Consider the following 55576-nt stretch of genomic DNA (forward strand, 5'->3'; position numbering starts at 1 on the left):
GCCGACGCCGCGGCGCCGCGGGGCGCCGCCGGCGGCGGGCGGGAACGACGAACCACGAATCCGACGTGGAACCGGGCGCGGGGGCTGATGCGATGTCGCATCCGTGGTTCGACGCGGCTCGGCCGGTGCGGCCGACGCCGCGGGGCGCCGCCCCGGGCCGCGCGCCGCCGCCGCGGGGCGGCTCGAGCTGCCGCCGCACAAGCGAAGTCCGTCGGAACCACGCATCTGCGTGGTTCCGACGGACTTTGGTTGTGCGAGCGCGCGCCGAGCGCGCGCCGAGCGCGCGCAGCGCGCCTACGCCGCGTCGAGCGCCAGGCGCTCGCGCACCACGGCCGCGAGCTCCTCGGCGATCCGCTCGGCATCGGCCTGGGAGGCCGCCTCGACCATGACCCGCACGACGGGCTCGGTGCCGGACGGCCGGAGCAGCACGCGCCCCGCGTCGCCGAGTGCGGCGGTCGCAGCGGCGACGGCGTCCTGCACGCCCTGGTCGGCCAGGCCGTGCCGGTCCACCCCGCGCACGTTCACGAGCACCTGCGGGAACACCGTCATGCACGACGCGAGCTGCTCGAGGGTCTTGCCCGTCCGGGCCATCTCGGCGACGAGGTGCAACCCGGTGAGGATGCCGTCGCCGGTGGTCGCGAACTCGTTGAAGATGATGTGGCCGGACTGCTCGCCACCGAGCGAGTACCCGCCCTCGGTCATCTTCTCGAGGACGTAGCGGTCGCCGACACCGGTCTCGAGCATCGTGATGCCCGCGTCCGCCATGGCCCGCTTCAGCCCGAGGTTCGACATGACCGTCGCGACGAGGGTGTCGGACGCCAGGCGCCCGCGCTCCTGCAGCGACAGCGCGAGGATCGCCATGATCTGGTCGCCGTCGATCGCGTTGCCGGCGGCGTCGACCGCGAGGCAGCGGTCCGCGTCACCGTCGTGGGCGATGCCGACGTCCGCACCGTGCGAGAGCACCGCGCGGGCGAGGTTGTCGATGTGGGTGGACCCGACACCGTCGTTGATGTTCATGCCGTCCGGGTCGGCACCGATCAGGGTCACGCGGGCCCCGGCGTTGACGAACACCTCGGGCGAGACACCCGCGGCGGCGCCGTTCGCGCAGTCGAGCACGACGTGGATGCCGTCGAGCCGGTGCGGCAGCGTGCCGAGCAGGTGGACGACGTAGCGGTCCTCGGCGTCGGCGAACCGGGTGATCCGGCCGACGTCGCCACCGGTGGGGGTCGGTGCGGAGTGGTCGTGCATGGCCGCTTCGATGCGGTCCTCGACCTCGTCCGGGAGCTTCCGGCCGCCCGTGGCGAAGAACTTGATCCCGTTGTCGGGAGCGGGGTTGTGCGACGCGGAGATCATCACGCCGAAGTCGGCGTCGATGTCCGCGACGAGGAACGCCGCAGCGGGGGTGGGGATGACCCCGGCGTCGAGCACGTCGACGCCGGCGGAGGCGAGCCCGGCCGCGACCGCGGCACCGAGGAACTCGCCGGAGACGCGCGGGTCGCGCGCGAGGACCGCACGAGGGCGCGGTCGACCGGACGCCCGGCGGGCGTCCGCGTGGTGTCCGTGTGTGAGGACGGCCGCGCTCGCCTGGGCAAGACCCAGTGCGAGCGCGGCCGTCAGCTCGCCGTTGGCGAGACCACGAACCCCGTCGGTACCGAACAGACGCGGCATTGCGATCTTCAGCCGGTGACGACTAGCGCTTCGAGAACTGCGAAGCCTTGCGGGCCTTCTTGAGACCGGCCTTCTTGCGCTCGATGACGCGGGCGTCGCGGGTGAGGAAGCCGGCCTTCTTGAGGGTGGCGCGGTTGTTCTCGCGGTCGATCTCGTTCAGCGAACGGGCGATGGCGAGACGGAGCGCACCAGCCTGACCCGAGGGGCCACCACCGGTGATGCGGGCGACGACGTCGTAGGCGCCGAGCAGCTCGAGCACCTTGAACGGGTCGTTGATGAGCTGCTGGTGCAGCTTGTTCGGGAAGTAGTCCTCGAGCGAGCGGCCGTTCACGACGAACGAGCCGGAGCCCGGGACGAGACGGACGCGTGCGATGGCCTCCTTGCGGCGCCCGACGGCACCGCCCGAGACGTTGAGGATCTGACGGGGAGCGGCCTCGGAAGCGGCGGGTGCGCTCTCCGTGGTGAAGCTCTCCGGGGTCTGGTCGAGGGAGTCAGCGATCTGAGCCATGAGTTTTACCTAGTCCTTGGAAGTCGTCGTGGCCGGAACTACTGTGCGACCTGGTCGAAGGTGTACGCCTTGGGCTGCTGCGCCGAGTGCGGGTGCTCCGCGCCGGCGTAGACCTTCAGCTTCTTGAGCTGCTCGCGACCGAGGGTGTTCTTCGGGAGCATGCCGCGGATCGCCTTCTCGACGGCGCGGGTCGGGTGCTTCTCGAGCATCTCCGGGTAGGAGGTCGCCGTGAGGCCGCCCGGGTAGCCCGAGTGGCGGTAGTAGACCTTCTTCGCGAGCTTCGAACCGGTCAGGGCGACCTTGTCGGCGTTCACGATGATGACGTAGTCACCCATGTCCATGTGCTGGGCGAAGGTGGCCTTGTGCTTGCCGCGCAGGAGCGCCGCGGCGTGGGTGGCGAGGCGGCCGAGGACGACGTCGGTCGCGTCGATGACGATCCAGTCGTGCTGGACGTCTGCCGGCTTCGGGGAGAACGTACGAGTCACAGTGGTGCTGCTTTCGTGTCGAGGTGAGGAGTCCGTGAATCCCGCTCCGGTGGGTGTTCACGTGGGAGAACCCGTGTGAACGGCCCGGTGGAGGGCTCATCTGACTGTCCGGCGCACAGAGCGCGCAGACCAAGGTGAGAGCGTACCCGACGCACGTGACGGCGGTCAAACGGAGACAGGGACGGACGGAAGGCGCGGTGCCAGCTGGCACCGCGCCTCCCGTCCGTGGGTGGAACGTCAGCCGAAGAGGCTCCGCAACCACGCGAGCAGCGCGGCGAGCGCCGCCAGCGCGTCCGCGACCGGACCGCCGTGTCCGGGGTCGCCGCCGTGGCCGGGGTTCCCGCCTCCCGGGGTGCCGACGCCCGGCAGGTCGATGCCCACCACGACCGGGTCGTGGTCGCTCGCCCGGTACACGTCGTCCTGGTACAGGTCCGTGACGTTGTAGTCATACCGGCTGTACTCGAGGCCCACAGACTCGACCGAGTTGATGTTCCAGATGTCCACGCCGGTGACGGTCTCCAGTGCAGCAGGGGACGCGAACACGTGGTCGAGCGACCCGCTCAGCCCGCTGAAGACGTACGACCACTCGGACGCGTCCTCGGTCGGGCCGAGGTCCGTGTAGCCGGCGTCCTCGAGGGCGACGACCGGGTCCTCCTCGCTGTAGGCGTTGAAGTCGCCGAGCATGAACACCTTGTCGGTCCGCGCCTGGCGCTGCATCGCGGTCGAGAACGTCACGAGCGCCTTCGCCTGCTCGACGCGCGAGTGGTTCGACGCACCCTGCCCGTCGCCCTGGTCGGCGTCGACGCCCTCGCCCGAGCCCTTCGACTTGAAGTGGTTGGCGATGACCAGGAAGGTGTCCTTCGCACTCGGCTTCTGCGCGCCCTTGCCCTTGCCGGGCTTCGCGACGACCGGGGCGAAGGCCTGCGCGAGCGGCTGGCGGGCGTTCGTGAAGGCCGTCGAGTCGGTGAGGATCGTCGACGAGCCGACCGGCTGCACGCGGTCCTTCTTGTAGATGAGCGCGAGGCGGATGACGTCCTCGCTCGACGGGAGCTTCGACGGGGACTTCGCGTACGCCCAGGTGTCCTTGCCGGTCGCGGCGTTGAGCGCGGCCACGAGGGTCGCCACAGCCGCGTCACGGTCCTGGCCGAAGCGCGCCGAGTTCTCGATCTCCTCGAGGGAGACGACGTCGGCGCCGAGGCCGTTGATCGCCTTGACGATCTTCACCTGCTGGCGGGCGAGGTCGTCGGCGTTCGCGGCACCGCGGGCGTCGCAGCCGCCCCGGACGGTCACGGGGTCGCCGTCGCGGTCGGTGTAGTAGGTGCAGCCGGTGAGCTGGTCGCCGGTCGTCGGGAAGTAGTTCAGGACGTTGAACCCGGCGAGGCGGATGTCACCGCCGACGTTCTCCGGCGCGGCGGTGCGGACGTCCGAGAACGACGCCGGCAGGTCGGCAGCCGGGGTGGCGCCGGTGATCGGCGACGTCGGCTGGAACTTCCACGAGTCGTTCCGGTAGTCGAGGACGACCGGCTCGCGGAAGGTCGCCGCGGCACCGACCGTGACCGGGCCCTGCGTGAGCCACGACACCGGGATCGACTGGTTCGCCGCGCTGAGGAAGTTCGTGCTGGCACCGTCGTCGAGGACGACCTTGCGCGCCGCGTTGTCCGCGGTCACGGCGGCGGCCTCGGCACTGCCCGGACGGGCGACCTCGGTCGGCTGGAGCAGGCGCTGCTTCCCCGATGCCAGCACGACCTCGCCGTACTGGTTCGTCGTGTAGTTGTCCGCGACGGTGTAGTCGCCCTGCGGCGCCACGAGCATGCTCTCGAGCGACTCGCGCTGTGCGTCGGTGCGCGGGAACGTCAGCGTGGCCGGGACCGGCTGGACGACCCCCGCGGCGGGGAGCTTCCTCAGGCCAGCCGTGGTGGGCACGGTCAGCTCGGTCAGGCCGTTGAACTCGGACACCGTGCCGGTGAGGCGCACCGCGTCCCCGATCGCCACGCTGCCGACGGTCGCCGACGAGTAGACGAAGACGGCGTCGGAGGCGGTGTGCGTCCGGAGGTCGAGCGCGCCGCCGGTGCCGGCGGTCTGGACCGTGTAGCCGTTGAAGCCGCCGGTGGCGTACACCGCGGTGACGACGCCGTCGGTCGTGACGGTCTTCCCGGCGTACGGCGAGGCGTCGCCGGTGCCCTGCAGCTGCGCGATCGTGACCCGTTCGGCCGGGGTCGTGCCGCCGTCACCGGGGTCGGTGGGGTCCGTGGGGTCGGTCGGGTCCGTCGGCTGCGTGGTCTCGCCCGCGGCGTTCTCCGGCGTGACGGTCGTCGTCACCCGGAAGTCGGCGGCGTTCGAGTCTGTGTCGGTCGTGCCCTGACGGGTGAGCGCGTCCGGGACGGCGTTCGCCGTGCCGGTCGGTGCGACCGCGGTCTCGAAGGTGTTCGACGTGCCGTAGCCGAGCAGGTCGACGACGCCGGGGGTGCCCGTCGTCACGGCGCCGGCGGGGAGTGTCAGCGCCGTCGCCTGGTCGGCGAGGACGAGGGTGCCGGTCGAGCCGGAGGGGTTCAGCCCGGTGACGGCGTCCGGCTCGGGCAGCGCCTCGCCGTTCGTGCCGTTCGAGCCCATCTGCACGAGGTAGGTGCCGTGTGCGGGCACGGAGCCGGCGAGCTTGCCGACCGAGGGCGCTCCGGTACCGGTCGCCGCGCGGTACTGCACCGACCAGCCGTCGACGCTGACGGGGCTGTCGGTGGGGTTGCCGAGTTCGACGAACTTGTTCGTGAAGGGCTGGTTCGCGCTGCCGCCCTTGAGGTAGGCCTCGGCGATGACGAGCCCGGAGCCCTGGGGGTTCGCGGTGGCCGTGGAGACGGAGACGAGCGGAGCGGCGACGAGCGCGGCTGCAGCGGTGGCGCACAGCAGAGTGCGCCCGACGGATCTGTGCATGGTCGCACGGTACCGACCTGCGGGGCCCCTCAGGTTTCCGGCGGGTGAACGATCCGTTCCACCCCTGATCGGGGTGCAGGCGGCGGCGGTGCGGGATGCCCGGGGATCAGGACCCGATCGGCCGCCAGGTGGACCCGACGCGGTGCACGGCCGGCCCGTGTCCGGGGAGCAGGACCTCCGGGATCGGCAGCGCCCGCGCGGACTCGAGCGCTCGTGCCTGGTCGGCCGTGAAGAACGACGTGATCAGGCGCGGCCGCGGCTCCCACGACGACGGCTGCGTGTCGTGCCGGCTGACGACGGCGTCCCCGGTGACGATCGCGTTCGCGGCGGGCAGCAGGTAGGCCGTGGACCCGTCGGTGTGCCCGGTGGCCGGCAGCGGCGCGATCGCCCGGCCGACGAAGTCCGCACCCGTGAACGCGCGGGCGGTCGGCACCGCGGTGGGTCGCAGCGCGTCGGAGCGCACTGCGCGGGCGAGCCACCGGAGGACCCGGGGTGCGGCCAGCCGTCCACCGATCTCGGCCGGCGTCACCTGCTGCCGCGCGGGCCCGCGCACGTTGTCGAGCTCGTCGGCGTGGGCGAGCACCTCGACGTGCGGGTAGCGCTCGAGGATGCCGGGGATGCCGCCGACGTGGTCGACGTGCCCGTGCGTGACGTACACCCGGCGCAGGTCGTCGAGCTCGTGGCCGGCGTAGCGCACGGTGTCGAGCACGAGGTCGGTGTCGGCCGGGTAGCCGGCGTCGATCAGTGCGACACCGTCCTCCTCGGCGAGGACCACCCAGTTCGAGACGGGCCCCTCGACGAACACCACCCCGGGTGCGACGGACACGACGGAGCGGGGTTCGCGGGAGGTCATCCCCCGACGGTACCGCCGAGCGGGCGTGCTCCTGGTCGATCAGCCTGCGACGAGTTCCTTGACGAGTCGGAAGAGGAGCACGCCGCCGGTCGCCGCGTACCACCCGATCAGCGAGTTCCGCTTGGCGGCCAACGCCAGTGATCCCCCTGCCGCACCGACCCCGAGCAGCAGGGCCGGCCAGCGGATCCACGGGTCCTGGTGCGAGACACCGGCGACCAGAGCTCCGATCGTCGCGAGGAGCACCAGCACGATGATCGCGGCCCGTCGACGACCGGCGGCCTTCGCCGGGCGCTCCTGGGTCATGCTTCCACCGTCCGTGTTCTGAGGTACCCGCCGAGGCACGGGACTGCGATCCAGACGAGACCGGAGGTGACCGCCGGCAGTACGCGTGATTCGCCGAGAACGCCGCCCTGCACCGCGCTGAAACGAATCCATTCGGTCCACTCGCCGGCGAATGACAATGCCACGTCCGCCACGAGCACGATGAGCACGACGCTCACCAGCGCCAGGGGGAGCGAGCGCACGGAAGCCCCGATCCCGAAGGCCATGGCCGCCGACGACAGAGTCAGCGCCGCCACCTGCCCGATCGGCGTTCCGATCGAGGCCGAGTTCAGGTGGCCCCCGAGGGACACCGCTGCGACCACGCCGACCGCGGCTGCGACGAGCGACAGGAGCACGACGCCGGCCACCAGGCAGGCGCAGGCCGCGGCTCGCGCTCCGTAGATCGTGCCGCGAGGGAGCCCGGTGAGGATCCCGTCGCGCTCTCCTCCGGCGCGTCCGTCTCCGACACCGCACACTGCCCCGATGACGGCCGAGACGAGGGCCCCGGGCAAGCTCACCGTGATGATGACCTCCCCGGCATCGAACGAGCCGTTCCGGAGCACGAGCGAGACGCTCGAGATCGCGCACAGGACGACGAGGAGCACGATGGCGCCGTAGCCGATCATGGCTCCTCGAGTGTCCAAGCGTTTGCGCAGTTCGAGGCGGACGTGCTGGGAAGCGCTGATCATCGACCGACCTCCGCGATGTGCTCTCCCGCTGAGGCTTCTGCGTAGAGCATCTCGAGATCCACAGAGGCCGGGACGATCGAGCGGACGTCGATGTCGTGACGGACCGCCAGTCGCACTCCCTCGGCGACCGCGCAGCCAGCAAGGATCCGGTCGCCGCGACGTTCCGCCGTCTCTCCGGACGCGGTCAGCGCGTCGATCATCCTCGTTGTGTCGGACACTTCGATGATGCATCCGCTGGACGCCTGGAGGTTCATCGACTGCACGCAAGCGATGCGACCACTGCTCATGACGACGGCGACGTCGATCATGGACTCGAGTTCGGACAGCAGGTGGCTCGAGATCACCACGACGGCGCCGCGCGCGCGCAGGCGGCGCACGGTCTCACGCACCCAGACGATCCCGTTCGGATCGAGGCCGTTCGTCGGCTCGTCGAGCAGCACGACGACTGGATCCCCGAGGAGTGCAACCGCGATCCCGAGGCGCATCTTCATCCCGAGGGACAACGCCCCGACGCGCCTTCGCGCCACCCGTTCGAGCCCGGAGGACTGCAGCGCTGCTGCGACGTCGCTCCGCGGCGCTCCCACGTAGGCGGCCCGCAGACGCAGTGCCTCCCGGACGGTGCGCCCAGGATGGAGCCCGTTCTCGGCAAGGACGGCGCCGATGACGACCGACTGCCCTCCGGCAACGCTGATGGTCCCCGTCGACGGTCTCACGAGCCCCGCGACCGCGGCCATCAGCGACGTCTTCCCCGCACCGTTCGGACCGACGAGGCCGTACGTCATGGCAGGAGCGAACTGGATCGTGATGTCGTCGAGCCGCGGCCGTCCGCGTCCGCGCACCCCCACGTTGCACAGATCGATCGTCATGATGCCTCCCTGGAGCTCAGAAGAAGTAGTTCCACAGAGCGTCGAAGAGCTGCTGGATCGTCATCGTCGCGATCGCGTTGATCGCGGCCTTGATCCAACCGGCGACCCCCGCCCACCACCTCTTGAACGCGGCCGAGCCCTTCTTCACTGCGTTCTTCATCGGGGTGATCAACGACGGTGCGTTCCGCTTGACCCAGTTGATGATCGGACCGATCGGGACCCCGTTGGTGGAGGCCCCATCCGTGCCGATGGGCGCGCCGGTCGTCGGGCCGCCTACGGGTCCACCTGTCGTGGTGCCCCCGGTCGCGCTGACGAAGCTTGCCGAACTGACACTCGAACTGGACGCCGTCACGGGCGCTGCCGACGCAGCTGTCGCTCCGGCGGTTCCCATCAGCGTGCCGACGACGATCGCCCCGATCACCCTTGCTGTACCGATCCGATTCACTGCCATCCCCTTGTGTGGTGCGGCGCGGGCATCGTTGCCGCGCGGTGCCACTCTGGCAGTCAGGATGTCAACGGTCAAATTTCAGTGTGCGATATCAATTCGGCGAGCGAGCATGGATCCGCTCACTCGCGTCGCGCACGGGTCTGCGACGCCCGCGCCGCGAGGTCGTCGTCCGCCGGGTACCCGACCTCGGTCAGGGTGAGGCCCTTCGCCGGCGCGACCGTGAACTCGCTCGTCCGGGCCTCGGCGACCCGCAGCTCCTCGAGCCGGTCGGCGCCGAACCGGCCCTCGCCGACGGCGATCGTCGCCCCCACCATCGCGCGCACCATCGAGTGGCAGAAGGCGTCGGCCTGGAGGCGCGCCACCAGCACGCCGTCCGGCTCGCGGTCCCAGCGGAACTCCTGCAACGTCCGGATGGTCGTCGCCCCCTCGCGCGGCTTGCAGAACGTCGCGAAGTCGTGCAGCCCCAGCAGCCGCAGCGCACCGCGCTCCATCGCCGCCGGGTCCAACCGCGTCGGGTGCCAGACCGTGTGCCCCCGTCGACGTGGATCGCGCCAGGCGTCGGCGTCCGCGATCCGGTACGAGTAGCGGCGCCACAGCGGCGAGAACCGGGCGTCGAACCCCTCCGGCGCGACCGAGGCCCGGGTGACGACGACGTCCCCCTCCGGCGCCGCGATGCCGTTCACGCGCTTGACGAGCCCGTCCAGCGGCGAGCGCCCCGACCCCCGCTTGGCGGCCAGCGCGTCCCACTGCGCCGACGTGAGGTCGAGGTGGGCGACCTGCCCGGTGGCGTGCACGCCCGCGTCGGTGCGCCCGGCCACGGTGAGCAGCGGCGGCTCGCCCCACCGGGTGAAGACGGTGGCGAGCGCGGCCTCGAGCGCGCCCTGCACGGTCCGGAGACCCGGCTGCCGGGCCCACCCGGAGAACGCCGCACCGTCGTACGCGATGTCCAGCCGCAGCCGCACGCCGCCACCGTCACCGCCGCCCTGCGGGCCCGCCGTCTCGTCCACCAGGCCACCGTACCGGGGCCGGACCGCGCCTCCTGGCCCCCGTGCTGACACGCGCCCCGCCCCGGTGTCAGTGCCACGTCAGTGCCGCGTGAGCGGGCCGCGGCACCATCGTCCTCGACATCGACGAACCACGTCGAGTCACCACGAAAGGACCTGCGCGAATGACCACCACACCGCTCGCGGTCGAGGCCACCGGCCTCGTGAAGACCTTCGGGACGAACCGCGCAGTGGACGGTGTCGACCTCCGCGTGGAGGCCGGCACGGTCTACGGCGTGCTCGGCCCCAACGGCGCCGGCAAGACCACCACCATCTCCATGCTCGCGACGCTGCTCAAGGCGGACGCCGGCGAGGCCCGCATCTTCGGGCGGGACGTCCGCCGTGAGGCGCAGGCCGTCCGCTCCCTCATCGGCGTGACCGGCCAGTACGCGAGCGTCGACGAGACGCTCAGCGCGACCGAGAACCTCGTCATCTTCTCGCGCCTGCTCGGCCTGGGCCGCGCCGAGTCGAAGCGGAAGGCCGCCGAGCTGCTCGAGCGCTTCGGGCTGACCGAGGCGGCATCGCGCCCGTTGAAGAACTTCTCCGGCGGCATGCGTCGGCGTCTCGACCTCGCCGCGAGCCTCATCGCACAGCCGCCGCTGCTGTTCCTCGACGAGCCCACGACGGGTCTCGACCCCCGCACCCGCGCCCAGATGTGGGACACGATCCGGGAGCTCGTCGCGACCGGCTCCACCGTCCTGCTGACGACGCAGTACCTCGACGAGGCCGACCAGCTGGCCGACCGCATCGCCGTGATCGACCACGGCCGCGTCGTCGCCGAGGGCACGGGCGACGAGCTGAAGGCGTCCATCGGGTCGAGCTCGCTCCAGCTCCGGCTGGCCGACCCGCTCCGACTCGACGCCGCCCGCACCATCGTGCGGAACAGCCTCGGCGTCGACGCGGTGGCCAGCCCCGAGGGCTCGCGCCTCACCGCGCCGATGTCCGACCCGGACCGCGTGACCGACCTGCTCGTGTCGTTCCGCGACGCCGGCATCTCCCTCGCCGAGATGAGCGTGCAGAAGCCCACGCTCGACGAGGTCTTCCTGCAAATTACCGGCGAAGCGGTGGTCGCTGACGCGTCCGCCGCCGCCGAATGGAGCATCGCATGACCACCATCGCCCCCACCCCCACCTCGGCACCACGGGTCGCCCCACGCCCCGGCATCGGCGGCTCCGGACTCGGCGCGACCGTCCGGCAGTCCTTCACGATGGCGTACCGCGGCCTGGTGAAGGTCCGTCGCACGCCCGAGCAGCTGTTCGACGTGACGCTCATGCCGATCGTCTTCACCGTGATGTTCACGTACATCTTCGGCGGCGCGATCGCCGGCGACGTGTCCAGCTACCTGCCCGTCATCATCCCCGGCATCCTCGTGCAGACGAACATCACGTCGTCGATCGTCACCGGTGTCCAGCTCCGCGAGGACATGGACAAGGGCGTGTTCGACCGCTTCAAGTCCCTGCCGATCGCCCGCATCGCGCCGCTCGCCGGTGCGCTGCTCGCCGACACGGTCCGGTACGCGATCGCCACCGCCATCACGTTCACGGTCGGGATCATCATGGGCCTGCGTCCCGAGGGCGGTGCCGCGGCGGTCGTGCTGGCCGGCGTGCTCGTCATCGTCGTCGCCTGGTCGATCAGCTGGATCTTCGCCTACTTCGGCGTGGTCGCCCGCACCGCGTCGAGCGTCTCCGGCATCGCCAACCTGGTGCTCTTCCCGCTGACGTTCCTGTCGAACGCGTTCGTCCCCACGGACACCCTGCCCGGCTGGCTGCGCTGGTTCACCGAGGTCAACCCGATCTCGCACCTCATCACCGCCGTCCGCGAGCTGATCAACCACGGCGCCGTCACCGGTGACCTCTGGATCAGCCTGCTCGGTGCCGCCGTGGTGGTCGCCGTGTTCGCGCCGCTGACGGTCCGCGCCTACATGCGGAAGGCGTAGCGGAGGTCCTCCAGCAGCGTCCTCGCCCGCGCGACGGCCTCGGTCCGGTTCCATCCGGCCGAGGCCGTCTCGGCGTCCGCGACGCGGGCCGCGCCGAGCGCGTCGACGAGGAGCGGTCGGAGCCGTCCGTGGGCGAGCACCGCGAAGTCCTGCCGGGTGCCGAACCGCATCGCGGCACCCCAGCACCGGGCCGCCTCGGCCGGACGGTCGCTGCGCGCCGCCGCGACCGCGAGTCCCGCCAGCGTCGTGCCGATGACGGGCAGGTCGAGCCACCACGGGTGGACGCGGATCATCACGAGTGCGGCCTTCCGGATGCGGCGGGCGACCGCGCGTTCGTCGGCCTGGAGGCGCGGTGCGGCTCCGTCGGGCGCGCCGAGCGCCGCCTCGTCGACCGCTGCGATCCGCGCCGCGCCCGCCATCACGGTCCAGTGCGGTGTCGCCTTCCGGTGCGGCAGCACCCAGTCCCACGCGGCCGTGTACTGCGCGGCGGCAGCATCGAGGTCGCCCTCGAACCGGAGGCACTCCGCGCCGATCGCGACCGCGAGCACGCCGATCTGGGAGCGGTCGCCGTCGAAGCCGCCCCGCCCCGCGACCGGTCGGTGCTGCAGCTCGGCGGCGATCGACCGGGCGGTGTCCACGGCGCCGGTCGCGGCCGAGCAGAGCCCGACGGTCCAGCCGATCTCGTACAGGTCGTCCTCGGCGCCGAAGCGCTCGAGCTGCTCACGGGCGCGGTCGGCGTTTGCGAGGGCGTCCGCGTACCGGCCGGTCTGGGCGAGGAGCTGCGTCATGGTGACGGCCACGGTGCCGATCGTCCACGCGTCGGCGGTGCGCTCCGCCAGCGTCTGCGCCCGGGTGGCGTACCGGAGGGCCGCCGCGAACTCGCCGTCGTTCTCGGCGAGGGGCGCGCTGAGCATGTTGGCGGTACCGGCCACGCCCTCGTCGGGGTCGTCGCGGAGGCGCGCGAGGAGCGCAGTGCCCGCCGCCGGACGCCCGAGCGTCAGGAGCAGGGCCGCCTGTGCGTCGAGCACCGGGAACCCCGTCGTCCCGACGCGGCGGAGGCGCCGGAGCGTGGAGATCGCCCACGCGGCGGTCCGGCGGTCGTCGAACGCCGAGGAGGCCCCGGCGACGACGAGTCCGACGTGCACCGCGGCGACGTCCTCGGCCGCGGGCGGACCCGAGCGCAGCACCGCGACCACGTCGGACGCGATCGCGGTGACCTCGCCGTGGGCACCCCGGAGCGTCCAGTAGGCCCCGAGGGCGGCGAAGACGTGCGCGGTCGCCGAGGTGTCGTCGGCGCGGAGGCTCCAGCGGAGCAGGGTCACGAGGTTGTCGGCCTCGCGCTGGACCTCGTGGAAGCGGTCGAGCTGCTCCGGGCCGGTGAGCGTGAAGAGGTTCCTGGCGGCGGCGAAGTCCCGCCCCCAGCGGATCATCGCCGTGCGCACGGCCTCGGTGGCACCGCGTTCGTCGAGCCGTGCGGCCCCGAACTCGCGGACGGTCTCGAGCAGGCGGTAGCGGACCGGCTCCCCCTCGACCTCGACGAGCTGCACGAGGGACTGCTCGACGAGCTCGGCGAGGTCGTCGAGCGCGTCGTCCCGGCGGTCCGGCGCGGCCACGGCCTCGACGGCGTCGACCGCCAGGCCGTCCGGGAACAGTGCCAGGCGGGTCAGGAGGTCCTGCGCGCCCGCGTCGAGCAGGCGCCAGCTCCACTCGATGACCGCCAGGAGCGTGCGGTGCCGCTCCGGGGCGCTGCGGTCGCCGCCGCGGAGCAGCGCGAAGCGGTCGTCGAGCCGGCGCTCGATCTCGTCGATGCTCATCCCCCGGATCCGCGCCGCGGCCAGCTCGATCGCGAGCGGCGACCCGTCGAGCCGCGTGCAGATGCGGCGGACGGTGTCCACGGGCAGCACGGCCCCGGGTCGGGCGGCCCGGGCGCGCTCGGTGAACAGCCGGACCGCGGCCCCGTCGGCCTCGACCGGGAGGGGCGCGAGGGGCGCCACGACCTCGCCGGCGATCGCGAGCGGTGCGCGCGAGGTCGTGAGGATCCGGAGGTCGGGGATGCTCGCGAGCAGGTCGGCGGCGAACCCGGCGACGTCACCGACGAGGTGCTCGCAGTTGTCCAGGACGAGGACCGTCGGGGCTTCTCCGAGCGCCCGCCCCACCCGCGCGCGCAGGTCGGCGACGACGACCTCCCGCAGCGCCCGGGCGGAGCGGAACTCGGCCACCCCGAGCAGGGCACCGAGCGCGGGGACGACGTCCTCGGCGGTGGCGATCGGCGCGAGCTCGAACACCACCACGCCGGTGGTCGGCGGCACACCGGCGGCGACGGCCTGCGCGAGGCGGGTCTTGCCGAGCCCACCCGCACCGAGGATCGTGACCAGCCGGTTGCGGGACAGGAGGTCCGTGACGGCGGCGAGGTCCTCCTGCCGCCCGACGAGCGTGTTCGGCGCGGCCCGCAGCCCGACCCGACGAGCGCGACCGGAGTCGGCGGCGGACCGGCGGAGCAGATCGGCGTTCAGCCGCACCAGGTCGGCCGAGGGGTCCGCGCCGAGCTCGTCGGCGAGGCGGTCGCGGTGCGTCGCGAACGCGGCGAGCGCCTCGGCGTTCCGGCCGGCGGCGACCAGCGCGCGCATGCACCCGGCGACGGCGACCTCGTCGAACGGGTTCGCCTCGGACTCGGCGAGCCACAGCGCGGCCGCTTCCGCCGCGTCCCCGCGGTCGAGGAGGAGTTCGCCCAGCCGGCGTCGGAGCGCACGGCGGGCGCCGGCCGCGCGGTCGGCGAGCGCGGCGCCGAGGTCCCCGTCGACGTCCGCGCCGGGGTCGCCCCGCCAGCCGTCGAGCGCTGCCCGGACCACCGCGACGTCCGCGCTGGCAGCCGCGCGCTCGGCGGACGTCAGGTCGACCGAGCCGGGGTCGACCCCGAGTGCGTACCCGGTGCTCGTCGACACGACGACACCGTCGGCCGTGCTGCGCCGGAGCCGGGAGACGAGGGTCTGCAGCGCTGCACGGGCACCACGAGGCTGGTCGTCGCCCCAGAGCTCGTCGATGAGCGCCTCGGTCGTCACGGCGTGTCCGCGCGCGAGCACCAGCGCGACGAGGAACGACCGCGAAAGGGCACCGGGCACCGCCGTCGGCGCTCCCGTCGGATCCGCGACGGTCACTGGCCCGAGGACGGCGACGCGTGGCAGTTCGGACACGGTACGAGTCTACGGACGACCGCACGCGTCCGGCCCGGGATCACGTGACCGGGTACCGCCGCCGGAGTTCGGCGTAGCGCGTGTCCCAGTCGAAGGCCGCGATGCCGTCGAGGTCCCCGGCGAGGTCGAGTTCGAGCAGCTCGAGGTACGTGTGCCACCCCGGTGCGTAGTCCCGGCCGCCGACACGGTCGTGCTCGAGCCGGAGGCCAGCACCGTCCTCGACCGGCTCGACCGTGACGGTGATCGTCGTCTCGTGCTCGTCGCGGGCGTGCCAGGTGGTCGTGAACGTGCGCGGAGCGTCGCACGCCGTGACGGTCCCCTCCGTGAAGACCGTGCCGTCGTCGTACCGCGCGAGCCAGCGGCCGCCGAGGTGGAAGTCGCCCTCGTACGGGGCCATCCAGCGCGAGAGCCGTTCGGGGTCGGTGATCGCGTCCCAGAGGTCCTCGACGGTCGTCGGGTAGGTCTGGGCGAAGCGGATGAGGTACCCGCCGGAGGGCGAGTCCTCGACGGTGCCGTCGGTGGTGCGCATGTCAGTGCTCCTCGTGGTGGACGTCGGCGGGGGTGCCCGGAGCACGTCGGGCCCGGGCGATCTCGGTCGTGAGGGCGTCGAGCCGCTGCCGCCAGAGGGCGCGGTACCGTTCGACGGCGCGGTCGAGTTCCTTGACGGCGCGGGGTTCCAGTCGGTAGACGCGTGCGGTCCCCCGCGGTGCCGCCGTGGCGAACCCGGCGTCGCGTAAGACGCGCAGGTGCCTGGAGACCGCGGGTTGGGAGATGCCGAACTCCGCCCTGATGACGTCGGTCAGCGCACCGGCCGTCCGGTCCCCCTCGGCGAGGAGTTCCGTGAGCCGGCGTCGGACGGGGTCACCGAGGACGTCGAACGCGTGCACGTCGACACTCTATAACCGCAGTGTTATGAAGTCGAGGGTCAGCCGCGGGCGTTCCGGAAGGCGGACGGCCCCGTGCGGGTGTCCAGGTCGTTCGTCGCCCGGCGCTCGGACTCCACGATGCCGCGCATCGCCACGAGTGCGGCGGACGTGACCGCGACGTGCGACGGGTTCTCGCGCGATGCGTCCAGCGCCCGCTCGACCTCGGCGATCGCGTCGTCGCCCGCCTCTTCGGGGCACTCGCCGCGGACCATGCACGCGAGCTCGCGGAGGGCCGTCGCGAGCGGCTCGGCGAACTCGGGGTCCGGTCGCCCGAGCCCCTCCGACACCGGACCCGACCGGGCGACGAGCTCGGTGAGGTCCGTCGTGTACCAGGCGACCCGCTCGAGGGCACGGAAGCGGGCACCGTCCTGCTCGAGCCGTGCCCGGGACCCACGGAGTGCTCCGCGGGGGTTCAGCCGGCGGCTCTCGTGCGCGATCGACACCCGGGAACGGACGTCGGCGATGGCACGGTCCAGTCGGTCCTGCTGACGGTCCCAGGCCTTCTCGTCGCGCTCGCCCCCTGCGAGGACCTCGGCGAGCCCGTCCAGGTGATCTGCGAGCACCTGGTTGACCGCGTCGATCCGGTGCTCGGCGTCCCAGAAGCGCAGGGGCGGGAAGACGAGGAAGTTCACCAGGAGGCCCACCACGACCCCGACGGCCATCTGCACGAGGTACCCGAGCGAGTACCCCTCGGCGTGGGCGCCACCGACGAGCAGGACGAAGAGCGCGGCGGTGGACACCCAGGAGCTGCCCTCGCCGAGGACGCGGAACCCGCCCACGAGCACCCCGATGCCCACCGCCAGCGCGATCGCCAGGAAACCAGGGTCACCGACCCACATCGTGAACCCGGCGATGACGATGCCGAGCGCGATGCCGACGAGCGTCTGGACCCCGCTCCGGATGCCCGCGAACACCGTCGTCTGCATCGCCACGACGGCACCGAGCGGTGCATAGTACGGGTACTCCGCCGCGACCCCGGGCATGTGTCGCGCGATGAACCACGCGAGGACCGCTGCGACGGCGGCCTTCGCGGCGTGGAGCAGGCGCGGTTGCGTCCCGGAGGTCCGGCTCCACCGCCAGACCCGGGTCCCCACACCCGCGATGTGCTCGAACTGCATCGGTCCCTCTCGTCGTGTCGGCCGGTCACGATACGGTGCCGCGCCTGTGAGACGGAGCCGGTCCGCGTTCTGCGGCTCGGCCGCCTGTGGGCCAGGAGGAACGGGGCGGGCTCGCACCGCGCCTCCAGGCCGCCGTCCGGTCACCCCCAGGACGCGACGAAGCCCCCGCAACGCGTGTTGCGGGGGCTTCGTCGTGGTGGGGCTGTGACTACTTGTCGTCCGACTTCTCGGCGGCGTCGGACTCGACCTCGGCAGCTGCCTCGGTCTCGGTCTCCTCGGCGACGGGAGCGGACTCCTCGGTGGTCTCGGTCTCCTCGACCGGGGCCTCGTCGGTGGTGTCCTCGGCGGCGGGCTCCTCGACCGGAGCAGCAGCGGCCGGGGCCGCGTCGCGCTTGACCGGGGCCGGCGTGCTCGACACCGGCTCGAGGACGAGCTCGATCGACGCGAGGGGAGCGTTGTCGCCCTTGCGGAAACCGAGCTTCGTGATGCGGGTGTAGCCGCCCTGACGGTCCTCGACCTGCGGGGCGATCTCGGTGAACAGCGTGTGCACGACGGACTTGTCGCGCAGGATGCTGATCACGCGACGACGCGCGTGCAGGTCGCCACGCTTCGCGAACGTGATGAGACGCTCGGCGACGGGACGGAGGCGCTTGGCCTTCGTCTCGGTGGTCGTGATGCGACCGTGCGTGAAGAGGGCGTTGGCGAGGTTGCTCAGGAGCAGGCGCTCGTGGGCGGGGCCGCCACCGAGGCGGGGGCCCTTGGTGGGCTTCGGCATGTCAGTTCTCCAGTGGTGAAAGTGTTGCGCGCTGCGTCAGCGGCGCGCGTGCGCGTCAGCGCGAGGTCAGTTGTTGGACTCGTCCTCGTCGTACCCGCTGTAGAAGTGGGCGCCGTCGAATCCGGGGACGGTGTCCTTGAGGGACAGGCCGAGCTCGGTGAGCTTGTCCTTGACCTCGTCCACCGACTTCTGACCGAAGTTGCGGATGTTCATGAGCTGCGTCTCCGACAGGGCGACGAGCTCGGACACCGTGTTGATGCCCTCCCGCTTGAGGCAGTTGTAGCTGCGGACCGACAGGTCCAGGTCCTCGATCGGGGTCTGCAGCTCGTTCGAGAGCACGGCGTCGACCGGCGCGGGGCCGATCTCGATGCCCTCGGCCGCGGTGTTGAGCTCGCGGGCGAGCCCGAACAGCTCGACGAGCGTCCGACCTGCCGACGCGATGGCGTCGCGCGGCGTGATGGCCGGCTTCGACTCGACGTCGACGACCAGGCGGTCGAAGTCCGTGCGCTCACCGGCACGCGTCGCCTCGACGCGGTAGGTGACCTTGAGGACCGGCGAGTAGATCGAGTCGATCGGGATCTGACCGGCCTCGCTGAACTCCGAACGGTTCTGCGTCGCCGAGACGTAGCCACGGCCACGCTCGATCGTCAGCTCGAGCTCGAAGCGCGCGGTGTCGTTCAGGGTCGCGATGACGAGGTCCGGGTTGTGGATCTCGACGCCGGCCGGAGCGGAGATGTCCGCCGCGGTGACCTGACCGGCACCCTGCTTGCGCAGGTACGCCGTGATCGGCTCGTCGTGCTCGCTGGAGACGACCAGGCTCTTGATGTTGAGGATGATCTCGGTGACGTCTTCCTTGACACCGGGAACGGTGCTGAACTCGTGGAGGACGCCGTCGATGCGGATGCTGGTGACAGCCGCGCCGGGGATCGAGGAGAGGAGCGTGCGGCGCAGCGAGTTGCCGAGGGTGTAACCGAAGCCCGGCTCGAGCGGCTCGATGACGAAGCGCGAGCGGAACTCGGAGATCGTCTCCTCGGTCAGGGTGGGGCGCTGTGCAATGAGCACTGTGGGATTCCTTTCGGCGGAGTGTCCGCTATATGACACTCGGCGGTACGACGGGGCCGACCGGGCCCCGACGGGTCTGTTGAGTTGTGATCACGCGCACGCGCTTGCCAGGACGGCACGGCCTGCGCGATCGAACGACCAGGAATGGCCGCGGGCCCTGCTCGCTCCCGTCAGGGGACGAGCAGGGCGCGGCCGGTTGCTCCTCGCGTCAGACGCGACGGCGCTTGGGCGGGCGGCACCCGTTGTGCGCCTGCGGCGTGACGTCGTTGATCGAACCCACCTCGAGGCCAGCGGCCTGGAGCGAGCGGATCGCGGTCTCGCGGCCCGAACCCGGACCCTTCACGAAGACGTCGACCTTCTTGACGCCGTGCTCCTGCGCCTGACGCGCAGCGGACTCGGCGGCGAGCTGCGCCGCGAACGGCGTCGACTTGCGCGAACCCTTGAAGCCCACGGCACCCGAGGACGCCCAGCTGAGGACGGCACCCGACGGGTCGGTGATGCTGACGATCGTGTTGTTGAACGTGCTCTTGATGTGGGCCTGGCCCACGGCGACGTTCTTCTTCTCCTTGCGGCGCGGCTTGCGCGCGGCAGTCTTGGGGGTAGCCATCGGGGTCTCCTATCGAGCCTTCTTCTTGCCTGCCACGGTGCGCTTCGGTCCCTTGCGGGTACGCGCGTTGGTCTTGGTGCGCTGACCGCGCACCGGGAGACCACGACGGTGGCGAAGACCCTCGTAGCTACCGATCTCGACCTTGCGGCGGATGTCGGCTGCGACCTCACGGCGGAGGTCACCCTCCACCTTGAAGTTGCCCTCGATGAAGTCACGGAGGGCGACGAGCTGGTCGTCGGTCAGGTCCTTGACGCGGATGTCACCGGAGATACCGGTCTCGGCGAGTGCCTGGACCGCGCGGGTACGGCCGACGCCGTAGATGTACGTGAGTGCGATCTCCACGCGCTTCTCGCGCGGGATGTCGACGCCTGCTAGACGTGCCATGTGATGGCTGCTCCTGTTGTCGATGGAGGTGTGGAGCAGTACCGGTGCTCGGGCCTCCGACCCGAGGTGTCCCCGCTCGCGCGGATCTTGGTACTGCGTTCGATGTTGAGTTGTGGATCCTGCTCGCAGCCGCCCGAGGGCGATCGCGTCAGGCAGCCGGGACTAGCCCTGGCGCTGCTTGTGACGCGGGTTGCTCTTGCAGATCACCATGACGCGGCCCTTGCGGCGAATGACACGGCAGTGCTCGCAGATGGGCTTGACGCTGGGGTTGACCTTCATTGTTCTTTCCTCGTGCTCGCTGGCTTCGTGCTCGGCAGGGTTGCCGGGCCGTTCCTTTCCAGCTCGCGGATCACTTGTAGCGGTAGACGATCCGGCCGCGGGTCAGGTCGTACGGGCTCAGCTCCACGATCACGCGGTCCTCGGGGAGGATGCGGATGTAGTGCTGGCGCATCTTCCCGGAGATGTGCGCAAGGACCTTGTGTCCGTTGGTCAGCTCAACGCGGAACATCGCGTTGGGCAGAGCTTCGAGCACCGAGCCCTCGATCTCGATGACGCCGTCTTTCTTGGCCATAGCCTCACTGTCGCTTGGTTGGATTACCGGTGTGATCCCCGAGCCGGTCTGCGGGTCGGGCGCCACGCCCAGTAGGCATGACACACCAAAGATCGATCCTATGTGGTAAACCCAGGATTGCCAAGTGGAGACGGCGAAGTCCCCACGTCTGGGGCTTCACAGCGGTGTCTGAGCGTTCCACAGTGGTTTGACGGCGCGCTCCGGGGTCCCGTTGGTCACCGGCCCCTAGCGTGGCCCTCGCCCCCCGCCCGTGCAGACCGCGCCGCACGGACCACCGAACGGAGACCACGTGCCCGACGCCACCCGACGCCCGTTCGCCCGCCACGGCCGCCTCCCGCGCCGCCGCGGATGGGGCACGCTCGCGTCGATCGTGGCGTCCGCCCTCGCCGTCGTCCTCGTCAGCGGGACGAGCGTCGCCGCCATCGCGGGTGCGCAGCTCGCCACGGCGCCGAGGACGGTCAAGCTCAGCACGGACGACCAGAGCACCGCGCAGACGGCCGACATCACGGCCATCAAGGGCGGTGCGAACATCCTGCTCATCGGCAGCGACACCCGCATCGGGCAGTTCGACTCGGACGAGGACGTCGAGGGCGCCCGCAACGACGTCACGATGCTCATCCACATCTCGCAGGACCACACCCAGCTGACCGCGGTGAGCTTCCCGCGCGACCTCATGGTGCCGATCCCGGCGTGCACGAACCCCGAGAGCGGGACCACGTACCCGGCGGCCACGTCCGCGCAGTTCAACACGGCACTCGGGAACGGCGGGGTCTCGTGCGTCGTCGACACCGTCGAGAACCTCACCGGCCTGAGCATCCCGTACGCCGGGCTCATCACGTTCGACGGCGTCATCGAGATGTCGAACGCCCTCGGCGGCGTGGACGTGTGCGTCGCGGACCCGATCAACGACTCCTACACGAACCTGCACCTGACGGCCGGCTCGCACAAGCTCGAGGGCACGGACGCGCTCGCGTTCCTCCGCACCCGGCACGGTGTCGGCGACGGGAGCGACCTCGCGCGCATCAGCTCGCAGCAGGTGTTCCTGTCGGCACTGCTGCGCAAGGTCACCTCGGACGGGACGCTCTCGAACCCGATCACGCTCTACAAGCTCGCCGGCGCCGCGCTGTCGAACATGACGCTGTCCGACGGCCTCGCCCAGGCCCGCACGCTCGTCGGACTGGCCGGGGCCCTGCGCGGGATGAGCACGGCGAACATGCTCTTCGTGCAGTACCCGGTCGCGGACGACCCCGACGACAGCGCGCGGGTGATCGTCGACCAGGACGCCGCACACACCCTCAACGTCGCGCTGCAGAACGACCAGAAGACCTCGCTGAGCGACTCGAGCACGGGGCGTGCGTCGGAGGAGTCCTCCGGGTCGAGCGGGACGGCGACCGCTGCTCCGTCCACGGGGACCTCGACCGGCACCGGCACCTCGTCGGCCGGTGGGTCCTCGGCCGGCACGTCCTCGGGTACCGCGGCGGGCACCGGCACGGCGTCCGGATCGGCGTCCGGCACCGCCACGAGCGCCGCGACCGGTTCGGCGACGCCGCTGCCCTCGTCGATCACCGGACAGAGCGCGTCCGAGGAGACCTGCTCCGTCGGCAACGACTGAGACCGGCGCGCAGAGCGCGTCGCGCGGTGCCCGTTGCGCGTCGCGCGTCGCGCGCGGGTGCGCACGCTGACGACGAGTGCACGTGGTCCACACGGTGCAGACGTCGTGGACGTGCGCAGGGACGAACCGGAGGCGCGTGGCGGGCCCGCACCGCGCCTCCTGGCCGTCCGACGGGACCGGACGCGACGGCGCTGACGCGCCGGGTCAGGCAGTGCCGCCTGCGGGAGACGCGACCGACGGGAGGCGCGACCTACGGGATCGGGACCGGCGTCACACCCAGCGGGGCCAGGCCCGCGGCGCCGCCGTCGGCCGCCGTCAGCACCCAGATGCCGTCGGCGTGCACCGCGATGCTGTGCTCCCAGTGCGCGGCGTCGGAACCGTCGAGCGTGCGGACGGTCCAGTCGTCGTCGTCCGTCGAGCTGTCGATGGTGCCGGCCGTGACCATCGGCTCGATCGCGACCACGAGTCCGGGCTTGACCGCCGGACCGGCACCGCGGACGCGGTAGTTGAAGACGGGCGGGTCCTCGTGCATCGAGCGGCCGATGCCGTGGCCGGTGTAGTCCTCGACGATGCCCCACGCGCCGGTCTCGTCGATGGCGTCCTCGATGACGGCGCCGACCTCGTGCAGGTGCTTCGCGTGCGCGAGCGCGGCGATGCCGTGCCAGAGCGCGCGCTCGGTGGTGTCCGAGAGCGTCTGCCGGGCCGCACTGACACCGGCGTCACCACCCGGGACGACGACCGTGAAGGCACTGTCACCGTTCCAGCCGTCGACCTCGGCACCGGCGTCGACCGACACGACGTCACCGGGCTGGAGCACACGCTCCCCCGGGATCCCGTGCACGATCTCGTCGTTCACCGACACGCAGAGCGTGTGCCGGTAGCCCGGGACGAGCTGGAAGTTCGGGATGCCGCCGCCGTCACGGATGACCCGTTCGGCGATCGCGTCGAGCTCGCCCGTGGTGATGCCCGGACGGATCGCGTCGCGGACCGCCGCCAGCGCGTCGTGGGTCAGCAGACCCGGACGCACCATGGCGCGGAGCTCGTCCGGCGTCTTGTAGATCGAGGGCTTGCGGAACCGCACCACGCTGGTGTCAGACGCCCGCGGTCAGCCCACGCGAGGACAGCGCGGCCTGGATCCGGTCGCCGACCTCGTCGATGCCACCGAGGCCATCGACGTCGACGACGAGCCCACGCTCGCCGTACGCCGCCACGATCGGAGCGGTCTGCTCGGTGTAGACCTGCTGCCGACGACGGATGGTCTCCTCGTTGTCGTCGCTGCGGCCCTGTTCCTCCGCGCGCTTCAGGAGGCGGCCGACGAGCTCGTCCTGGTCGGCGACGAGCTGCACGACCGCGTCGATGCCGGTGCCCTGCTCGGCGAGGAGCGCGTCGAGGTACTCGACCTGCCCGACCGTGCGGGGGTAGCCGTCGAGCAGGAAGCCGCTCTCGGCGTCGGCCTCGTGCAGGCGGGACTTCACCAACTCGTTCGTGAGCGAGTCGGGGACGTAGTCGCCCGCGTCCATGATCGCCTTCGCCTGGACGCCGAGCGGGGTACCCTCTGCGACGTTCTTGCGGAAGATGTCACCCGTCGAGACGGCGGGGATCCCGAACGCGTCGGCGATGCGACCGGCCTGGGTGCCCTTCCCGGCTCCGGGAGGTCCGACGATGATGAGACGTGCGCTCAACGGAGAAGCCCTTCGTAGTGACGCTGCTGCAGCTGCGAGTCGATCTGCTTCACGGTCTCGAGGCCGACACCCACGATGATGAGGATGCTCGCGCCGCCGAACGGGAAGTTCTGGTTCGCACCGAAGAACGCCAGCGCCGCCAGCGGGATCAGGGCGATGAGACCGAGGTACAGGGAGCCGGGCAACGTCACCCGGGTGAGAACGTAGTCGAGGTACTCGGCCGTCGGACGACCCGCCCGGATGCCCGGGATGAAGCCGCCGTACTTCTTCATGTTGTCGGCGACCTCTTCGGGGTTGAAGGTGATCGCGACGTAGAAGTACGTGAAGCCGACGATGAGCAGGAAGTACAGGACCATGTAGAACCAGTTGTCACCCGAGGTCAGGTTGTTCTGGATCCAGGTCACCCACGCCGCCGGCTCGCTGCCGTCGGAGGGCTGGTTGAACTGCGCGACCAGGGCCGGCAGGTACAGCAGCGACGAGGCGAAGATGACGGGCACGACGCCGGCCATGTTCACCTTGATCGGGATGTACGTGTTGTTGCCGCCGTAGGTGCGGCGACCGACCATGCGCTTGGCGTACTGCACGGGGATGCGCCGCTGCGACTGCTCGACGAACACGACGGCCATCATGATGACCAGGCCGACGAGGATGACGAACAGGAACAGCTCGAAGCCGTTCGACTGCTCGATCGCCCAGAGCGCCGAGGGGAACTGCGCCGCGATGGACGTGAAGATGAGGAGCGACATGCCGTTGCCGATGCCGCGCTCGGTGACGAGCTCGCCCATCCACATGATGAGGCCGGTACCGGCGGTCAGGGTGACGACCATGAGCATGATCGCGTACCAGCTGTCGTTCGAGATGATCGACGAGCAGGAGGCCGAGGCGTTGGTGCCGAACAGGGCACCGGAGCGGGCGACCGTGATCAGGGTGGTGGACTGCAGCACGCCGAGCGCGATGGTGAGGTAGCGCGTGTACTGCGTCAGCTTCGCCTGACCGGACTGCCCCTCCTTGTAGAGGGCGTCGAAGTGCGGGATGACCACGCGGAGCAGCTGCACGATGATCGACGACGTGATGTACGGCATGATGCCGAGCGCGAAGACCGAGAGCTTCAGCAGCGCGCCGCCGGAGAACAGGTTGATCAGGTCGTACAGGCCCTGCTGCGACGAAGCGCTGGCGAGACAGGTCTGCACGGATGCGTAGTCGACGAACGGCGCGGGGATGTACGACCCCAGGCGGAACAGCGCGATGATCGCGAGGGTGAAGCCGATCTTCTTGCGAAGATCTGGGGTGCGCATGATGCGCGCGACCGCTCTGAACACGAGGACTCCGAACTTCTGGGACCGGCGGCCCGTCGAGGGGCCGTCACCGGTGTGGTCGGCAGGACCGACCTGGCCGGCGGACGCCGACCACTGTCAAGGAAACCGTAACGGCGGCCCGTGCGCAAACGCACGGGCCGCCGACGGGGTTACTGGGAGACGGTGCCGCCAGCAGCCGCGATCTTCTCGGCGGCGGACGCCGAGACCTTGTCGACCGAGACCGTGAGCTTCACGCTGATGTCACCCTGACCGAGAACCTTGACCTTCTCGTTCTTGCGGACGGCGCCCTTGGCGACCAGGTCCGCGACGGTGACGTCGCCACCGTTGGGGTAGAGCTCCGCGATCTTGTCCAGGTTCACGACCTGGTACTCGACGCGGAACGGGTTCTTGAACCCGCGGAGCTTCGGGGTGCGCATGTGCAGCGGCATCTGCCCACCCTCGAAGCCGACCTTGACCTGGTAACGAGCCTTCTGGCCCTTGGTACCACGGCCGGCGGTCTTGCCCTTGGAGCCCTCACCACGACCGACGCGGGTGCGAGCCTTCTTGGCGCCCTCTGCCGGACGGAGGTGGTGCAGCTTCAGGACCTGCACGCGCTCGTTCTTCTCGTCGCTCATGCGTCGACCTCCTCGACCTTCACGAGGTGCGCGACCGTCGCGACGTACCCGCGGTTCTGGGCGTTGTCCTCACGCAGGACCGTACGGCCGATGCGCTTGAGACCCAGGCTGCGGAGCGTGTCGCGCTGGTACTGCTTCTCGCTGATAACGGACTTCGTCTGCGTGATCTTCAGCATCGCCATCACGCACCTGCCTTCTCGGACGCGGCACGCAGAGCAGCGGCCTCGGCCTGGAGCAGACGGTCCGGGACGACCCGGTCGACGGGGAGACCGCGACGGCTTGCGACCGCACGGGGCTCCTCGAGCTGCTGCAGCGCCGTGACGGTCGCGTGCACGATGTTGATGGTGTTCGACGAACCGAGCGACTTGCTCAGGACGTCGTGGATACCGGCGCACTCGAGGACGGCGCGGACCGGACCACCGGCGATGACACCGGTACCGGCAGCGGCCGGACGGAGGAGCACGACGCCGGCAGCGGCCTCGCCCTGCACCGGGTGCGGGATCGTGTTGCCGACGCGCGGGACGCGGAAGAAGTTCTTCTTCGCTTCCTCGACGCCCTTCGAGATGGCGGTCGGGACCTCGCGGGCCTTGCCGTAGCCGACACCCACGAGACCGTTGCCGTCACCGACGACGACGAGCGCGGTGAAGCTGAAGCGACGACCACCCTTGACGACCTTGGAGACGCGGTTGATGGTCACGACGCGCTCGAGGAACTGGCTGTCGCCACCCCGACCGTTGCGGTCGTTGCCACGGCCGCCACCCTGCTGACGGTCGCGACCGCCACCACGGCGGCCACGGTTGTCGGCGGAGTCGCGGTTGTTCGATGCCGAACCGGCTGCGGTCTCGACGGGGCGCTCGACGACGGGGACCTCGGGCTCCTTGGCCGCGGGGGCCGTGGTGCTCGTGGCCTCGGTCGCCTCAGCGGCCTCGGTCGTTTCGACGTTGGCGTCTTCGTTCGTGTTCGCGATGTCGCTCACAGGTTCAGCCCTCCTTCACGGGCACCATCGGCGATCGCGGCGACGCGACCGGCGTACTTGCTACCACCGCGGTCGAAGACCACGGCCTCGACGCCAGCGGCCTTCGCGCGCTCGGCGAGGAGTTCGCCGACACGACGGGCCTTGGCGGTCTTGTCGCCGTCGAACGTACGGAGGTCGGCCTCCATCGTCGACGCGCTGGCCAGGGTGTGCCCCTTGGCGTCGTCGATGACCTGGACGAACACGTGACGCGCCGAACGGGTGACAGCGAGACGCGGACGGGCCTCGGTGCCGGTGATCTTCTTGCGGAGGCGGTTGTGACGGCGCGCCTTGGCGGCCGACTTGCTCTTGCCTCGTGTCTTGAGGAGACCCATGATCACTTACCTGACTTTCCGGCCTTGCGGCGCACGATCTCGCCGGCGTAGCGGACACCCTTGCCCTTGTAGGGCTCGGGCTTGCGCAGCTTGCGGATGTTTGCAGCGACCTCGCCGACGGACTGCTTGTCGATGCCGTTGACGGTCAGCTTGTTGTTGCCCTCGACGGCGAAGCTGATGCCCGCGGGCGGCTCGACCGTGATCGGGTGGGAGTAGCCGAGCGCGAACTCGACGTTGTTGCCCTTCGCCTGCACGCGGTAACCGGTGCCGACGACCTCGAGGCCCTTGGAGTAGCCCTGGGTCACGCCGACGATGTTGTTCGCGATGAGGGTGCGGGTCAGGCCGTGCAGCGCACGCGAGCTGCGCTCGTCGTCCGGGCGGGTGACGAGGACCTGGTTTTCCTCGACCTTGGCCTGGATGGGCTCGGCGACGACGAGCGCGAGCTCGCCCTTCGGGCCCTTGACCGCGACGTTCTGACCATCGATGGAGACGGTCACGCCAGCGGGGATGTCAATGGGAAGACGTCCGATACGAGACATTGTCGATCACCACACGTAGGCGAGGACTTCCCCACCCACGCCCTTCTGCTCGGCTTCACGGTCGGTGAGCAGTCCCGAGGAGGTCGAGAGGATCGCCACGCCGAGGCCACCGAGGACCTGGGGGATCTCCGTCGACTTCGCGTAGACCCGGAGACCGGGCTTCGAGACGCGCTTGATGCCGGCGATCGAACGCTCGCGCTCGGGGCCGTACTTCAGGTCGATCGTGAGGGTCTCGCCCACGCGGGCGTCCTCGATCTTCCACTCGCTGATGTAGCCCTCGCGCTTGAGGATCTCAGCGATGTTCTTCTTCAGCTTGGAGCTGGGAAGCGAGACGGCGTCGTGGTGCGCCGAGTTCGCGTTCCGCAATCTGGTCAGCATGTCTGCGACCGGATCGGTCATCGTCATGATGGTCGTCCATTCTTCGCCTGGTTTCGACACCCGTTCCACGAATGCCGACCTGAGCGATCGGGTGATCCTGGGGCGATTCCCCTGGATCGGTGTGTTCGTGCGTGCGGGCCGGAGGACGTGAATCCTCCGGCCCGCACCGCCCGAAGTATCTTAGACCGTCTGCTCGGCAGAACGGAACGGGAACCCGAGCTGGCGGAGCAGCGCGCGGCCCTCGTCGTCCGACTTCGCGGTGGTCACGACGGTGATGTCGAAGCCACGCACGCGGTCGATGCGGTCCTGGTCGATCTCGTGGAACACGGACTGCTCCGTGAGACCGAACGTGTAGTTGCCGTTGCCGTCGAACTGCTTGTCGCTGAGACCGCGGAAGTCGCGGATGCGGGGCAGTGCGAGGGTCACGAGACGGTCGATGAACTCCCAAGCGCGGTCACCACGGAGGGTGACGTGCGCGCCGATGGCCTGGCCCTCACGCAGCTTGAACTGCGCGATGGACTTGCGGGCCTTCGTGACCTGGGGCTTCTGACCCGTGATCGCCGTGAGGTCCTTGATGGCCCCCTCGATGATCTTCGAGTCGCGAGCGGCCTCACCGACACCGGTGTTCACGACGACCTTGACCAGGCCGGGGACCTGGTTGACGTTCGCGTACCCGAACTGCTCGGTGAGGGCAGCCTTGATCTCGTTCTTGTACTTCTGCTTGAGGCGCGGCTCGACCTTGGTCGCCGGCGCGGCAGTCGTGTCGGTCATCAGAGCTTCTCACCCGACTTCTTGGCGTAGCGGACTCGGACGGTCTTCTTGACGCCGTCCTTCTCCACCTCTTCGTTGCGGAAACCGACGCGGGTCGGCTTCTTGGTCTTCGGGTCGACGATGGCGACGTTCGACACGTGGATCGGAGCCTCGTGCTGCTCGATGCCACCGGTCTTCGAGCCGCGCTGCGTCTGGCCGACGCGGACGTGCTTCGTGACGAAGTTCACGCCCTCGACGACGACGCGGTTCTTGTCCTTGAGGACCTCGATGACCTTGCCCTGCTTGCCACGGTCACCGCCGCGCTCCTGCTTGGCACCCGTGATGACCTGGACCAGGTCACCCTTCTTGATGTTCGCCATGGCTTACAGCACCTCCGGCGCGAGCGAGATGATCTTCATGAACTTCTTGTCACGGAGCTCGCGACCGACCGGACCGAAGATGCGCGTGCCGCGCGGGTCGCCGTCAGCCTTGAGGATCACTGCCGCGTTCTCGTCGAACTTGATGTAGGAGCCGTCCTGACGACGGGTCTCCTTCTTGGTGCGAACGATGACCGCCTTGACGACGTCACCCTTCTTCACGTTGCCGCCGGGGATGGCGTCCTTCACCGTGGCGACGATGACGTCACCGAGACCGGCGTAGCGACGACCCGAGCCACCGAGCACGCGGATGGTCAAGATCTCCTTGGCACCCGTGTTGTCGGCGACCTTGAGGCGGGATTCCTGCTGAATCACTGCTGTCTCCTATTCCGAAGCAGGCCGGGGCCTACTTGGCCTTCTCGAGGATCTCGACCAGGCGCCAGCGCTTGGAAGCGCTGAGGGGACGGGTCTCGCTGATCACGACGAGGTCGCCGACACCAGCGGTGCCGAGCTCGTCGTGGGCCTTCACCTTGGACGTGCGACGGATGATCTTGCCGTAGAGCGCGTGCTTCACGCGGTCCTCGACCTCGACCACGATGGTCTTGTCCATCTTGTCGCTCGTGACGTAGCCACGACGCGTCTTGCGGTAGCCGCGAGCGGAGGCGGCGGAGGTCTTCTCTTCGTTCGCCATTACTTCTCCTCGGCGGTCTCGGCCTCGGCCGACTCAGCCGGCTTCTCAGCCTTCTTGGTCGTCTTCTTGGCCTTGGGGGCGGTCTCGACGGGCGCGGGAGTGGCACGGATGCCGAGCTCGCGCTCGCGGAGGACGGTGTAGATGCGAGCGATGTCGCGCTTGACGGCACGGAGACGACCGTGGCTCTCCAGCTGGCCGGTGGCCGACTGGAAGCGGAGGTTGAAGAGCTCCTCCTTGGCCTTCTTCAGTTCGTCAGCAAGACGCTCGTTCTCGAACGTGTCGAGCTCCGTCGGACGGAGCTCCTTGGAACCGATCGCCATTATGCGTCGCCCTCCTCGCGCTTGATGATGCGTGCCTTGAGGGGCAGCTTGTGGATTGCACGGGTCAGCGCCTCACGGGCGATGTCCTCGTTGACGCCGGAGAGCTCGAAGAGCACACGGCCCGGCTTGACGTTGGCGACCCACCACTCGGGGGAACCCTTACCGGAACCCATGCGGGTCTCGGCGGGCTTCTTCGTGAGCGGACGGTCCGGGTAGATGTTGATCCACACCTTGCCGCCACGCTTGATGTGACGCGTCATGGCGATACGAGCGGACTCGATCTGACGGTTGGTCACGTAAGCGGGCGTCAGCGCCTGGATGCCGTAGTCACCGAACGACACCTTGGTGCCACCGGTGGCCTGGCCCGAACGCTTCGGGTGGTGCTGCTTGCGGTGCTTGACTCGACGGGGAATAAGCATGGTTACGCCTCAACTCCTGCGCCGGCCGGCGCGTCCTGCGGGGCCTGCTGCTGACGGCCGCCACGGTCGCCGCCACGGCGGTCGCCGCGCTCGCCACGGGGGCCGCCACGACGCTCCGGGCGCGACGAACGCTGGTTCGCCTGCTCGCGAGCGAGCTCCTTGTTCGTGATGTCGCCCTTGTAGATCCAGACCTTCACGCCGATGCGGCCGAACGTGGTCCGGGCCTCGTAGAAGCCGTAGTCGATGTTCGCGCGGAGCGTGTGCAGGGGCACGCGGCCCTCGCGGTAGAACTCCGAGCGCGACATCTCGGCGCCGCCGAGACGACCCGACACCTGGATGCGGACACCCTTGGCGCCGGCGCGCTGTGCACCCTGCAGACCCTTGCGCATGGCGCGACGGAACGCGACACGAGCGGAGAGCTGCTCGGCGATGCCCTGCGCGACGAGCTGGGCCTCGGTCTCGGGGTTCTTGACCTCGAGGATGTTGAGCTGGATCTGCTTCTTGGTGAGCTTCTCGAGCTCGCCACGGACGCGCTCCGCCTCGGCGCCACGGCGACCGATGACGATGCCCGGACGCGCGGTGTGGATGTCCACGCGGACGCGGTCACGGGTGCGCTCGAGCTCGATGCGGGCGACGCCGGCGCGGTCGAGGGTCTTCTTCAGGTACTCGCGCACCTTGATGTCCTCGGCCACGTAGTCGGCGTAGCGCTGACCCGGCTTCGTGCTGTCGGTGAACCAGTGCGAGACGTGGTCCGTCGTGATCCCGAGACGGAAGCCGTACGGGTTGACCTTCTGGCCCATTACTTGCTCGCCTTCTTGCTCGTCGCGGCAGCCTCGACCTCATCCGGCGTCGCGAGGACGACCGTGATGTGGCTGGTGCGCTTGTTGATGCGGAAGGCGCGGCCCTGGGCGCGCGGCTGGAACCGCTTCAGGGTCGTACCTTCGTCGACGAAGACGCGGCTCACGTAGAGGTCGCGCTCGTCGAGGAAGCTGTTCGTCGAGTCCGCCTTGACCCGTGCGTTCGCGATCGCCGAGGCGACCAGCTTGTACACGGGCTCCGAAGCGCCCTGGGGGGCGAACTTCAGGATGGCGAGGGCCTCGTGGGCCTGCTTGCCGCGGATCAGCTCGATGACGCGACGGGCCTTCTGAGGCGTGACGCGGATGTGTCGCACGCGTGCGATCGACTCCACCATTTCGTTCCTCCTCTGCGTCGCCGCCTTAGCGGCGACGGCCCTTCTTGTCGTCCTTCACGTGACCACGGAAGGTGCGGGTCGGCGCGAACTCGCCGAGCTTGTGACCGACCATCGACTCGGTGACGAACACCGGGATGTGCTTGCGGCCGTCGTGCACGGCGATCGTGTGCCCGAGCATGTTCGGGATGATCATCGAGCGACGCGACCAGGTGCGGATCACGTTCTTGGTGTTGGCCTCGTTCTGCGTGACGACCTTGCGGAGCAGGTGCTCGTCGACGAAGGGGCCCTTCTTCAGACTGCGTGGCATCTTCTGAACTCCTACTTGCGCTTCTTGCCGGCGTTACGGCGACGGACGATGAGCTTGTCGCTCGGCTTGTTCGGCTTGCGCGTGCGACCCTCGGCCTGACCCCACGGGCTGACCGGGTGACGGCCACCGGAGGTCTTGCCCTCGCCACCACCGTGCGGGTGGTCGACCGGGTTCATCGCGACACCACGCACGGTCGGGCGGACGCCCTTCCAGCGCATGCGGCCGGCCTTGCCCCAGTTGATGTTCGACTGCTCGGCGTTGCCGACCTCGCCGATCGTGGCGCGGCAGCGTGCGTCGACGTTGCGGACCTCGCCCGACGGCAGACGGAGCTGCGCGTAGGGGCCGTCCTTGGCAACGAGACGCACCGAGGCGCCGGCCGAACGCGCGAGCTTGGCGCCGCCACCGGGGCGGAGCTCGATCGCGTGCACGACGGTACCCACGGGGATGTTGCGCAGCGGCAGGTTGTTGCCCGGCTTGATGTCCGCGCCGGCGCCCTGCTCGATGACGTCGCCCTGCTTGAGCTTGTTCGGCGCGATGATGTAGCGCTTCGTGCCGTCCACGTAGTGCAGGAGCGCGATGCGCGCCGTGCGGTTCGGGTCGTACTCGATGTGCGCGACCTTGGCGTCGATGCCGTCCTTGTCGTGACGACGGAAGTCGATCACGCGGTACTGACGCTTGTGGCCACCACCGATGTGACGGGTGGTGATGCGGCCGGAGCTGTTGCGGCCACCGGTCTTCGGCAGCGGACGAAGCAGCGACTTCTCCGGCGTCGAACGGGTGATCTCAGCGAAGTCGGCGACCGACGAGCCGCGACGACCGGGGGTCGTCGGCTTGTAGTTACGAATAGCCATGATTTATCCCTCTGGTCCTCAGCCGACAGCCGTGAAGATGTCGATCGAACCGGACTTGAGCGTCACGATGGCACGCTTGGTGTCCTTGCGCTTGCCCATGCCGAAGCGCGTGCGACGGGTCTTGCCCGGACGGTTCAGCGTGTTGATGCTCGCGACCTTGACGTCGAAGATCTTCTCGATGGCGAGCTTGATCTCGGTCTTGTTCGAACGGGGGTCCACGATGAACGTGTACTTGCCCTGGTCGATCAGGCCGTAGCTCTTCTCCGAGACGACCGGCGAGATGATGATGTCGCGCGGGTCCTTGTTGAAGCCGCTCATGCGGAGATCTCCTTCGCGGTCTTCGACGCGATGAAGGCGTCGAGTGCGCTCTTGCTGAAGACGAGCGCGTCGGCCTTGAGCACGTCGTAGGCGTTGAGCTGGCCGTACGAGAGCGCGTGGACGTTCGGCAGGTTGCGGATCGACTTGAGCGTGAGCTCGTCGTCCTGCTCGAGCACGACGAGCACGTGCTTGACGGGCGCGACCTTCTCGATGAGCGTGCGGGCGGTCTTGGTCGACGGCACCTCGGCCGCGACGAAGCCCTCCACAGCGGAGATGCGGCCACCGCGGGCGCGGTCCGAGAGCGAGCCGAGCAGAGCAGCGGCGATCATCTTCTTCGGGGTGCGCTGCGAGTAGTCGCGCGGGGTCGGTCCGTGGACGACGCCACCGCCGGTGTGCTCCGGAGCGCGGACCGAACCCTGACGGGAGCGGCCGGTGCCCTTCTGCTTGAACGGCTTGCGACCAGCACCGCGGACCTCGCCGCGGTTCTTGGTCTTGTGGGTGCCCTGACGCGCGGCTGCGAGCTGCGCGGTGACGACCTGGTGGATCAGCGGGACGTTGGTCTCGACGTCGAAGAGCTCGGCGGGGAGCTCGACGGTGCCGGACTTGACGCCCGATGCGTCGAGGACGTCGATCGTGGTTGCGGTCGTGGTGGCCATGATCACTTACCCTTCACGGCGGTGCGGACGAAGACGGAGCGACCGCGAGCACCGGGGATCGCGCCCTTGACGAGCAGCAGACCCTTCTCGGCGTCGACGGCGTGCACCGTGAGGTTGAGGACGGTCACACGCTCGCCACCCATGCGACCCGCCATGCGCATGCCCTTGAAGACACGCGACGGGGTCGACGAAGCACCGATCGAACCGGGCTTGCGGTGGTTGCGGTGGGCACCGTGCGAAGCGGACACACCGGCGAAGCCGTGGCGCTTCATGACACCGGCGAAGCCCTTGCCCTTGGAGGTGCCGACGACGTCGACCTTCTGGCCCGCCTCGAACGTGTCGACGGTGAGCTCCTGGCCGAGCGTGTACTCAGCGGAGTCGTTGGTGCGGATCTCCGTGAGGGTGCGGCGCGGGGTGACCCCGGCTGCCTCGAAGTGGCCGGCGGCCGGCTTGTTGACCTTGCGCGGGTCGATGGCGCCGGCGGCGATCTGGATCGCCTCGTAGCCGTCGCGCTCGACGTTGCGGATCTGGGTGACCACGTTCGGGCCGACCTCGATCACGGTGACGGGGATGAACTTGTTGTTCTCGTCCCACACCTGGGTCATCCCGAGCTTCTTGCCGAGGAGGCCCTTGACGGTCTTGGTTGAGTTCGCCATCAGTCCAGCCCCCTTACAGCTTGATCTCGATGTTGACGTCGGCCGGGAGGTCGAGTCGCATGAGCGAGTCGACGGCCTTCGGCGTCGGGTCGACGATGTCGATGACCCGCTTGTGCGTGCGCTTCTCGAAGTGCTCGCGCGAGTCCTTGTACTTGTGGGGAGAACGGATCACGGTGACCACGTTCTTCTCGGTGGGGAGCGGCACCGGGCCGACCACGGTCGCACCGGCACGGGTCACCGTGTCGACGATCTTCCGGGCCGACGTGTCGATGACCTCGTGGTCGTACGACTTGAGCCGGATGCGGATCTTCTGTCCCGCCATGTGTCTCTTTGTCCTCTCTGCGCCGCGCACCCTCGGGCCGCCTGACGCCGCCGCCACCGTGCATTCCTGCAGGGCTTGGCTGTTTTCTGTGAACCAACCGGCCGCATCCGCTGGGGATGACCGCTGTTCTCGTGTCAACCGCGCGGAGCGACCTGGGCCGTTCAGCGTGGGCATGTCGTCTCCCGCACGCTCTGGGCACAGCAGTGCCCGTCACGCTTGGTGGGGAGTCGATCGTGTTCTGCTGCCTGCGGCCCAACCCAGCCCTGCTGGACAGGGGGGTTGTGCACTGCCAGAGCAGTGATCCTGCGCACGCGAACGCGCGCGGAATTTCGGAACCGGACAAGTCTCGCATAGGCACGTCATCCGTGCAACCCGGGCGTGTCGCGAACCACGGGCGTGTCGGGATCGGCCCGCTTCCCCGGATCCACGCGGATCGAGGGCCAGGAGGCGCGGGTCGCCCCCGACGCACGACGTGCCCTCCGGAGCCGGTCCGGAGGGCACGTCGCAGGGGTCGGTCGGGACTACTCCGCGACGACCGGGGGGACGAACCACGGGGGGAAGACCGCGACCCGGGGAGCGTGTCCGCCGTGGTCCTTGAGCACGGCCTTGACCGTCTGGCGGACGCGGTCGTTGGGGACACCGATGACCGCGACGGCGGAGAACGGCACGCTCGGGCCGGCGAGCAGCTCGAGGCCGAGCATCTCCGGGTCGGTGAAGTCCGTGCGACGGATGAGGTTCGTCGCGGCCTCGGGCCCGACCGCGAACCGGACGTCCTCGGCGTCGGCGTCCTGGTCGGCGACGATGACCGACGCCCCGAAGGCCGACACCGGCACGACGAGCATGATGTACTCCGTCGCCCGGGTCCGGCGGGCCGCGTCGGACCACCGCTCACCCTCGGCGCCGGTGCGCAGCTCGTCCCAGCGGGTCGCGTCGGGCGACAGCGTGAACGGCACGTGCGCAGCGACCGGGGAGCCGTCGGGGGCGTGCGCCTCGGCGCGGGCGGCCCGGGCAGCGGCGGAGGCGACGTCGACGACCGGCGTCACGGCGTCCGACGCGAGGATCGCACCGGACCCCACGATGTCGTCGAGGTTGTCCACGTGCGTCACGTGGTGCGCGCGGAGCGAGGCGAAGTCACGCGCCTCGGGCAGGTCGGGCACCGGGGACCGCAGCGAGGACGCCGGGGTCGCCGCCTGGCCGGGCACGGTCCGGAGCGAGGTGGTGATCCGGGTGCGGCGCGGGGTCGGGGTGGTGGGGAGTTCTGCGGCCTCGCGCTGCCGTGGCGCGCAGATGTCGCAGAGTTCGGTGGGGAATCCGTGGATGCACTCGTCAGTCACGACTGGTGGGGTCCTTCCGTGCCCGGGTGGGGGTGTTCGGGCACGAGGTCCAACGGTACGTCATCCCGGCCCCTTCCCGGTCACTGTCGGTAGAGCAGTGCGCGGACCTCCGACTCGGCCGCGTGCGTGCGGTCGGGGTCGATGGTCTCGCCGTGGTCGTAGGCGTCGAGCAGGCGCGGGTCGATGTAGCTCTGCCGGCACACCGTCGGGGTGTTGCCGAGTTCCTCGCTCGCGACCTTCACCGCGTGCGACACCGCCTTCTTCCGTTTCGTCACGGACGACTGCGGTCCGGTCGCCGCGAGGTCGACCGCGGCGGCGACGGTGCCGTGCAGGGTGCGGAAGTCCTTCGCGGTGAACTCGTCACCGGCACGTTCCTTCACGTACTCGTTGATGTCCTCGGCGGAGAGGGGCTCCCACTCGGCGCCCCGGCGCGCACGGAACGAGAGCAGCCGGGCGTTCGGTCCGCGCCGCTTCATGCCCGCGATGACGGTCGCGAGGTCGGGGTCGTGGATCGAGGACGACCACTCCTGGCCGCTCTTGCCCGGGAAGTCGAGCTCGATGTCGTCGCCGGAGACGTGGGCGTGCGCGCACAGCAGGGTGGACAGGCCGCGGCTGCCGTGCTCGGTGGCGTACCGCTCCGACCCGACCCGCAGGGACCCCTGGTCGAGCATCCGGAAGGCCGCCGCGAGGGCACGCTGCCGGTCGGGCTCCGGCCGCCGGAGGTCCATCGTGACCCCGCGTCGTGCGACCGGCAGCGATTCGGCGAGCGCCAGGGCACGGTCGTACTTGATGCGGTCCATCCGTTCGCGCCAGGACGGGTGGTACATGTACTGCCGCCGACCGGCGCCGTCGACGCCGGTCGCGAGCACGTGCCCGTTGTCGTACGGCGAGATCCACACGTCGTCCCACGCGGGCGGGATGACGAGGTCCTCGAGACGCTGCCGGACAGCGGCGTCGGTGACGGTGGTGCCGTCCGGGTCGCGGTAGGAGAAGCCACGCCCGCTGCGGACGCGGTGGTAGCCGCGACCGTTGGTCGCGGAGCGGCGGAGACGGGTCACGCTCTCGATGCAACTCGCCGCCGCCTGTGACCCGGCCCGGCGACGGTCGGGAGGGACGGTGCCAGCCGGCACCGCGCCTCCCGTCCGTCAGGTGGTCACGCTCGGCGACGTCGTCGCGTCACCAGCAGGACGCCACCGGCCGCCATCGCGAGGAGCGCGATCAGCGCACCGATGCCGAGTCCGGCCGCACCCGTGAAGGCGAGCTCGCTCGCCGACTCGGGAGCGTCGCGCACCGGGGCCGGGTCGCTGGCGCGCATCGGGTCCGTCGGGCTGGCGGACCCCGCGACCGGCACCACCTGCGTCGTCGGCGACTCGACCGTGGCGACGTTCGTGATGCGGTCCGGTGCGTCCGTCGCGACCTTCGCCGTGACCTGGAACGCGACCTTCCCGTCGACGGCGAGCGGACCCGTCAGGGTGCAGGTGACGGTCTTCCCGGTGGTGCAGGTCGCCGCCTTCGCGTCGTTCACGCTCACCAGGGTGAGGCCGGCCGGCAGACGGTCCGTGACGACCACGGGGCCCGGGTCCTCGGTGGGGCCGTCGTTGCGCACCGTGATGGTGTACCCGACGGTCTCCCCGCGGACCAGCTGCCCGGTGTGCGTCTTCGTGACCGCCAGGCTCGACGCGGGGTCGACGGCCAGCTCGTCCGAGTCGTCGTTGTCGGCGAGCGTCGTCTCGGTCGTGCTCGTCGCCACGGTCGCGCTCGGCTGCACGCCCGGGTAGGCGGCGGCCGTCGGCGTCTGGTGCACCGTGATCGCCGGGGCGAACGAGCCCGCCGGCAGCGTGCCCGCGAGGGCGAACGACACCGTGGTCGAGCCGTCGGCGTTCTTCGTGACGGACGTGACGGTCCACGCGGGGTCGGCCTCGGCCCCGACGTACGTCAGGCCCTTCGGCAGCGTGTAGGTCGCGGTGACCGCCGCGGCGTCGGAGAGGCCGACGTTCCGGACCTGGATCGTCTCCGGCAGGTCCTTGCCGATCACCGCGGTGCCGTCGTGCCCGATCGTGATGGCCACGTTCGCCACCTCGTCGACGTCGAGGGGGCTCGTCACCGGCTCGTCGTTCGTGCCGACCGGCGGGGTGGTGCCCTGGCCGGTGATCACCGCGCGGTTCTCGATCGTGCCGGCGGTGTGGCCGGACGCGAGCTTCGTGGTGATCCACAGGCCGGGGGCGTCCGTCCCGGCGACGATCGTCGTCGGGAGCGAGCACGTCACCAGGGCCGGGTCGGTCGTGCCGTCGCAGGTCCACACCGCTCCGTCGCTCGAGGCGCCGGTGAACGTCAGCCCCTCGGGCAGCTGGTCGGTGACGACCGTGGTGGGCTGCTCGTCCGACGGACCCTCGTTGCTGACCTGGAGCAACCAGGTCTGCTCGGCGCCGGCGGTGACGCGCTTCGCGGCCGTCGTCGACCCGGGCTTCTCGACCGGGGTCTTGGTCAGGCGGAGCGCAGCGTGCGTCGTCACCGTGACGTCGTCACCGGCGATGTCGTTCGTCGGGTCCGTGTCGGGCGTCGCACTCGACACGACCGCGGTGTTGCGGAGCGTGCCGGCCGGAGTGCCGGACGCGATCGAGGCGGTCACGTGGAACACCGTGGTCGCACCGTTCGCGACCACGTCGGTCGACCAGGTGCTCGGATCCGCGCCCTGTTCCCAGGCCGTGTCGTCCGTCGTGACCTTCGTGACCGTCATCCCCGCGGGCGGGGTGTCGGTCCACGTGACGTCCTGCGCGTCCGAGGGGCCGTCGTTCGTCACGGTGACGTCGTAGGTGACGGTCGTGCCGGCGTCGGCGCTCGGGGCGCTCGTGCGCTGCTTCGTGATCGACAGGTCGGCGTGCGTGGTGACGTCGACGGTCGCCTCGTCGTGCGCGGTCGGGCCGGTGGCCGTGACGGGCGCCGCGGTCGCGGTGTTGACGATCGACGATCCGCGGAAGGACGCCGGCACGTGCACGGTCAGGACGATCGTGTTCGGGTCGGTCGCGCCCGCCGCGATCCCGTCGGCGCTCGACAGGGTGAGCACGCCGTCCTCGTTCGACTCGAGCGTCCAGTGCTGCTGGGTCGCCGCGGTCAGCCCGCGGAACTCCACGCCGGCCGGGAGGGTGTCCTGGACGCGGACGCTCGGCGAGGTGCCGTCACCGGCGGGCAGGTCGGACGGGCCGGTCGGGTTCGCGACCGTGATCGTGTAGGTGACGTCCTTCCCGGCGTCGACCGTCTCGACGTCCGCGGTCTTCGTCACCGACAGGCCGGCGCTCTGGGTGGCGTCGCTGCGGCCCTGCGCCTCGGCGGGCGCCGCGTTGTCGGCGGTCACCACGGCCGTGTTCAGCAGGGTGCCGGACATCGACGACGGGGTCGTCACCGTGATGGTGAACGTCGTGCTCTTCCCGGCGGCCAGGGTGCCGTCGAGCACACAGGTCACGTCGTTCCCGTCGGCGGCGGGTGCGGTGCAGGTCCAGGCGCCGTCCGTCTGGGTGATCGTGTCGGTCGCCTCGTCGACCGGCCCGTCAGCGCTGAGCCGCGTGCCGGACTCGAGCGTGTCCGAGACCCGGACCGTGCGTGCGTCGGCCGTGCCGGTGTTGGTGACCCGGATGGTCCAGTCCGCGGACTCGCCCGCGACCAGGGCCGCGCGGTCGGTCGCGTCCGGCGCGGTCTGCGCCGTCGAGCCGAACGCCTTGGCGATCGTCAGCGAGGTCGTGTCGTCCACGCCGGTGGTCGCCTCCGCGTCGTCGTTCGACGAGGTCGGGTCCGTCGTGCGCGTCGGGTCGACCGCGACGGCCGCGGTGTTCACGATCGACTGCGAGGCGGTGACGTCCGGGTGCACGGTCGCGGTGACGGTGATCGCGCCGGCGGTGGTGCCGTTCGCGAGGCCGTCGCGCGTGCAGGTCACGGTGTCGTCGTCCGTGGCGCAGGTCCACGCGGGGTCGTCCGAGGTCGCACCCACGAGGGTCACCGTGTCGGGCAGCGTGTCCGTGACGGTCACCGTGCCGCGTGCGTCCGAGACGCTCTGGGTCGTCGGGTCGCTGCGGTTCTCGACGGAGAGGTTCCACGAGATCGTCCGGCCGGCCTGCACCGTCCCGGAGGGACCGGTCTTCGTGATCGCGAGGTCGGCGATCGCGACCGGGGTCACGCTCGCGGTGTCGCTGTCGTTCCCGCTCTCCGGGTCGAAGGTCTGGCCCGTGCCCTGGTGGATCGTGGCGGTGTTCCGGACGGCGGTGAGCGGCGCGTTGGCCGGCAGCGTCAGCGCGACGTCGAGCTCGGGGAACGAGTCGCCCGCCGCGACGGTGGCGCCGTTGACGCAGGACCACGTGCCGTCGTCCGGCGTGCAGGTCCAACCGCTGCCGGTGAAGGCCAGCGTCGAACCGGTGGCCAGGCCCGTCGGGGCGTCCACGACGGTCGTGCCGTGCGCGGCGTCGGGGCCCGTGTTGGTCACCCGGATGGTCCAGGCCTTCGCGGTGGTGGCACCGGCGACGACCTTCGACGTCGTGGCGGTCTTCGTCAGGGCGAGGTCGGCCGCCGCGATCCGTGCGGTCGCGGTGGCGTCGTCACCGCCGTTCGGGTACGAGACGAAGGACCCCTTCGCCGAACCGGTGCCGCCCGATGCGCTCGTCACCGTCGCGGTCACGTGGTTCGTGTGGGCGATCGAGGTACCGGCGCCGGGGTCCGTCGTCGCACCGGTGCCGGGGACGGCGCGGTAGTGCAGCACGAGGGACCGGTCGGCACCGAGCGCGCCGAGGTCCGCCCACGTGAGGGTCGTCCCGCCACCGCTGCGCGTCGGGTCGGCCACGGCGGACGCGGCACCGCCGTCACGTGCGACCGTCGCGCTGCCGGACACGTACGACCAGTTCGCCGGCAGGACGTCCTGCACGCGCACCGACGCGGCAGCGCTCCCGGTGTTCGAGAACGTCACGCTGAAGTCCGAGGCGACGCCCACGTAGGACAGCCCGCCGATCGTGTCGTTCGACTTCGTCACGGCCACGCGGGGGAACGACGGCGTGACGCTCGCGGTCGCCCGCGCCGCGGCGTAGTCCGCCCCGCCCGAGGCGAGCGAGTGGTAGACGCCGGTCGACGCCGTGTTCACCAGCGGGCTGCCGGAGAGGGTGGCGTCCTCGGCGAGCTTCGCCGTGTAGGTGTGGGTGACCGTCGCGCCGGCTCCGATGACCGCAGTCGGCCACGTGATCCGCCCGCCGCCGCAGTCCGCGTCGGCGGCGATCTCCGCGCCGTCGGCGGTGAGCGACGCACGGTCGACCGTGATGCCGTCCGGCACGCAGTCGGTGACCGGGGTGCCGTAGGCCGGCGAGCCCGAGTTCGTCACGGTCACCCGGTAGGTGATCGTCTGGCCCGGCTCGACGTTCATCGTCGTGGACGTCTGCGAGCCCACCGTCGCGGTCTTCGCGATCGCGAGCGACGGCGCGACGACACTGCCGTTCGCAGCGTTCGACGTGACCGACGCGTCGGACGGCGCCGCGCCCTTGCTCGTGCGGTTCCACGCGAGGGTGGCGGTGTTCGCGAGCCCCGTGCCCGCGACCTGGTCGGTGCCGACCGTGACCGGGATCGACGTCGTGATCGTCACCGGGTGGTCGATGCCGGTCGGGATGTCCGACAGCCGGACCACGACGGAGGCACCGTCGACCGAGGGGGTCGCGGTCACGGCGTCGTCGGAGCTCGTCACGGTCGGCGTGCCGGTCGCGGCGGTGCCGGCGGGCAGGACGTCCGTGATCCGGGCGTCGTAGAGCGCGACGTTCGCCGGGATGGTGGTCGTGATCGTGTAGGTCGCGCCGTCACCGGGGCGGACCTGCAGCGCAGCGGTGCCCGACGGGTCCGTGCTGGCGGTGCCGGTCGACGCCCCCGTCCCGGGGTTCCACGTCGGTGCCGTCAGCCGCTTGGTGACGGAGGGACCGGTGACGGTGACGTCGTCCGTGTCGCTCGCGAGCTGCACGTACGAGCTGTTCGCCGTCGCGTAGTCGGTCGTCAGGCTCGACGCCAGCACGCGCGCGGTGTTCCGGTAGGTCTGGCCGGCGGGAGCGTCCTGCTTGACCGTCGCGACGACCGTGATGGTGGCGGAGGCCCCGGCGGCGAGGACGCCGTCGCTCGTCGCGTTCCACACGTGCAGCGTGGTGCCGGTCGGGCAGCTGCCGAACGCTGCGCGCTGCGCGGAGGTCGGGGTGGTCTCGGCCGCCGAGCTCGACGTGAGCGTCAACGCGTCCGGGAAGCAGTCGCCGACGAGGGTGGACCGTGCGTCCGCGCTCGTGGCCGTGTTCGTCGTCCTCAGGGTCCACGTGACGGTGTCGCCACCGGCGACCGTGCGGCCACCGAGGTCGTCGGACTTGTCGATCGCGACGGCCGGGGCCTGCACGGTCACCGTCTTCGACGCGGTCGCGGTGTACGCCGTGACGCCGGAGGGCTTCGAGGTGAAGGTGGCCGTGTTCTTCGGTGCCGCGGTCGTGAAGCCCGTGCCGTCCGACGCCGGGTACGTCCCGACGCCCGCGGTCGCGCGGAGCCCGGTGACGACGACCTCGAACTTCACCGGCGCACCGGTCGTGTTGTCGAACGTCGCCGGGAAGAGGACGGCGCCGGCACCGTTGGCGTTGCCGGTCCCGGTGAGCGTGAACGTCTGCCCGCCGTACGTCCCGGTGACGTCGGTGCCCTGCGCACTCGCCGGCACCGTGATGGTGGTCGCGTCCGGGAAGGTGAGGGTCCACGAGGTGGCAGCCGTCCGGCCGACGCCCGTCGGCAGCGGGTCGGTCAGGGTCGCGTTCGCGGCGCTCGTGCGGTCCGCGATCGTCGCCGAGTACTTGTACCCGAGCGTCTGACCGGGGGCGGCCGCGTCACCGGACAGGTTCGTCAGCGTCGAGTCGGCGACCGCTGCCCCGGACTTCGCGACCGTGACACCGGGGATCGCGACCGAGCGGTTCGCGTCGGCCTGCGGTGCGGTGCCCTGACCGGCCGCGGGGGTGGAGGACGCGGTGGCGTTGGTCCCGCGCTTCGGGATCCACGTGGTCGTGGCACCGGAGTCCGTCGCGGTCGTGAAGGAGACGACGGAGGAGTAGTTGGGGAACGTGGTCCCGACGTAGCCCGGCGACGGGGTCTGGACGTCGTACGTCAGGCTCTTCGTCGTGCTCGCGGCGATCGACGGGATCGTCCAGGTGAGGTACTGCACACCCGTGAACTTGGTCGCCGCCCCGGTGGGCGCCGCACCGCAGGCGCCTTGGTCGGAGATGTTCGTGACCATGGCACAGGTCACCTTCGACGGCAGGGCGTCCCAGACGGTGACGCTCCCGATGGCCGACGTCGTCCCCGTGGCCGGGGTGTTGCCGACGTTCAGCCGGTAGCTGAGCACCTGGCCCTCGGTGGTGGTGGTGGGGTTGGACACCGTGGTGCCGTCCGCCTTGACGATGTCCTTCGCGAGCGTCGCGGTCGGGGTGCCGGCGACCGTGTAGCCGACCGAGGACCGCAGGCTCGTCACGGAGCCCTTCGTGTTCTGCTGCGCGAACTTCATGAGGTTGTCGACGAGGTCGACCTTCGTGCTGCTCGAGCCCTGCGTGCTGATGGTCGCCGCGACGTAGAGGACGAGGCGCACCGCCTGGCCGTCACCGTCGACGTAGGTGCCACTCGCGCCGGACACCGTGTGACCGACCGCGAACGACGCCGTGGTCGCGCTCGACGACTTCAGCGTGACGTCCGATGCGGGGACGGAGCTCTCCGACCCGTAGGTCCAGTCGGTGCCCTCCGTCCACGTCGCACCGGCCGCGGTGGTACCGACCGGGAGCATGTCCGTGATCGTCGCGTTGCGGCTCTGGACACCGGCCGGGAAGTCCACCTGCAGTCGGAAGCAGACGACGTCGCCGAGCTGGAACGGGGCGGTGGGGGTCGTCGTCTGGTACCCGGTGCGCGTCGTCGCGGTGCAGTCGGCGGAGTTCCGCACGCCGTCGCTCGAAGCGCGCGGCAGCACGGACTTCGCGATGCTCGGGGAGTTCGACACGATCGTCGCCGCGGAGTCGTCGACGACCGCCGTCGAGCCGGTGTCACCGTGGACACCGGTCGAGGTCCCCGCGATCCGGACCTTGTTCGTGAAGTCGTCGCCGGCGGCGGTCGGGCCGCCCGAGCCGGTGACCGAGTACTTGTCCCGCATGAGCGCCTTGTACGAGACCGTGACCGAACCATCGGTGGGCAGGTCCGCGACGTGGAAGGTCATCGTGAACGTACCCGCCGCGGCGTCGTAGGCGACCTGGTCGACCGTCCCGTTCGTCATCGGCTGGTTCAGCGCGCTGACGGTGTTCGGATCGCAGTCCGCGGGGATGGTCCCGGTGGTCTTCGTCCCCGCGGGGAACGCCGGGCAGAGTCCGTCCGGGATCGTGTCGGTCAGCGTGATGCCGGCGGACGACTCGTACTCGCTCGTGCGGATCAGGAGCGAGTACGTGGCCTGCTGGCCCGCGGCGAAGACGTTCCCGTCGACGGGCGTGGTCACGGACTTCGCCACCGCGAGGTCCATCGCCTCGACGGTCATCGACGCCGTCGAGCTCTGCGCCGACGTCGCCGTTCCGTCGACCTTGCCGGTGTAGGTGCCGGCAGCGGTGACCGTGTTCGTCTGGCCGCGGCCGTTCGACGTCGTGTCCGAGGTGTTCTGCCTGGTCGACGCGCCGGTGTTGTTGTCGAGGTTCGCCGTGCTGGCCAGCGCGGCCGTGGTCGGAGCGGCGGGCGTCTGGCTGCCGGTGGCGAAGGTCATGGTGTTCTCGCGCAGCGGCACGGCGGCGAGGTACTGGATCGTCACGGGCGCGTTCGTCAGCTGGCCGAGGTTCCAGACCACCTTCGTGAACACGGCCGTCCCCTTGCCCGGGACGTTGTTCACGGTCGTGACGCTCTGGGGCGTGAGGCAGTTCGCCGGCGTCAGGGTCCCGGACGCCTTCGCCGCGGTCGCTGCCGTGAGGTCGGGCGCTCCCGCGTACTCCGGCCCGGAGGTCGTGTTGTCGACCGCGCCGCACTGCAGGAACTCGAGGCCCGCCGGCAGGTAGTCCGTGACGGTCACGCCGTTGCTCGGCGCGGTCGAGGTGTTCTGCACCGTCAGCGTGTAGACCGTCGGGTGGTCGTGGACGCCGCGGACCAGCTCGTTCTCCGGGCTGGCCTCGGCCTTCGTGACCTTGATCGCGGCGATCGCGGTCGTGGTCGACTTCGCCGTGGCGGCGTTCGTCGCGTTGGTCGCCGGGGCACCCGTCGTCGGGTCGAACGTCGGCACGTTCCGCGCGTTCCCGCTGCCGGCGACCTGGACCGTCCCGGCGAACGACGAACCCACCGGGTAGGTCGTCGTCGAGGGCTGGACCTGGAAGGTGATCGACTTCTCGTCACCCGCGACGAGGTCGGACACGTTCGAGAAGACCAGGAGCAGGCCGCCTGCCGTCGGGGTGCTCGTGGTCGGGTCCGGCAGCGCGACGCCCGATGCCTTCGCCGAACCGGCGACGTAGGTCACTCCGGCCGGCAGCAGGTAGGAGTACCCGAGGTTGTAGAGCGGTGTCCCGCCCGACGCCGGCGTGCTGTTCGTCGCCGTGAGCGTGACGTTCACCGGGTCCCCGCTCAGCGCCGTGGCCGGAGCCTTCGCGGTGACCGTCACGACCGAGTCCGCCGCCGCGGGCTGCGCGACCGCCAGGACCGCGAGGAGTCCGGCGAGGAGCGCCGTCACGACGAGCATCGCCAGGGCGCGCGGACGGGCGGGGAACAGGGCAGGACGCATCGGGTGTGCTCTCGGGTCGTCGTCGGGCGACGCCGAGCACAGCGCAGCGATGCGGCACCGTCCGGGCAGGGATCCCTGGGCGCGCGTGCGTGGGTGTTCGGGTCACCACGAGAGGCCGGGTCGGCCTCGCGACTCCACGGTATCGAGTCGCGGGAAACCGCAACAACACCCCGAGTGGGGTACATCGCGTCCCACCTTGTGGGGACAACTGCGCCGGTCCTCCCAGGAGGCCTCCGGCACGTCTACGCTGCCGCCATGGCGTCGTACACCGTACGTCCTCTCGACGCGTCCACGTGGGACGCCTTCGACGAGCTCTGCCGCACGAGCGACGGCTTCCCGAGCGGCTGCTTCTGCATCGGCTTCCACGACGAGGGGCCGACACGGGACGCCGCGTGCAACCGGGAGCGCAAGTACGCGCGCGTCCTCGCCGGCACCACGCACGCCGCGCTGGTCCTCGACGGGGATCGGTGCGTCGGCTGGTGCCAGTACGGGCCGGTCTCCGAGGTCGTCCGCATCAAGAACCGTCGCGTGTACGACCGGACGCACGTCGGTCCGGATCCCGCCTGGCGCATCGGCTGCACCTACGTCCGCGCCGGGTACCGCCGACAGGGGGTCGCCACCGAGGCGCTCGGCGGTGCGCTCGCGCTCATCGCCGCCGCCGGCGGCGGGACCGTCGAGGGCTACCCGGAACCCGCCGGGACGGTACCGGCCGGCTTCCTCTTCCACGGCGCGCTCTCGACGTTCGAGCGGTTCGGGTTCGCGCGCCAGCGCGCGATCGGCAAGCACCGCTGGGTCGTCGCCACGACGGTCGAACCGGCCTGACGATCGGGCCGGCCTGACGATCGGGCCGGGCCCGAGACGGCACTGGAGGCGCTGCGCACGTCGTGCGCAGCGCCTCCAGTCCGTCGTCGGCGTCGGACCTACTCGCCGTTGTCGCCGATCCTGTCGTCCAGGTCCTGCGCGGTCTTGTCGATCTGCTCGTCGAACTTGCCGCCCGTGACCTTCTTGATGCCGTCGGCGAGGCCGTGGATGATCTTGTCGGAGACGTCCTCCGCTTTGTCGCTCTGCAGCGCCTCCTCGATCTTGTCCTTGTTCTCGTCCACGAACGCCTTCGCCCGGTCGGTGACCTCCTCCGCCTTGGCGGAGACGTTCTTCTGGATGTCGTCGAAGCCGGCCATGCTGCCTCCCTACCGGCCGGAGGTGACCCGGCCGCTCGATGGCCGGTCGATCCGGCCGCTTGGCCCACATCGTGCTCCGATCCCCGCGATCTGTCCGCCGAACGCGAGCGAACTCCCGGGAAACGGAAAGCGGGGCCGGACCCGAAGGTCCGACCCCGCTGACGCGTGGTAACCGGAGTTACTTGACGATCTCCTCGACCGTACCGGCGCCGACCGTACGACCACCCTCACGGATGGCGAAACGGAGACCCGGCTCCATGGCGATCGGCTGGATCAGCTCGACGGCCATCGACACGGTGTCGCCGGGCATGACCATCTCGGTGCCCTCGGGCAGCGTGATGACGCCGGTGACGTCCGTGGTGCGGAAGTAGAACTGCGGACGGTAGTTCGCGTAGAACGGGTTGTGACGCCCGCCCTCTTCCTTGGTCAGGATGTAGGCGTTCGCCTTGAACTCGGTGTGCGGCGTGACCGAACCCGGCTTCACGACGACCTGGCCGCGCTCCACGTCCTCGCGCTTGAGGCCACGGATGAGCAGACCGGTGTTGTCACCAGCCTCGGCCTTGTCGAGCAGCTTGCGGAACATCTCGATGCCCGTGACCGTGGTCTTCTGCGTCGGGCGGATGCCGACGATCTCGACCTCGGAGTTGAGGTCGAGCGTGCCACGCTCGACACGACCGGTGACGACCGTGCCACGACCGGTGATCGTGAAGACGTCCTCGATCGGCATCAGGAACGGCTGGTCGGTGGCGCGCACCGGGTCCGGCACGTGCTCGTCGACCTGGGCCATGAGGTCCTGGACGGACTTGACCCACTTCTCGTCGCCCTCGAGCGCCTTGAGCGCCGAGACCTGCACGACGGGGGCGTCCTCGTCGAACTCCTGCGAGCCGAGGAGCTCACGGACCTCGAGCTCGACGAGCTCCAGGATCTCCTCGTCGTCCACCATGTCGGACTTGTTCAGCGCGACGACGATGTAGGGGACGCCGACCTGGCGGGCGAGCAGCACGTGCTCACGCGTCTGGGGCATCGGACCGTCGGTGGCGGCGACCACGAGGATCGCGCCGTCCATCTGCGCCGCACCCGTGATCATGTTCTTCACGTAGTCAGCGTGACCAGGAGCGTCGACGTGCGCGTAGTGGCGCTTCTCGGTCTGGTACTCGACGTGCGAGATGTTGATCGTGATGCCGCGCTCGCGCTCCTCGGGAGCGTTGTCGATCTGAGCGAAGTCACGGGCCTCGTTGAGGTCCGGGTACTGGTCGTGCAGAACCTTGGTGATCGCCGCCGTGAGCGTGGTCTTGCCGTGGTCGACGTGACCGATGGTTCCGATGTTGACGTGCGGCTTGGTCCGCTCGAACTTGGCCTTGGCCACTGTGGGTCCTCCTCAGGACTCGGAGAGCATGCCCCCGGTTCGTGAACCGTTGGCGTGCAGTGTGTGTCTTTACTGTACTTGGTGGCGAGGGGCCCGTCGCCGGGCACCCCCGCCTGTGGAGAGACGCTGGAGCGTCACTCCCCCGCGTTCTTCGCGATGATCTCCTCGGCGACCTTGGCCGGGACCTGGCTGTAGGTCTCGAAGGTCATCGAGTAGACCGCACGACCAGAGGTCTTCGACCGCAGGTCGCCGACGTAGCCGAACATCTCGGACAGCGGCACGCTCGCGCGGACCACCTTGACGCCCGAGGCGTCCTCCATCGAGGCGATCTGGCCACGACGGGAGTTCAGGTCACCGATGACGTCGCCCATGTACTCCTCCGGAGTACGGACCTCGACGGCCATGATCGGCTCGAGGATCGCCGGACCGGCCTTGCGGGCCGCTTCCTTGTAGGCGATCGAACCGGCGATCTTGAACGCCATCTCGGACGAGTCGACGTCGTGCGCCGCGCCGTCCTTGAGGATGGCCTTCACGCCGACGGTCGGGTACCCGGCCAGGATGCCGACCTGCATGGCGTCCTGGATACCGGCGTCGACCGACGGGATGTACTCACGCGGGACGCGACCACCGGTGACGGCGTTCTCGAACTCGTAGACCTTCTCGGCCGTGACTTCCATCGGCTCGAGGGCGATCTGCACCTTCGCGAACTGGCCGGAACCACCGGTCTGCTTCTTGTGCGTGTAGTCGTAGCGCTCGACGACCTTGGTCAGGGTCTCGCGGTAGGCCACCTGGGGCTTGCCGACCGACGCCTCGACCTTGAACTCGCGCTTCATGCGGTCGACGAGGATGTCGAGGTGGAGCTCGCCCATGCCCTTGATCGTCGTCTGACCGGTCTCGGCGTTGAGCTCGACGCGGAACGTCGGGTCCTCTTCGGCGAGCTTCTGGATGGCCGTGGAGAGCTTCTCCTGGTCGGCCTTCGTGTTCGGCTCGATGGCGACCTCGATGACCGGCTCCGGGAACGTCATCGACTCGAGGACGACCTGGTTGGTCGGGTCGCACAGGGTGTCACCGGTGGTGGTGTCCTTGAGACCGATGACCGCGTAGATGTGGCCGGCGGTCACGTTGTCGACCGGGTTCTCCTTGTTGGAGTGCATCTGGAAGATCTTCCCGATGCGCTCCTTCTTGCCCTTGGTCGAGTTGATGACCTGGGCACCCGACTCGATCGAGCCCGAGTAGACGCGGACGTAGGTGAGACGACCGAAGAAGGGGTGCACCGCGACCTTGAACGCGAGGGCCGAGAACGGCTCCGACGCGTCGGGCTTGCGGATGATCTCCTTCTCCTCGTCCTTGACGTCGTGGCCGATCATCGGCGGCACGTCGAGCGGGGACGGGAGGTAGTCGATGACGGCGTCGAGCATCGGCTGGACACCGCGGTTCTTGAAGGCCGAGCCGCACAGGACAGGGTAGACCTCGGACGCGATCGTGAGCTTGCGGATCGCAGCCTTGATCTCGTCCTTGGTGAGCTCCTCGCCGCCGAAGTACTTCTCGAGCAGGGCGTCGTCGGTCTCGGCGACGCGCTCGATCAGCTTGGCGCGGTACTCGTCCGCACGGTCCTTGAGGTCCGCGGGGATCTCCTGGACCTCGTACTGGGCGCCCATGGTGACGTCACCCTTGGAGTCGCCCGGCCAGACCTTGGCGTGCATCTCGATGAGGTCGACGATCCCGACGAAGTCGTTCTCGGCGCCGATCGGGAGCTGGAGCACGAGGGGCTCCGCGCCGAGGCGGTTGATGATGGTGTCGACCGTGAAGTAGAAGTCGGCGCCCAGCTTGTCCATCTTGTTGACGAAGCAGATGCGCGGGACGTCGTACTTGTCGGCCTGACGCCAGACGGTCTCGGACTGGGGCTCGACGCCCTCCTTGCCGTCGAAGACGGCGACCGCACCGTCGAGCACGCGGAGCGAACGCTCCACCTCGACCGTGAAGTCCACGTGACCGGGGGTGTCGATGATGTTGATCTGGTTGTTGTCCCAGAAGCAGGTCGTCGCGGCCGACGTGATCGTGATGCCGCGCTCCTGCTCCTGCGCCATCCAGTCCATCGTGGCAGCGCCGTCGTGGACCTCACCGATCTTGTGCGTGATGCCCGTGTAGAACAGGATGCGCTCGGTCGTCGTGGTCTTGCCGGCATCGATGTGCGCCATGATGCCGATGTTGCGGACCTTGTTCAGGTCGGTGAGCACGTCCTGTGCCACAGGGTTCCTCCGGAAGAGTTGTAGGAGAGGTTGGCGTCCGTGCGGGCGCCGGGGTTCATGACCACCGGCGCCCGGACGGTGCCGGGACTACCAGCGGTAGTGGGCGAAGGCCTTGTTCGACTCGGCCATCTTGTGCGTGTCCTCACGGCGCTTGACCGCGGCACCGAGACCGTTCGACGCGTCGAGGATCTCGTTCATGAGACGCTCGGTCATCGTCTTCTCGCGACGGGCCTTGGCGTACGAGGTCAGCCAGCGGAGCGCGAGGGTGTTCGCGCGGTGCGGCTTGACCTCGACCGGGACCTGGTAGGTCGAGCCACCGACGCGGCGGCTGCGGACCTCGAGGGTGGGACGGACGTTGTCGAGCGCCTTCTTGAGCGTCGCGACGGCGTCCTGCTGGTTCTTGGCGGAAACGCCTTCGAGGGCACCGTAGACGATGCGCTCGGCGAGGCCCTTCTTGCCGTCGAGCAGGATCTTGTTCACGAGCTGCGAGACGATCGGTGCGCCGTAGACCGGGTCTGCGACGACGGGACGCTTGGGGGCGGGACCCTTACGAGGCATTGGCTCAACCCTTCTTCGCGCCGTAGCGGCTACGTGCCTGCTTACGGTTCTTCACGGCCTGCGTGTCGAGCGCACCGCGGATGATCTTGTAGCGGACACCGGGGAGGTCCTTCACACGACCGCCGCGCACGAGCACCATCGAGTGCTCCTGGAGGTTGTGGCCCTCACCGGGGATGTAGGCCGTGACCTCGGTGCCGTTCGAGAGCTTGACACGAGCGACCTTGCGCAGTGCCGAGTTCGGCTTCTTCGGGGTGGTGGTGTAGACGCGGGTGCACACACCACGCTGCTGGGGGTTCGCCTTCAGGGCGGGCGCCTTGGTCTTGGTGACCTTCGGCGTACGACCCTTGCGAACCAGCTGCTGAATAGTAGGCAACTGTTCTCCTGGTTCTTCGCTCGTGTTCTCCGGCCGGCGCGGTCCGCCGACTTCCTCGTCCCACGCTGATCACCGCCTGACGGCGGATGACGAGTGGGGGACGGAGTGTTCCGGCCGACCGTTGGTCGGACCGGACTTTTCGGGCACGCCCGAAGGCGCACACCCGGAAGAGATTACCCGCGTAACCCGGCGAAATCAATCCGGGCGCGTCGCCCTGGAGGCGCGTGACGAGTGCCCTGGGCGAACAGGCGTCGCGTGGGTGGTCACGCGGGGCGCGGGGCGCTCCGCCCGGCCGGGCGCGGTGGACCGGACCCACGGCCGCCGGACGGACGCGGTGGACCGGACCCACGGCCGCTGGACGGACGTGGCGGGCCGGCACCGCGCCTCCTGGACGCACCGGGCGCCGTCGTGCGCGGCGTCAGGAGCCCGTGTCGGACGAGCCATTGCCCACCGCCGAGCGGAACGTCGCCCCCGCGTCCGTGAACTCCGTGACGTACCCGCTGGCGTTGACGTTCATCGGTCCGGCGGACGCCGTGCCCACCCCGCCCGGGCCGGAGATGTCCGCCGTGAACGTGGCCCGGCCGAAGGACGTCGTCGTGACGAGCCACCCGTTCGACACCCACCCGCCGATCGACACGGTGGGGCGGGTGTCCAGCGTCCACTTCTGGTTCGTGTACGTGTAGGCGGCGTCCTGCCCGTAGGCGTAGAAGCTGCACCCGGCCGGTGCCGCCTCGGTCGAAGCGATGCAGCCGTCGACCCACGCGTCCACCGCCGCCTGGGCGGACCGCTTGCCCGCTGCGGTGAGCTCCGTCGTCATCGAGACGGGGCTCGAGGCGGTGCCCCCGAACCCGGTGACCGTCGCCGTCGCGGCCTTGGCGGAGTACCACTCGCCACCGTCCACCGCCACGTCGTACGTGCCGGGGAGGGCCGTGAGCGTCGCCGTGCCGTCCTTCGACGTGACCACGGACTGCCCGGCCACCGACACCTTCGTGCCCGTGGGGCCGCGCAGGCTGACGTCCACCGCACCGAGCCGCGGTGCCTCGAGCTGCCAGACCGGGAACACGCCCCAGTCGGTGCCCGTCTTGTCGAGGGTGAAGGTGGACGAGACGTCGCGCCCCGCCTGCCGCAGGTACGCCGTCACCGTGGCGGTGTCGCCGTCCGTACGCGTGGCGGCGATCCGGTACCCCGTGACGCGGTCCTTCGCCTTCGCGTAGGCGGCCTTGGTGAGGAGCAGGTCGCGTTCGTCGTGCTCGATGCCCGCCGCGTCGAGCGCGGCGCCCACCCGACCCGCCGTGAGGTCGTCGAGGAAGGCACGGACCGGACGATCGGCGGCGTGCGTCGACGTGCCGACCGAGTAGCCGACCACGCCCGCGACCAGGAGCAGCACGACGGCCGCGCCACCCGCGACGATGCTGACGAGCCGACCGCGACCGAGTGGCCGACGGGGCGGGGGTTGCGGTCCGGACGCCCCCGCCGGTGGTGCGTCCCGCGTGCCGCGGATCGAGTCCACGGCCGGGACGGATCCCCATCCGTTGGCCTGGTGCTGGTCGGTCATCGGTCCCCCGTCGTCCTGTGGTGCTGCAGGAAGACTACCGGCGGGCACCGTCATCGCCGGGCTCCGGGCGCACCCCCGACGCGCGCGACTGGTGCCGTGCCGCGGCGATCCCGCCGACGACGCACAGGAGTGCCACGACCACCGAACCGACGACGAACGGGCCGAGTGCGTAGCCGGCCGGGAACACGAGCAGCTCGGTGAGGTCGCTGCGGACCAGGCTGTAGCCGACCGCCCCGACGCCGAGCATCACCAGGTAGCAGGTCGCCGCGGCGACGAGGCCGGTGACGCCGGGGTTGCCCTCGCGGGAGCCGACCGCGGTCGCGAGGAACACCACCACGGCACCGCCGAGCACCATCGCGGGGCCGAGGTACGGGGTGGCGTCGGGCTGGGAGATGACCTCGACGTCGGCGAGGAGGGCCTCGAAGCCGGTCACCGCGATGACGAGCGCGATGAACAGGATCGACGTCATCGTCGCGATCAACCACCGGGACATGCGGTGATCGTATCGCTGGCGGGGCTCAGGCGGGGGTGGCGTCTGCGCGCTGCGGCTCGTTCGCGTGCGTCTGCTGGTCGGCGTGGGTCGCCTGGTCGGCGTGCTCCTGCGCTGCGAGCTCCTGCTGGTCGGTGTGCTCCTGCGCTGCGGCGACGAGCGCGAGGGCGATCGTGGCCGTGATGACCGGGATGGACTCGGTCATCGGCGCGGCTGCGGTCGGGGCGTCGGCCGTGCTGGTCGCGTGCGTCGCGTCGGTCGCGTGCGTCGCGTCGGTCGCGTGCGTCGCGTCGGTCGCGCTGGTCGCGTCGCCGTCCGGGCCCTGGAGGCGCGGCGCGGGTGCCACGGCGAGCGTCGCCTCCGCCACGTGGTCGCGCAGCGCCGGTCCGACGATCGGCAGGACCGCCGTGGTCGCCGGCGGCTCGGCATGGAGCACCGGCGTCTCGGTCGACGGGGCACCCCGCTTCGCCGCACGACGGGCCTTCGCCATCTTGACGAGCACGACGACCGCGACGATCGCCCAGATGCCGTTCACGATCGTCGACGGGACGGCGTGGTGCGCTGCGACGTTGATCGCCACGGCGAGCCCGCCCACGAGGTTGAACAGCTGGTACACCGGGCCGTTCGGGAGCTTGCCCATCGAGAAGAGCAGGTAACCAGCAAGGACGGTTACGGCTCCGAACCAACCGAGGAACTCCACGATTCCAGCCAACACGCGCGACTCCGGGCACGACGAGGAACGGCCGTTTCGAGCGACCGTTCGAGAGAGGGACGAGCAGCCGCGAGCGCGGGCTCAGGAGCATCGTAAGCACAGCGGGAGGCCGTGCGGAAGAGGGTGCGGCGTGGCGCGTCGGACCCCAGTTGGTGGGGGTCGGATCAGCCGTTCGTGGCGGGGTCCGCGAGCACGTAGACGTACCCGGAGAGCGACCACGACTGGTCGGCCATCGGGTCGCCTCCCGAGTCGGAACTCGTCGCCGCGACCCCGTTCACGAGGAACAGCCGCTGACCGTTCTGCACGTTCTTCGTGAAGGCGAGTGCCTGGTCGTACGACCCCTTGACGGCCGCCGTCACGGGCACGACCACGAAGTTCGCGCTCGTGATCTGGGCGTCGCTGTGCGGGGCCGGCGCCTCGGGCGTCGCTGCGGCTGTCGGCGCTGCCGACGCGGACGCCGTCGACGACGGTGACGCACTCGCGGACGGGGCCGGTTCCGCCGCGGCCACTGGGGCGTACGCCTTGGGGTCACCGATGGTGATCGACGTGACCGTGACGCCGCTGGCAGCGCCGGCGCCGTTCAGCTGGTTCAGCAGCGAGGCGGTGTCGGTCGAGGACGGGACCGACGCCCGCAGGGCAGCCAGCTCGGCCTTCGTCGCGTCGAGCGACGCGTACGCCTCCTCGAGTCGGTGGAGTTCGGCGCGGTTCCGGGCGTTCGTCGCGTCGATGTCAGCCTGCTGGGCGCTGTTGTCGGACGCCTGTGCGAGTTGCGGCTGTGCGCCGAGGAACCATCCGCCCGCGAGGACGGCCAGCGTCGCGGCCAACGCGATGATGAGGGAGAGACGGTTCTTGTTCACTTCGATCCGTCCTTCGTGTACTTGCCGTCGAACGCTTTCGCGCCGAGGTGCGCCTGGATGGTCGCCGAGTACTGCCCCGTGTCCTCCTCGAGCGCGACCGAGGTGATCGTCGAGTCGACGTAGCCACGGAGCTGCGAGAGGCGTGCGGTCCAGTCCGGGACCGAGGGGATGCTCGGGCTCTGGATCGTCAGCTGCATCGTCGCTGCGCGTGACCCCTGCAACGGGACGGTCGACTGCGCGAAGGACTCCGTGGAGTCCGCCGAGTCGATCGTCATCGCGGTGATGGAGACGCCGGCGGGGAGCACCGACTTCAGCTGCGCGAGTGTCGAACTCCAGTCGATCTCGGTGGAGCCACCGACGGACTGGGCGGCTTCGAGCAGGGCTGTGTCGTTCTCGGCCGAACGGACCTCCGAGTAGC

60 protein-coding genes (1 of these 60 cut by a window edge) are annotated in these 55576 nt (G+C 70.2%); 4 read left to right on the top strand and 56 right to left on the bottom strand.

What is annotated here, in order from left to right:
• Positions 1-294: 294 nt before the first annotated feature.
• The 10 genes from glmM to truA all read right to left on the bottom strand — a co-directional run bounded on the left by glmM (position 295) and on the right by truA (position 9770).
• Positions 295-1668 (bottom strand): phosphoglucosamine mutase, encoded by a 1374-nt coding sequence (gene glmM, locus JSX79_RS06495; protein ID WP_070417698.1) that lies wholly within the window; start codon positions 1666-1668, stop codon positions 295-297.
• A 22-nt stretch (positions 1669-1690) separates the two neighbouring features.
• A complete protein-coding gene (gene rpsI, locus JSX79_RS06500) occupies positions 1691-2176 on the bottom strand; it encodes a 30S ribosomal protein S9 (protein WP_022906971.1) in 486 nt (161 codons plus the stop codon).
• A gap of 38 nt (positions 2177-2214) precedes the next feature.
• A complete protein-coding gene (rplM, locus tag JSX79_RS06505) occupies positions 2215-2661 on the bottom strand; it encodes a 50S ribosomal protein L13 (RefSeq protein ID WP_022906970.1) in 447 nt (148 codons plus the stop codon).
• 237 nt (positions 2662-2898) lie between these two features.
• Entirely contained in the window at positions 2899-5586 is a 2688-nt protein-coding gene (locus JSX79_RS06510) for an ExeM/NucH family extracellular endonuclease (RefSeq protein WP_229085529.1), read from the bottom strand.
• 106 nt (positions 5587-5692) lie between these two features.
• On the bottom strand, positions 5693-6439 hold the full coding sequence (locus tag JSX79_RS06515; protein WP_229085530.1) for an MBL fold metallo-hydrolase: 747 nt from the start codon (positions 6437-6439) through the stop codon (positions 5693-5695).
• A 39-nt stretch (positions 6440-6478) separates the two neighbouring features.
• Complete coding sequence (locus JSX79_RS06520; RefSeq protein ID WP_229085531.1) at positions 6479-6742, bottom strand: hypothetical protein; 264 nt, start codon at positions 6740-6742, stop codon at positions 6479-6481.
• Complete coding sequence (locus JSX79_RS06525) at positions 6739-7386, bottom strand: hypothetical protein (RefSeq protein ID WP_229085532.1); 648 nt, start codon at positions 7384-7386, stop codon at positions 6739-6741. Before JSX79_RS06525 ends, JSX79_RS06520 begins: the two co-directional genes overlap by 4 nt.
• Positions 7387-7445: 59 nt before the next feature.
• Positions 7446-8315: an ABC transporter ATP-binding protein gene (locus tag JSX79_RS06530; protein ID WP_267484165.1), complete on the bottom strand. Its 870-nt coding sequence runs from the start codon at positions 8313-8315 to the stop codon at positions 7446-7448.
• A 16-nt stretch (positions 8316-8331) separates the two neighbouring features.
• Complete coding sequence (locus JSX79_RS06535; RefSeq protein WP_229085533.1) at positions 8332-8475, bottom strand: hypothetical protein; 144 nt, start codon at positions 8473-8475, stop codon at positions 8332-8334.
• 407 nt (positions 8476-8882) lie between these two features.
• Positions 8883-9770, bottom strand: coding sequence for a tRNA pseudouridine(38-40) synthase TruA (gene truA / locus JSX79_RS06540; protein WP_229085534.1), 888 nt, complete (start codon positions 9768-9770; stop codon positions 8883-8885).
• 161 nt (positions 9771-9931) lie between these two features.
• Here truA and JSX79_RS06545 point away from each other — a divergent pair, with 161 nt between their 5' ends.
• Together JSX79_RS06545 and JSX79_RS06550 are read left to right on the top strand one after the other, a co-directional pair.
• Positions 9932-10915 (top strand): ATP-binding cassette domain-containing protein, encoded by a 984-nt coding sequence (locus JSX79_RS06545; RefSeq protein WP_071302494.1) that lies wholly within the window; start codon positions 9932-9934, stop codon positions 10913-10915.
• Positions 10912-11742 (top strand): ABC transporter permease, encoded by an 831-nt coding sequence (locus tag JSX79_RS06550; RefSeq protein WP_070417694.1) that lies wholly within the window; start codon positions 10912-10914, stop codon positions 11740-11742. Before JSX79_RS06545 ends, JSX79_RS06550 begins: the two co-directional genes overlap by 4 nt.
• Here JSX79_RS06550 and JSX79_RS06555 read toward each other — a convergent pair.
• From JSX79_RS06555 to infA, 10 genes are all read right to left on the bottom strand, one after another.
• Complete coding sequence (locus tag JSX79_RS06555; protein ID WP_229085535.1) at positions 11724-14933, bottom strand: BTAD domain-containing putative transcriptional regulator; 3210 nt, start codon at positions 14931-14933, stop codon at positions 11724-11726. The genes JSX79_RS06550 and JSX79_RS06555 overlap by 19 nt on opposite strands.
• Positions 14934-14973: 40 nt before the next feature.
• Entirely contained in the window at positions 14974-15462 is a 489-nt protein-coding gene (locus JSX79_RS06560) for an SRPBCC family protein (protein WP_229085536.1), read from the bottom strand.
• A 1-nt stretch (position 15463) separates the two neighbouring features.
• Positions 15464-15820, bottom strand: coding sequence for a helix-turn-helix transcriptional regulator (locus tag JSX79_RS06565; RefSeq protein WP_229085537.1), 357 nt, complete (start codon positions 15818-15820; stop codon positions 15464-15466).
• Between the two features lie 38 nt (positions 15821-15858).
• Positions 15859-16977, bottom strand: coding sequence for an aromatic acid exporter family protein (locus JSX79_RS06570; RefSeq protein ID WP_071295212.1), 1119 nt, complete (start codon positions 16975-16977; stop codon positions 15859-15861).
• Between the two features lie 208 nt (positions 16978-17185).
• Positions 17186-17752, bottom strand: coding sequence for a 50S ribosomal protein L17 (gene rplQ / locus JSX79_RS06575; RefSeq protein ID WP_229085538.1), 567 nt, complete (start codon positions 17750-17752; stop codon positions 17186-17188).
• A gap of 66 nt (positions 17753-17818) precedes the next feature.
• Entirely contained in the window at positions 17819-18814 is a 996-nt protein-coding gene (locus JSX79_RS06580; protein WP_022906362.1) for a DNA-directed RNA polymerase subunit alpha, read from the bottom strand.
• Positions 18815-19022: 208 nt separating this feature from the next.
• Positions 19023-19421 carry a 30S ribosomal protein S11 gene (rpsK, locus tag JSX79_RS06585; RefSeq protein ID WP_017885507.1) on the bottom strand — a complete coding sequence of 133 codons (399 nt, stop codon included), beginning with the start codon at positions 19419-19421 and terminating at the stop codon, positions 19023-19025.
• 9 nt (positions 19422-19430) lie between these two features.
• Positions 19431-19805, bottom strand: coding sequence for a 30S ribosomal protein S13 (gene rpsM / locus JSX79_RS06590; protein WP_058728274.1), 375 nt, complete (start codon positions 19803-19805; stop codon positions 19431-19433).
• 162 nt (positions 19806-19967) lie between these two features.
• The gene (gene rpmJ / locus JSX79_RS06595) at positions 19968-20084 is read right to left on the bottom strand and encodes a 50S ribosomal protein L36 (protein WP_022903266.1); all 117 of its coding nucleotides are present in this window, start codon (positions 20082-20084) and stop codon (positions 19968-19970) included.
• Positions 20085-20154: 70 nt separating this feature from the next.
• Positions 20155-20376, bottom strand: a complete 222-nt coding sequence (gene infA, locus JSX79_RS06600; protein ID WP_017885509.1) for a translation initiation factor IF-1 — start codon at positions 20374-20376, stop codon at positions 20155-20157.
• A gap of 289 nt (positions 20377-20665) precedes the next feature.
• On the opposite strand from infA, the gene JSX79_RS06605 reads away from it, so the two are divergent.
• A complete protein-coding gene (locus tag JSX79_RS06605) occupies positions 20666-21988 on the top strand; it encodes an LCP family protein (protein WP_229085539.1) in 1323 nt (440 codons plus the stop codon).
• A 250-nt stretch (positions 21989-22238) separates the two neighbouring features.
• Here JSX79_RS06605 and map read toward each other — a convergent pair whose 3' ends face one another.
• The 26 genes from map to JSX79_RS06735 all read right to left on the bottom strand — a co-directional run bounded on the left by map (position 22239) and on the right by JSX79_RS06735 (position 45820).
• Positions 22239-23018, bottom strand: coding sequence for a type I methionyl aminopeptidase (map, locus tag JSX79_RS06610; protein ID WP_070419353.1), 780 nt, complete (start codon positions 23016-23018; stop codon positions 22239-22241).
• A 61-nt stretch (positions 23019-23079) separates the two neighbouring features.
• A complete protein-coding gene (locus JSX79_RS06615) occupies positions 23080-23670 on the bottom strand; it encodes an adenylate kinase (RefSeq protein ID WP_229085540.1) in 591 nt (196 codons plus the stop codon).
• Positions 23667-24989, bottom strand: coding sequence for a preprotein translocase subunit SecY (gene secY / locus JSX79_RS06620; protein WP_022906357.1), 1323 nt, complete (start codon positions 24987-24989; stop codon positions 23667-23669). Before secY ends, JSX79_RS06615 begins: the two co-directional genes overlap by 4 nt.
• 146 nt (positions 24990-25135) lie before the next feature.
• Positions 25136-25600, bottom strand: coding sequence for a 50S ribosomal protein L15 (gene rplO / locus JSX79_RS06625; protein ID WP_022906356.1), 465 nt, complete (start codon positions 25598-25600; stop codon positions 25136-25138).
• On the bottom strand, positions 25597-25782 hold the full coding sequence (gene rpmD, locus JSX79_RS06630) for a 50S ribosomal protein L30 (RefSeq protein ID WP_022906355.1): 186 nt from the start codon (positions 25780-25782) through the stop codon (positions 25597-25599). The genes rplO and rpmD overlap by 4 nt, the downstream gene beginning before the upstream one ends.
• Positions 25782-26576: a 30S ribosomal protein S5 gene (gene rpsE, locus JSX79_RS06635; RefSeq protein ID WP_229085541.1), complete on the bottom strand. Its 795-nt coding sequence runs from the start codon at positions 26574-26576 to the stop codon at positions 25782-25784. The genes rpmD and rpsE overlap by 1 nt, the downstream gene beginning before the upstream one ends.
• Positions 26573-26947 (bottom strand): 50S ribosomal protein L18, encoded by a 375-nt coding sequence (gene rplR, locus JSX79_RS06640; RefSeq protein ID WP_031261773.1) that lies wholly within the window; start codon positions 26945-26947, stop codon positions 26573-26575. Before rplR ends, rpsE begins: the two co-directional genes overlap by 4 nt.
• A gap of 2 nt (positions 26948-26949) precedes the next feature.
• A complete protein-coding gene (rplF, locus tag JSX79_RS06645; protein ID WP_031261772.1) occupies positions 26950-27486 on the bottom strand; it encodes a 50S ribosomal protein L6 in 537 nt (178 codons plus the stop codon).
• Positions 27487-27492: 6 nt separating this feature from the next.
• Positions 27493-27891 carry a 30S ribosomal protein S8 gene (rpsH, locus tag JSX79_RS06650; RefSeq protein WP_022906351.1) on the bottom strand — a complete coding sequence of 133 codons (399 nt, stop codon included), beginning with the start codon at positions 27889-27891 and terminating at the stop codon, positions 27493-27495.
• Between the two features lie 153 nt (positions 27892-28044).
• Positions 28045-28635, bottom strand: coding sequence for a 50S ribosomal protein L5 (gene rplE, locus JSX79_RS06655; RefSeq protein WP_022906350.1), 591 nt, complete (start codon positions 28633-28635; stop codon positions 28045-28047).
• Positions 28635-28994, bottom strand: coding sequence for a 50S ribosomal protein L24 (gene rplX, locus JSX79_RS06660; RefSeq protein WP_022906349.1), 360 nt, complete (start codon positions 28992-28994; stop codon positions 28635-28637). Before rplX ends, rplE begins: the two co-directional genes overlap by 1 nt.
• A 3-nt stretch (positions 28995-28997) precedes the next feature.
• On the bottom strand, positions 28998-29366 hold the full coding sequence (gene rplN, locus JSX79_RS06665) for a 50S ribosomal protein L14 (protein WP_017885523.1): 369 nt from the start codon (positions 29364-29366) through the stop codon (positions 28998-29000).
• A 31-nt stretch (positions 29367-29397) separates the two neighbouring features.
• A complete protein-coding gene (gene rpsQ / locus JSX79_RS06670) occupies positions 29398-29682 on the bottom strand; it encodes a 30S ribosomal protein S17 (protein WP_022906348.1) in 285 nt (94 codons plus the stop codon).
• Complete coding sequence (gene rpmC, locus JSX79_RS06675) at positions 29682-30002, bottom strand: 50S ribosomal protein L29 (RefSeq protein WP_022906347.1); 321 nt, start codon at positions 30000-30002, stop codon at positions 29682-29684. Before rpmC ends, rpsQ begins: the two co-directional genes overlap by 1 nt.
• On the bottom strand, positions 30002-30421 hold the full coding sequence (gene rplP / locus JSX79_RS06680; RefSeq protein WP_022906346.1) for a 50S ribosomal protein L16: 420 nt from the start codon (positions 30419-30421) through the stop codon (positions 30002-30004). The genes rpmC and rplP overlap by 1 nt, the downstream gene beginning before the upstream one ends.
• Positions 30422-30423: 2 nt before the next feature.
• The gene (gene rpsC / locus JSX79_RS06685) at positions 30424-31221 is read right to left on the bottom strand and encodes a 30S ribosomal protein S3 (protein WP_022906345.1); all 798 of its coding nucleotides are present in this window, start codon (positions 31219-31221) and stop codon (positions 30424-30426) included.
• Complete coding sequence (rplV, locus tag JSX79_RS06690) at positions 31221-31613, bottom strand: 50S ribosomal protein L22 (protein WP_022906344.1); 393 nt, start codon at positions 31611-31613, stop codon at positions 31221-31223. Before rplV ends, rpsC begins: the two co-directional genes overlap by 1 nt.
• A gap of 25 nt (positions 31614-31638) precedes the next feature.
• A complete protein-coding gene (rpsS, locus tag JSX79_RS06695; RefSeq protein WP_022906343.1) occupies positions 31639-31920 on the bottom strand; it encodes a 30S ribosomal protein S19 in 282 nt (93 codons plus the stop codon).
• An 11-nt stretch (positions 31921-31931) separates the two neighbouring features.
• Positions 31932-32771 carry a 50S ribosomal protein L2 gene (rplB, locus tag JSX79_RS06700; RefSeq protein WP_070417686.1) on the bottom strand — a complete coding sequence of 280 codons (840 nt, stop codon included), beginning with the start codon at positions 32769-32771 and terminating at the stop codon, positions 31932-31934.
• 18 nt (positions 32772-32789) lie between these two features.
• Complete coding sequence (rplW, locus tag JSX79_RS06705; RefSeq protein ID WP_022903283.1) at positions 32790-33089, bottom strand: 50S ribosomal protein L23; 300 nt, start codon at positions 33087-33089, stop codon at positions 32790-32792.
• Positions 33086-33745, bottom strand: coding sequence for a 50S ribosomal protein L4 (gene rplD, locus JSX79_RS06710; RefSeq protein ID WP_070417685.1), 660 nt, complete (start codon positions 33743-33745; stop codon positions 33086-33088). The genes rplW and rplD overlap by 4 nt, the downstream gene beginning before the upstream one ends.
• A gap of 2 nt (positions 33746-33747) precedes the next feature.
• Entirely contained in the window at positions 33748-34401 is a 654-nt protein-coding gene (gene rplC, locus JSX79_RS06715; protein ID WP_070417684.1) for a 50S ribosomal protein L3, read from the bottom strand.
• A gap of 13 nt (positions 34402-34414) precedes the next feature.
• The gene (gene rpsJ / locus JSX79_RS06720; RefSeq protein WP_022903286.1) at positions 34415-34723 is read right to left on the bottom strand and encodes a 30S ribosomal protein S10; all 309 of its coding nucleotides are present in this window, start codon (positions 34721-34723) and stop codon (positions 34415-34417) included.
• Positions 34724-35244: 521 nt separating this feature from the next.
• Positions 35245-36057, bottom strand: a complete 813-nt coding sequence (locus JSX79_RS06725; protein WP_070417683.1) for a DarT ssDNA thymidine ADP-ribosyltransferase family protein — start codon at positions 36055-36057, stop codon at positions 35245-35247.
• 80 nt (positions 36058-36137) lie between these two features.
• Positions 36138-37115, bottom strand: coding sequence for a DNA topoisomerase IB (locus tag JSX79_RS06730; RefSeq protein ID WP_229085542.1), 978 nt, complete (start codon positions 37113-37115; stop codon positions 36138-36140).
• Between the two features lie 95 nt (positions 37116-37210).
• Positions 37211-45820, bottom strand: a complete 8610-nt coding sequence (locus JSX79_RS06735; RefSeq protein ID WP_229085543.1) for an isopeptide-forming domain-containing fimbrial protein — start codon at positions 45818-45820, stop codon at positions 37211-37213.
• A gap of 255 nt (positions 45821-46075) precedes the next feature.
• Here JSX79_RS06735 and JSX79_RS06740 point away from each other — a divergent pair, with 255 nt between their 5' ends.
• Positions 46076-46642, top strand: coding sequence for a GNAT family N-acetyltransferase (locus JSX79_RS06740; RefSeq protein ID WP_229085544.1), 567 nt, complete (start codon positions 46076-46078; stop codon positions 46640-46642).
• A gap of 98 nt (positions 46643-46740) precedes the next feature.
• Here the strand turns inward: JSX79_RS06740 and JSX79_RS06745 are convergent, their stop codons facing one another.
• The 10 genes from JSX79_RS06745 to JSX79_RS06790 all read right to left on the bottom strand — a co-directional run.
• The gene (locus JSX79_RS06745) at positions 46741-46998 is read right to left on the bottom strand and encodes an Rv0909 family putative TA system antitoxin (RefSeq protein ID WP_229085545.1); all 258 of its coding nucleotides are present in this window, start codon (positions 46996-46998) and stop codon (positions 46741-46743) included.
• 178 nt (positions 46999-47176) lie between these two features.
• Positions 47177-48364 carry an elongation factor Tu gene (tuf, locus tag JSX79_RS06750; protein WP_070417678.1) on the bottom strand — a complete coding sequence of 396 codons (1188 nt, stop codon included), beginning with the start codon at positions 48362-48364 and terminating at the stop codon, positions 47177-47179.
• A 134-nt stretch (positions 48365-48498) separates the two neighbouring features.
• Positions 48499-50613: an elongation factor G gene (gene fusA, locus JSX79_RS06755; RefSeq protein ID WP_070417677.1), complete on the bottom strand. Its 2115-nt coding sequence runs from the start codon at positions 50611-50613 to the stop codon at positions 48499-48501.
• A gap of 87 nt (positions 50614-50700) precedes the next feature.
• Complete coding sequence (rpsG, locus tag JSX79_RS06760) at positions 50701-51171, bottom strand: 30S ribosomal protein S7 (protein WP_022903294.1); 471 nt, start codon at positions 51169-51171, stop codon at positions 50701-50703.
• Between the two features lie 4 nt (positions 51172-51175).
• Complete coding sequence (rpsL, locus tag JSX79_RS06765) at positions 51176-51544, bottom strand: 30S ribosomal protein S12 (RefSeq protein ID WP_017885540.1); 369 nt, start codon at positions 51542-51544, stop codon at positions 51176-51178.
• Between the two features lie 418 nt (positions 51545-51962).
• Complete coding sequence (locus JSX79_RS06770) at positions 51963-53099, bottom strand: hypothetical protein (RefSeq protein ID WP_229085546.1); 1137 nt, start codon at positions 53097-53099, stop codon at positions 51963-51965.
• A gap of 34 nt (positions 53100-53133) precedes the next feature.
• The gene (locus JSX79_RS06775) at positions 53134-53592 is read right to left on the bottom strand and encodes a DUF6121 family protein (protein ID WP_070417675.1); all 459 of its coding nucleotides are present in this window, start codon (positions 53590-53592) and stop codon (positions 53134-53136) included.
• Positions 53593-53617: 25 nt separating this feature from the next.
• Positions 53618-54289, bottom strand: coding sequence for a hypothetical protein (locus tag JSX79_RS06780; protein WP_229085547.1), 672 nt, complete (start codon positions 54287-54289; stop codon positions 53618-53620).
• Between the two features lie 176 nt (positions 54290-54465).
• A complete protein-coding gene (pilO, locus tag JSX79_RS06785) occupies positions 54466-55158 on the bottom strand; it encodes a type 4a pilus biogenesis protein PilO (protein ID WP_229085548.1) in 693 nt (230 codons plus the stop codon).
• Positions 55155-55576 carry the 3' portion of a hypothetical protein gene (locus tag JSX79_RS06790; protein WP_229085549.1) on the bottom strand. Its footprint extends 322 nt past the window's final position, so only the last 422 of its 744 coding nucleotides appear in the window; the start codon falls outside the window, past its right edge — the gene reads right to left on this strand; the stop codon is at positions 55155-55157. Before JSX79_RS06790 ends, pilO begins: the two co-directional genes overlap by 4 nt.

Origin of the sequence: Curtobacterium sp. GD1 (genome assembly GCF_020882855.1) — a bacterium.
Lineage (GTDB): Bacteria > Actinomycetota > Actinomycetes > Actinomycetales > Microbacteriaceae > Curtobacterium.

Excerpts from the sequence above, each read along its gene's own strand:
- rplC (WP_070417684.1), bottom strand. The coding sequence starts at position 34,401 with ATGGCGAACTCAACCAAGACCGTCAAGGGCCTCCTCGGCAAGAAGCTC.
- JSX79_RS06520 (WP_229085531.1), bottom strand. The coding sequence starts at position 6,742 with ATGACCCAGGAGCGCCCGGCGAAGGCCGCCGGTCGTCGACGGGCCGCG.
- JSX79_RS06530 (WP_267484165.1), bottom strand. The coding sequence starts at position 8,315 with ATGACGATCGATCTGTGCAACGTGGGGGTGCGCGGACGCGGACGGCCG.
- rplP (WP_022906346.1), bottom strand. The coding sequence starts at position 30,421 with ATGCTTATTCCCCGTCGAGTCAAGCACCGCAAGCAGCACCACCCGAAG.
- JSX79_RS06560 (WP_229085536.1), bottom strand. The coding sequence starts at position 15,462 with ATGCGCACCACCGACGGCACCGTCGAGGACTCGCCCTCCGGCGGGTAC.
- rplQ (WP_229085538.1), bottom strand. The coding sequence starts at position 17,752 with ATGCCGAAGCCCACCAAGGGCCCCCGCCTCGGTGGCGGCCCCGCCCAC.
- rplV (WP_022906344.1), bottom strand. The coding sequence starts at position 31,613 with ATGGTGGAGTCGATCGCACGCGTGCGACACATCCGCGTCACGCCTCAG.
- JSX79_RS06570 (WP_071295212.1), bottom strand. The coding sequence starts at position 16,977 with ATGCAGTTCGAGCACATCGCGGGTGTGGGGACCCGGGTCTGGCGGTGG.
- JSX79_RS06740 (WP_229085544.1), top strand. The coding sequence starts at position 46,076 with ATGGCGTCGTACACCGTACGTCCTCTCGACGCGTCCACGTGGGACGCC.
- JSX79_RS06775 (WP_070417675.1), bottom strand. The coding sequence starts at position 53,592 with ATGTCCCGGTGGTTGATCGCGACGATGACGTCGATCCTGTTCATCGCG.
- rpsJ (WP_022903286.1), bottom strand. The coding sequence starts at position 34,723 with ATGGCGGGACAGAAGATCCGCATCCGGCTCAAGTCGTACGACCACGAG.
- JSX79_RS06550 (WP_070417694.1), top strand. The coding sequence starts at position 10,912 with ATGACCACCATCGCCCCCACCCCCACCTCGGCACCACGGGTCGCCCCA.
- JSX79_RS06535 (WP_229085533.1), bottom strand. The coding sequence starts at position 8,475 with ATGAAGAACGCAGTGAAGAAGGGCTCGGCCGCGTTCAAGAGGTGGTGG.
- rpsM (WP_058728274.1), bottom strand. The coding sequence starts at position 19,805 with ATGGCACGTCTAGCAGGCGTCGACATCCCGCGCGAGAAGCGCGTGGAG.
- JSX79_RS06525 (WP_229085532.1), bottom strand. The coding sequence starts at position 7,386 with ATGATCGGCTACGGCGCCATCGTGCTCCTCGTCGTCCTGTGCGCGATC.
- rpsS (WP_022906343.1), bottom strand. The coding sequence starts at position 31,920 with ATGCCACGCAGTCTGAAGAAGGGCCCCTTCGTCGACGAGCACCTGCTC.
- rplF (WP_031261772.1), bottom strand. The coding sequence starts at position 27,486 with ATGTCTCGTATCGGACGTCTTCCCATTGACATCCCCGCTGGCGTGACC.
- rplB (WP_070417686.1), bottom strand. The coding sequence starts at position 32,771 with ATGGCTATTCGTAACTACAAGCCGACGACCCCCGGTCGTCGCGGCTCG.
- rpmC (WP_022906347.1), bottom strand. The coding sequence starts at position 30,002 with ATGGCGATCGGTTCCAAGGAGCTCCGTCCGACGGAGCTCGACACGTTC.
- rplW (WP_022903283.1), bottom strand. The coding sequence starts at position 33,089 with ATGAGCGGCTTCAACAAGGACCCGCGCGACATCATCATCTCGCCGGTC.
- map (WP_070419353.1), bottom strand. The coding sequence starts at position 23,018 with ATGGTGCGTCCGGGTCTGCTGACCCACGACGCGCTGGCGGCGGTCCGC.
- rpsQ (WP_022906348.1), bottom strand. The coding sequence starts at position 29,682 with ATGGCGAACGAAGAGAAGACCTCCGCCGCCTCCGCTCGCGGCTACCGC.
- JSX79_RS06510 (WP_229085529.1), bottom strand. The coding sequence starts at position 5,586 with ATGCACAGATCCGTCGGGCGCACTCTGCTGTGCGCCACCGCTGCAGCC.
- rplO (WP_022906356.1), bottom strand. The coding sequence starts at position 25,600 with ATGAGCGACGAGAAGAACGAGCGCGTGCAGGTCCTGAAGCTGCACCAC.
- rplE (WP_022906350.1), bottom strand. The coding sequence starts at position 28,635 with ATGACCGACACGACTGCCGCGCCGGCGACCAAGGTCGAGCCGCGCCTC.
- JSX79_RS06770 (WP_229085546.1), bottom strand. The coding sequence starts at position 53,099 with ATGACCGACCAGCACCAGGCCAACGGATGGGGATCCGTCCCGGCCGTG.
- rpsH (WP_022906351.1), bottom strand. The coding sequence starts at position 27,891 with ATGACGATGACCGATCCGGTCGCAGACATGCTGACCAGATTGCGGAAC.
- JSX79_RS06515 (WP_229085530.1), bottom strand. The coding sequence starts at position 6,439 with ATGACCTCCCGCGAACCCCGCTCCGTCGTGTCCGTCGCACCCGGGGTG.
- rplD (WP_070417685.1), bottom strand. The coding sequence starts at position 33,745 with ATGGCCACCACGACCGCAACCACGATCGACGTCCTCGACGCATCGGGC.
- rplX (WP_022906349.1), bottom strand. The coding sequence starts at position 28,994 with ATGGCGAACATCAAGAAGGGTGACCTGGTCCAGGTCATCACGGGTGCC.
- rpsC (WP_022906345.1), bottom strand. The coding sequence starts at position 31,221 with ATGGGCCAGAAGGTCAACCCGTACGGCTTCCGTCTCGGGATCACGACG.
- rpmD (WP_022906355.1), bottom strand. The coding sequence starts at position 25,782 with ATGGCGATGCTGAAGATCACGCAGACGAAGTCCGTTATCAGCGAGAAG.
- rplR (WP_031261773.1), bottom strand. The coding sequence starts at position 26,947 with ATGGGTCTCCTCAAGACACGAGGCAAGAGCAAGTCGGCCGCCAAGGCG.
- rpmJ (WP_022903266.1), bottom strand. The coding sequence starts at position 20,084 with ATGAAGGTCAACCCCAGCGTCAAGCCCATCTGCGAGCACTGCCGTGTC.
- rpsG (WP_022903294.1), bottom strand. The coding sequence starts at position 51,171 with ATGCCTCGTAAGGGTCCCGCCCCCAAGCGTCCCGTCGTCGCAGACCCG.
- infA (WP_017885509.1), bottom strand. The coding sequence starts at position 20,376 with ATGGCCAAGAAAGACGGCGTCATCGAGATCGAGGGCTCGGTGCTCGAA.
- JSX79_RS06545 (WP_071302494.1), top strand. The coding sequence starts at position 9,932 with ATGACCACCACACCGCTCGCGGTCGAGGCCACCGGCCTCGTGAAGACC.
- JSX79_RS06745 (WP_229085545.1), bottom strand. The coding sequence starts at position 46,998 with ATGGCCGGCTTCGACGACATCCAGAAGAACGTCTCCGCCAAGGCGGAG.
- rpsK (WP_017885507.1), bottom strand. The coding sequence starts at position 19,421 with ATGGCTACCCCCAAGACTGCCGCGCGCAAGCCGCGCCGCAAGGAGAAG.
- rpsI (WP_022906971.1), bottom strand. The coding sequence starts at position 2,176 with ATGGCTCAGATCGCTGACTCCCTCGACCAGACCCCGGAGAGCTTCACC.
- JSX79_RS06735 (WP_229085543.1), bottom strand. The coding sequence starts at position 45,820 with ATGCGTCCTGCCCTGTTCCCCGCCCGTCCGCGCGCCCTGGCGATGCTC.
- glmM (WP_070417698.1), bottom strand. The coding sequence starts at position 1,668 with ATGCCGCGTCTGTTCGGTACCGACGGGGTTCGTGGTCTCGCCAACGGC.